Raw genomic sequence first — 57671 nt, forward strand, 5'->3', positions numbered from 1 at the left:
GGCCGGCGCGCCGTGGCGCTGCAGTGCGACCTGGCCGACGAGGCGGCGGTGCGCCAGCTGCTGCCGCGCGCGGTGGCGGCGCTGGGCGGCGTGCAGTGCGTGGTCAACAACGCCTCGCTGTTCGACTACGACAGCGCCGACGACTTCAGCTACGCCCGGCTGGACGCCCACATGCACGCCAACGTCGCCGCGCCGATCCTGCTGGCGCAGGCGCTGCACGCGGCCACGGCGGACGGCGCCCAGGCCGCCGTCATCAATCTGCTGGACCAGAAGCTGTACAATCTCAATCCTGATTTTTTGTCGTACACCCTGTCCAAGGCTGCGCTGCACACCGCCACCACCATGCTGGCGCAGCAGCTGGCGCCGAAACTGCGGGTGGTCGGCATCGCGCCGGGCATCACCATGGTGTCCGGCGACCAGACCGACGCCGGTTTCGCCAACGCGCACCAGCAAACGCCGCTGGGCCGTTCCAGCACCCCGGACGACATCGCCGACAGCGTGGTCTACGCCGCCTCGGCGCGCGCGCTGACCGGCGCCACGTTGCTGGTCGACGGCGGCCAGCACCTGCTGCCGCTGCCGCGCGACGTGATGTTCCTGGCTAAATAAGCTGGCCAAATAAATTTAATCGAAAAAAGGTTCCCCATGCTGTCCGCCCTGATTCACCCGCAACTGAACGACTGCCGCCGCCTGTTCCTGCGCAACTACGAAGTCATGATCAACATCGGCGTCTACGAGTTCGAGAAAAAAGGCGAGCAGCGCCTGCTGATCAACGTCGACCTGTACATCCCGCTGGCGCTGTCGTCGCCGACCCACGACCAGCTGGACGAAGTGGTCGACTACGACTTCATCCGCGACACCATCGCCAAGCGCATGGCGCGCGGCCACGTGCAGCTGCAGGAAACCCTGTGCGACGACATCGTGCGCGCGATGCTGGAACACCCGAGCGTGCGCGCCGCGCGCGTCTCGACCATGAAGCCCGACGTCTATCCGGATTGCGAAGGCGTGGGCGTTGAAGTATTCAAGATCAAGGAAGCAGCATGAACGCCGTCATCGACGACACCATCAGTGTGAAGAGCGCTGAAAAAATCGCCCACGAAAACAACAAGCTGCACAAGCGTTTGTGCCGCCTGGTCGGCCAGGCCATCGGCGACTTCAACATGATTGAAGACGGCGACAAGGTCATGGTCTGCCTGTCCGGCGGCAAGGACTCGTACGCGCTGCTGGACATCCTGATGACGCTGCGCGAACGGGCGCCGATCAACTTCGAGCTCGTCGCGGTCAACCTCGACCAGAAACAGCCGAACTTCCCGGCCGACATCCTGCCGGCCTACCTGGACAAGCTGGGCGTGGCGTACCACATCGAAAACCAGGACACCTACAGCATCGTCAAGCGCCTGATCCCGGAAGGCAAGACCACCTGCTCGCTGTGTTCGCGCCTGCGCCGCGGCATCCTGTACCGCGTGGCCGATGAACTGGGCTGCAACAAGATCGCGCTGGGCCACCACCGCGACGACATCCTGGAAACCTTCTTCCTGAATATGTTCTTCGGCGGGAAAATCAAGGGCATGCCGGCCAAGCTGGTGTCGGACGACGGCAAGCACATGGTGATCCGTCCGCTGGCGTATGTGAAGGAAGAAGACACCGAGCGCTACGCTGCGGTCAAGGGCTTCCCGATCATCCCGTGCGACCTGTGCGGCTCGCAGGAAAACCTGCAGCGCAAGCAGATCAAGAACATGCTGCGCGACTGGGAGAAAAAGCATCCCGGCCGCGTGGAGAACATCTTCTCGTCGCTGTCGACGGTGGTGCCGTCGCACCTGATGGACCGCGACCTGTTCGGCTTCAAGGACATCAAGGCCGACGGCCTGGCCAACCCGCTGGGCGACATCGCCTTCGACGAAGAACCCTGCTCGACGCCAACCACCATGCCCGGCATCATTTCGCTACAGCGGGAAGACTGACTTTTAACGACCAACAGGAGCTGGCCATGACTGACATCTTGAGCATCGAAATTCCGGTAACGCCAGAATTGAAAGAAGCCGTAGAACAGATTTCTGCCTTGTCCGGCCAGCCTCCAACTGAAATCGCCCAGCAAGCATTGCGACATTATGTAGGCTGGCGCGGCGCCCAACTAGCTGATTTGCAAAAGGGCATAGCGGCGGCCGATCAGGGAGAGTTCGCTTCCGAAGATGAGGTCAACGCGGTATTCACGCGTTATGGCGCCTAACTTTCAGGTCAGATGGACCAGGCGCGCGCTCACTAACCTGGACGGCATCGTTCAATTCATCGCCAAGGACAAGCCACAAGCGGCCCACAAACTCGCGATCGCGCTAGTTTTATTTGGCAGCAGTCCTGCACATACAGCACTAAAACAACGTTTAGCGCTCCTTCAGCACCGGCAGCGTCAGTGCCAGGCGGATCGCCAGCAGCCGCACGCAGAAGCCGACCGTCAGCGCCACCAGCGTCGCCACATGCGGGTCGACGCCGAGGTGCAGCTGGCCCATGTACAGCGCGCCGGTCAGCAGCGCCACGGTGGCGTACAGGTCGCGCTTGAGCACCAGCGGCACCTGGTTGCACAGGATGTCGCGCAGCAGGCCGCCGGCGATGCCAGTAATCATGCCCATCAGGATCACCACCGACACATGCGCACCGGTGGTGGCGGCGACGTCGCAGCCGATGATGGAAAACGCCACCAGTCCTAATGCGTCCAGCAGCAGGAAGGCCGATTCGAAGCGCGCCAGCCAGCGCGCCATCAACGCCGCCACCATCGCCGCGCCGACCGTGATGGCCAGGTACTGCGGATGCGCCACCCAGCCCAGCGGATAGTGCCCGAGCAGCACGTCGCGGATCGAACCGCCGCCCAGCGCCGTGACGGTGCCGACCAGCGCCAGTCCGAACAAGTCCATCTTGCGGCGCATCGCCATCAGCGCGCCGGACGCCGCTTCGGCCGATATGGCCACCAGATAAATAAAATAAAGCACACGCCACCTCAAATCAAAGAGGCGGCATTATGCATCAGCGAGCCGCCGGCGATCAGTATTTCTGTGCGGTGCGCAGCACCGGATACAGGTTGTAGCGCTCATCCCACGAGGCGTGGCGCCGGGCGAAGAACTCCAGCCGCTTCTGCGGACTCTTTTCGAAATCCGGCTCGGTGTCCAGCTTCTTCTGGAATTCCGCACGCAGCGCCGGATCGGCTTCCAGCTGGTCGCGCGCCACTTCCTCGGCCACGTAATCCTCCATGTACTCCTTGCGCTCGAAGGCGTTATTGAATTCGCCCCAGGCCAGCAGGCCATCGGCGCCGCGCGGCTCCAGCATGGTCATCACCAGCCGCGCCTTCGGCTGCGCAATCGGCACGAACAAGGAACCCTTGGTCAGCGCGCGGCGTTCGCGGTTCCAGTCGCCTTCCACCGCCAGCGTCTGATGGCCCTCGAACGACTGCGCGCCGAACTTGGTCTTGGTGGCGCGGAAGGTCTCCACCTCGGCCGCCATCTGGTCTTCCTTGATCACCTTGAACTCGATGCCGTGCTGTTTGAGCTTGGCGCCGACCCACGCGGCCTGCGCCAGCGGCACGATGTAGCCGCCCTGTGGCGCCTTGATCCACAGGTCCGGCACCACTTCGTCGCGCAGCGGCACGGTCCACATCTGCGGCTTGCTCTCGTCGTAGCGGGTCCACAGGCCGCCCGACACCACCGAATGTTCGCGCGTATATTCATAGCCGGTGAACTGGATGGTCTTGGTGTTGAAGGTGGTGCGATAGCTGAGCGGGAACTCGCCGCCCCCCATCGCCACCGCACGCGCGTCGGCCTCCCTGGTCAGCTTCTGCCACTCCTGGCCATGCTGCGCCACCTGCGACAGCAGCGAGACGATGGTGTTGTGGGTAATGCGCACGCGGGTCGGATAGTCCTTCCACGAATGGGTCTCCACCAGCATGGCAAAGCGGTTACGCATCGGGAAGTAGCCGGTCGAGAAGCGCGGCGTCGACATGCTGTCGACAAAACCGGAGGCCGGATCGTCTTCCTTGGCGAAGGAGATGTAATACGGTTTCGGGTCCGAGCCTTGCGCCTTCAGGTCCGCCATCACATTGTTCTGCAAGGCGGCGCCGGCCACTTTCAGCGCTTCGTCGCCGCCATGCACCGGCTCCACCTGGATCGACACGTCCGGCTGGAACTTGGCGCCGTCGGTCACGTGCAGGTCGACGTAGGCCAGCGGGTCCCAGGCGTTGACCAGCGCCAGCATGGCCTGCATTTCCGGCGCATCGGCCTTGACGTAGTCACGATTGAGGTTGTAGTTCTGCGCCGTGACGCGCCAGCCCATTTCCACCGGGCCGCGCTGGTTCGGGCGGTTGTTCTTGCCGAAGCGCTCGTGACCATCGACGTTGAACACCGGGACGAACAACAGCACCTGCCTGTCCAGCGCACCCTGCGCCACCTTGCCTTCGAGCGCCTCGCGCAGCGCCAGGAAGCCGGCGTCCTTGCCGTCGATTTCCCCGGCGTGGATGCCGCCCTGGATCAGCATGACCGGCACGCCCTTCTTCTTCGCCTGCTCGGCGCTCAGGGCGCCGGTGCGGGTGACGGCCAGCGCCAGCATCGGCCGGCCTTCCGGCGTGCGGCCGAATTCAAAGCAGCGCACCTGTTTCGGGTAGGCTTTCTGGAACTGTGCGCACAGCGCGATCACTTCATCATAACGGCCGGTGCTCTGGAAGCCGGAGCGTTCGGAGATGGTGCTCAGCGGTGCGGTGGTGGGGGCAGGCGCGGCGAAGGCCAGCGTGGAGGTGGCGGCAAAGGCAAGCAGTATGGCGGAACGAATCATGGAGAGGCTTCCAGCGAGGTTGATCGACCGATGCCTGTGCCGGCATCGGATGCGAGAAAATTATAGTGCTTAGCGCAGGCGTATCGCAATCTGCTTCCCTTGCGGTCGCTCCACCTGCAACGGATTGATCTTCAGACTACGGTTGCGCATCGGCGTGGCCGGGCACACGCCAGTGGCGCGGTAGCTCAGCGCCGCCGCCAGCATGCCTTCCGACGTGTCACCCATTTCGTGCGCCAGGTCGTCATCTACTTTGCAGGTCGGCGCAAAGCCATCGGCGTAGTCGCCAAAACCCTTGTTGTTCGCGCCCTGCGCCTCGATCGCGAAATAGGTCGTGCCGCAGTTGGGCACTGGGGTAAAAACGTACGGCTTGCCGCAGGTCTCGCCGCCGATCAGCGTCACCTCGATATCCACGCCGCGCAGGCCGTTGATCACCGACTCGCTGGCCGAACAGGTGCCCGGCGTGGTCAGTATCGTGACCCGTTTCAATCCCAGGTAAGGCAGCACGGTACCGGCCTTCATCAAGGTTGACGACAAGCCGGCGGCAGTGGCAGCGAACAACTGCGGCTTCGCCACCTTCTGCTTGTCGTTGCGGTGCACCTGCTCAAATATTTTGCCCTTGGTGGCGTCCGGACCGGCGATCATATACGCCAGCTCCGCAGCCAGCACCACATAACCGCCGCCGTTGTAGCGCATGTCCAGCATCAGGTCAGATACGCCGGCGCTCTTGAAGCGGGTGAAGGCGTCGGCCAACTGGCTCTCCGCCACCGCATTGTGGTCATGGAATTGCAAATAGCCGACGGTGCCGCTGGCCGACGCCAACACCCTATCATTTTGCACCGGCGCCGCTACCACATTGGCGGCGGTGAGCGTAACCGGCAGCGAGGCGCCACCGCGCGACAGCACAAACGGGTAGCTGTCGCCGGCCTTGGCCGGTGACAGGCCGGCATTGATGGCGGCCACGCCCTGAACGGTGATGTCCTGCATATCGACGCCATTCACCGACAGCAGCGTGTCGCCGCGGTGCAGGCCGGCGAGGGCCGCCGGCGATCCCGGCTCCACCATGGCCACCGCCCACACGCGTGGTAACACGCCACTGGCGGTGTGCGACCAGGTAATGCCATAACCCAGTTCCACGCCGCCCAGGCTCATTGCTTGCCAGACGTCGGTGGGATAGGTGAAGTGGAAACGGTCCTTGGCGCGGCCGCTCGGCGTGATGGCGGACGTCTTCAGCGCAGCGAAGTAGTCGACCGTGGTTTTATAGTCTGCCATGTTCAGCTTGGGCAGCTCCTTGTACCAGAGGTACATCTCGTCGACATAAGAGTATAGCCAGCGCTGCTCGTCGTTCAGCGTGCCCTGGGTCTGGCCTATGGCCGGGTGTTCGCACCGGCCGAGCAGCGTGAGCCAGTCCGGCAACGAATTCACCGGCGGCGTGACCGGCGGCGGCGTGACCGGTGGATCGATCACTGGTGGCGTAACTGGTGGCGGCTCGGTAACTGGCGGCGTCACAGGTGGCGGCTCGGTGACTGGCGGCGTCGCTGTAATAGGTGGTTCGACCGGCGGCGTGACGGTGACGGGTGGTGGCGGCGACGAACCGCCGCCGCAAGCACTCAACACTGCCGCCGTGGCGGCGCAAGACAAAACAGTTAGAAATCTCATTCGCGCATTATGACTGCAAATCGGCGTCCTGACGCACCAGCTCCGCCAGCCATTCGGCAAAAACCCGCAGGCGCGGCGACGCCATGCGGCCCTGCGGATACAGCAGCGACACCGGCATCGGCGTCGGCGGCGTGGTGGCCAGCACTTCGACCAGCGCGCCGCTGGTCAGGTGCGCGCGCACCTGGTAGCGCGCGATCTGCGCCAGCCCCATGCCCTGCAATACGCAGCTGACACTGGCCTCGGCATCGTTGACCGCGATGGCGCTGCGCACCTCGGTGGTCACCACGCGGCCGTCGACCACAAAGTCCCAGTCGAACGGGCGGCCGGTGCGGCCGGAAAAATGCGACACGCAGCGATGCTCGCCCAGATCGCTCCAAACCTGCGGCACGCCATGCTGCTGCAAATAGGACGGCGCGGCGCAGGTGACAAAACGCATGCTGCCCAGCTGCCGGCCAATCATCGCCGAATCCTGCAAGGCGCCGATGCGCAGCGCGCAGTCGGCGCCCTCCTCGGTCAGGTCGCGCACGCGGTCGCTCAGGCTGACCACCAGGTCGATCTCCGGATAGCGGCGGCAGAAGACAGCGATATGCGGCATTACCACATTGCGGCCGAAAGTGCCGGGCAACTCGACCCGCAGCTTGCCACGTGGGGGGCCGCCGCCCTGGCCACGATAGGTACTCTCAGCGTCCTCCACTGCCTGTAGAATTTCCAGACACTTGCGAAAGTAATCGGCGCCGTCCGGCGTCAGCGACAGGCGGCGCGTGGTCCGCTGCAGCAGCTGGGTGCCAAGGAAGGCTTCCAGCTTCTTGATGGTGGCGGTGAGCGCGGCGCGCGGCAGATCCAGCGTCTCGGCGGCCTTGGTGTAGCTATTGGCCTCAACGATCCGCACAAACGTCTGCATGGCTTTGAGTCTGTCCATTGTTCACATTTTGTGAAAGGTGTGGAGCCATTATGCCCTAATTATCTTTGGGCGAGTTTTGCCTAGAATTGACCTATCGAAATCTCCACTGGAGTCACATCATGAACAAAGAACAAGATATCAGTCCCGGCATGGTTACCCTGCTGGCGACCGCCACTGGCCTGATCGTGGCCAGCCTGTATTACGCCCAAACCCTGGTCGGCCCGATCAGCGCCTCCACCGGCCTGTCGCCGGAAGCGGCCGGCCTGATCGTCACGCTGACGCAGATCGGCTACTGTATCGGCCTGCTGTTCATCGTGCCGCTGGGCGACCTGCTGGAAAACCGCCGCCTGATCTTCACCGGCCTGCTGTTCACCTCGGCCATGCTGGTGCTGGCCGCGATCAGCAGCAGCGCCTGGATGTTCCTGACCGCGGCGCTGGGCATCGGCCTCGGTTCGGTGGCGGCGCAGATCATCGTGCCGTTCGCCGCCCACCTGTCGAAGGAATCGACGCGCGGCGTCACCGTCGGCAAAGTGGTCAGCGGCCTGCTGCTGGGGATCATGCTGTCGCGTCCTGCGGCCAGCCTGATCGCCGACGCCACCAGCTGGCACGTGGTGTTCGGCGGCGCCGCCGTCATGGTGCTGATCGTCGCCTTCGTGCTGCGCGCCAAACTGCCGGTGCGCACGCCGCAACACCACATCACCTATCCGAAGCTGATGTCGTCGCTGTGGCACCTGTTCCTGCAAACGCCGGTGCTGCGTCGCCGCGCTGCGTACCACGCCGGCCTGTTTGGTTCGTTCAGCCTGTTCTGGACCGTGACGCCGCTGATGCTGTCGGGCCCTGAGTTCCATCTGTCGCAGACCGGCATCGCCATTTTTGCGCTGGTAGGCATGGCTGGTGCGGTGGCTTCGCCGATCGCCGGCAAGCTGGCAGACAAAGGCCACACGCTGATGGCAACCGCCGCCGCGCTGGCACTGGGTGTGATTGGATTTGTACTGCCGCTGGTGGTGCCAGGTTCGCGCAACGTCGCATTGGCCGTGCTGGTGATCGCATCGATCGTGCTGGATATGGGTGTGGCGGCCAACCTGGTGCTGGGCCAACGCGCCATCTTCTCGCTGGGTGCGGAAGTGCGCAGCCGTCTGAATGGCGTCTACTTCGCGCTGTTCTTCGCCGGTGGCGCCGCCGGTTCGGCGCTGGGCGGCTGGATGTTCGCCACCCACGGCTGGAAAGCCGCGCTGCTGACCGGCGCAGCCTTCAACGGCGCGGCACTGCTGTACTGGGTGACCGAGTATCTCGGCCACACCAGCCAGCAGCGTAAAACGGCAGTGTAATTGGAGATTGGCTCAAAATGATCGCAGCGAGGCGCGGCGACGAAGACAGTGCGAACGCACGGCGAGGAGCCGCAACGAAGCTGCGGTCTTTTTGAGCCGATCTCCTAACCGCCGAAGTGGTAGTTCAGCTCTACCCAGCCTTGACGGCCGATCGGGCTGTAATTACCGACCGGGTAGTAAGGCCAGCCCGCGCTGTTATCGGCCTTGACCTGGTTGAACAGGTTATTCACCGCCACCGACAAGGTGGCGCGTTCATTCAGGCGGTACACCACGCTGGCGTTGACCAGCGTGGTCGGCGTCAGGAAAGCGTCGCCGGCGGCGTTGGGCACTTTGCCGTAGCGCTGGAAGAACAGGGTGTTCGACCATTTGCCGGCGTTCCAGGTGACGCTGGCATTGAGCTTGTCGCGCCAGTCGTAGTTGGTCAGGTCGGCCAGATCGTCCTTCAGCGGATCGCCGGCGAACTGGCGCGAATGCTTGTTGAGGGTCTTCGAGTAGTTCACCTTGGTGAGGAAGCTGCCGTAGTCCCTGGTGCGGAACACGTACTTGCCGGCGACGTCGATGCCATCCACGCTGGTGGAAGCGGCATTGATCGGATTGACCAGGATCTGCCTGATCTCGCCCGGACGGTTCAACGCATTGTCCGGGAAGCGGATCACGCGCGAAATCGCATCGGCGCACGTCGGCGAGGTCAGGTCGCCGGCGGTGCGGCAAGCCGCTTCGTCACGCAGCAGCGTATCGTCGCTCAGATTGGTGACCAGATCGCTGATCTTGATGTTCCAGTAGTCGACCGACACATCAAAGTCCGCGCTCGGCGACCACACAATCCCCAGGCCAGTCGAACGGCCCTTCTCCGAACGCAGATCCTTGCTGCCGCTCTGCACATAGTCGGCGCCCGGCGAGACGTTGGCGAACTCGCAGTCGGCGACCGCCTGGCCGCTCTTGGCGCAACGGTAGTAGTCGGTGGTGGAGGAGTAGTAGCCTGTGCCGCGCGCCTTGTAGATGTAATTCATATCCGGCGCGCGGAAGCTGGTGGCGTAATTACCACGCACCAGCAGCTGCTGGACCGGTCGCCATTCAATGCCGCCGGCGTAGGTGAACTTGCCGTCGTTGCGGCCAGCGAAGCTGTAACGGTCATAACGGCCGGCCAGCGTGGCATCCACCGTCTTGATCACCGGGATGCTGGCTTCACCGCCCAGCGCATAACGCTTGCGGGTGCCGGCGGTGACGTCGGAACCGGTGGCGACGTTGAAGTAGCCTTGATTGATGCGCGCATCCGGCACGTTGGAGAAGCCCTGCTTGCCAAATTCCGCCACCGTCGCCACCTTGACCGGACCGGCCGGCAGGTTGAATAGCTCGCCGTTGGCGGTCAGGCTCACCGTGTTGGTCCACGACTTGTCATCGCTGTTCGAGGTGCCGGTGATGCTGTCGAATTCCGCCGGCGTCAGACGCTTGGTCAGGCGCGCCGGATCGGGCGCGTAGATCGCCACGCCATCCGCATTCACGCCCAGCTGCGGGCCGAGGAAGAAGCTGTCGATATTCGCCAGCGCGCGCGGACGATGGTCCTGGCTCTTGTACAGCGACGCCGTGTAACCCGCTTCGTAATTCCAGGTGGTGCCCGGAATATCGCCCTTGACGCCGAACGACAGGGAGCTGGCCTGATCATCCCAGGTGCGGTTGTAACGCTGCACGCCGCCCATCTCTTCCGGCGAGATGTAGCGGCTCCAGGCCTCGTAGGCGTTGGTGTTCTGGTTCCAGAAATAGCTGTCGGTCAGCGAACGCGAAGTCCACGACGGGCCGCGCGTATTCTGCGTGCTGCGGTTCTGGCCGAACAGCGCTTCCGCATACAGCGTGGTAGTCGGCGACAGCTCGTAATTGGCGCTGCCGAAGACATTCTGGCTACTGTTCCTGGTCTGGGTGGTCCAGTAGGTCGGGCCGACTTTCGGGCTGGCGCAATAGCTGCCGGTCTTGCTGGCATAGCTGGCGGTGCTGCCGCCAAACAGATCGCCGAGCGACGAGCAGGTGTCGCCCAGGTCCACGTACTTGCCAGTGCTGATATTCTTGCGCGACAGGACAGAGGTCGGCGCCACGCCGGTCTTGGCGGCCATGAAATCGCGGTCGGCGCTCCACAGCGGATCGCGTTCCGTCAGCTCCACGCTGAACACCGTATTCAGTTTATCGAAGCTCTTGCCGCCGGTGAGTTGCAGGCGCTTGTCGCCGGCGCCGCCGCGCGATGTTCCGCCGGCTTTCACATTCACGTCCAGGCCTTCGAACTGTTTTTTCAGGATGATGTTGACCACGCCCGCAATCGCGTCCGAGCCATAGACAGCGGAAGCGCCGCCGCTCAGGATCTCGATGCGGTCCACCACGCCCGATGGAATATTCGCCAGATTGGTGAAGTTGACCGTGCCGTCATAGGCGGTCGGGAAGTCGGCCATGCGGCGGCCGTTCAGCAGCACCAGCGTGTGGTTCGGACCGAGGCCGCGCAGGCTGATGGCGTTGGCCGATGGCGTGGCGGTATTGCCGTAGTCGCCGCCTTGCGTGAAACCGCTATTCTGCGTCTGGTTGCTCAGCGCGTCGAAAACATTGCGGTAGCCCTGCTTCTCGATGTCGGCGGCGGTGATAACGGTAACGGCCGACGGCCCTTCGGTGCCGGCGCGCGGAATGCGCGAACCGGTGATGACCACTGCCGGCGGCGTGGTGGCCGTCGCTGATTCCTGCGTCTGCGCCTGCGCCTGCGCCACGGTATGGCCGGCAACGCCGGCAACCAGCGCGATAACGCCAGCCGCCAGCGGCTTCAAGTGACATTTTGTTTGCATTGTAAATATTTCAGGACTGAAAAGGTCGCCACCTTATCAAAGCCAGAACTATTACTGAACGAATGTTTTCTTACATGCTTATACGATAATTCGAATAAAGTTGTTTCATGTTGTTCATTATTTAAGCTGCTCCAGCAAGAAGCTGTAGGTCACCGCCCACCATTGCACCTCCTGCGCGATGGACGCAGCGGCGGCGTGGCCGCCCTCGGTGTTTTCCCAGTACAGCACGTCGTGTCCCTGTTCCTGCATCCTTGCCGCCATCTTGCGCGCGTGGCCGGGGTGGACCCGGTCGTCGCTGGTGGAGGTGGTGAACAGCACGCGCGGATAGTGCTGGTCAGGCCGCACATTCTGGTACGGCGAGTATTTGCCGATGTAGGCCCACTGCTCCGGATCGTCCGGGTCGCCGTATTCGGCGATCCACGAGGCGCCGGCCAGCAGCTTGCTGAAGCGCCGCATGTCCAGCAGCGGCGCGCCGCAGACCACGGCGTTGAACAGGTCCGGGCGCTGGGTCAGCGCGGCGCCCACCAGCAGGCCGCCGTTGCTGCGGCCGGAGATGCCCAGATGGCGCGGACTAGTGATCTTGCGGGCGATCAGATCCTCGGCCACGGCCAGGAAGTCGTCGAAAGCGCGCTGGCGGTTTTGCTTGACCGCTGCCTGGTGCCACGCCGGACCGAATTCGCCACCGCCACGGATATTCGCCAGCACATACACGCCGCCGTGCTTGAGCCACGCATCGCCCATCGGGCCGAGATAGTAAGGCTTCATCGGCAGCTGGAAGCCGCCGTAGGCATTCAGCACCGTGGGATTGCTGCCGTCCATCCGCGCGCGCTTGTCCATCACCACGAAATACGGCACCTGCGTGCCATCCTTCGACACGGCGTGGAACTGCTGCACCGTGTAGGCGTCGCCGTCGAAGAACGCCGGCATCGACTTGAGCATGGTGCGCTGATCGCTGCCGACGCTCGCCAGATAGGTGGTGGTCGGATGCAGGAAGTCGGTCACCTTCAGGATGTAATCGTCGGAGGCCAGCGCATCGAGCGCGGTTGCGCTCAACTGGCCGAACGCCGGCGCGTCGACTTTGCGCTGACGCCATTGACCTTTGACCAGGCGCGCCTCCACCAGCCGGTTGCGCACGTTATCCAGTACGTTCAGCAGCAGCGCGCCACGCGTAACGGTGACGCCGTCCAGCGAACTGGCCGGCGTCGGCGCAAACAGCACCGCAAAATTGCGCGCGCCGCGCATGAAACGGCGCAGGTCCGTGGCCAGCAGCGCACCTTCCGGATAATGGACGCCATTTACGTCCCAATCGGAATTAAGCTGGATAAGCAACTGGCCGTCCAGCGTATAAGTCTGGGCGTCCTCCGGCACCGGCACCTTGGCCAGCTTGCCGCCTTCGCACAGGAACAATTCTGTACTGTAGAAGTTAACCGTGCGCGTGATAAATTGATATGCATGACCCGGCGTGAACTTCTTCTCGGCCGACACGCGCATGTCGTCCGCCTTGCCTTCATACAGCGCGTGCGCGGCACTCAGCGGTGTGCCGCGCTTCCATTCCTTCACAACGCGCGCATAGCCGGAAGCCGTGGTCGATCCGGGGCCGAAGTCGGTGGCGACCAGCAGCGTGTCGCGGTCTAGCCACGCCACGTCGGTCTTGGCCTCGGGCAGCGTAAAGCCATCGTCGATGAAGCGGCGCGAGGCCATGTCGAATTCCCGCACCACGTGGGCGTCGCCACCGCCGCGCGACAGCAATACCAGGCAGCGCTCCGACTTCGGCGACACGCAGACGACGTCGTGCCACACCCATTTCTCATTTTCGTTGGCGGCCAGCTGGTCGAGATCGAGCACGGTTTCCCATGCCGGTTCGGCGCGGCGGTACTGCGCCATCGTCGTCCGCCGCCAGACGCCGCGCTGATGATTGGCATCCACCCAGAAGTTGTACAGCAAGCCGCCGTGCATGGTCACGTCGGGCAGGCGCGCGCTGGAGTTCAGCATGGACTGCACACTTTGCCGGATCTCCTTGTATTCGGGGCGCGCCTGCAATTCGCCCAGCGAAGCGGCGTTGCGCGCAGCGACCCATTCCATCGGCCTGGCGCCGTGGACTTCTTCCAGCCACAGATAGGGATCGCTTTCCTGCGCGCGCGCGTGTCCCAGCAGCGCCAGGCCGATCAGCGCGGCGCTGGCGATTTTTTGATACAGATGCATGTGATGTACTCCGGATTGGACAGTCAGAAAAAAATCAGTCGTATACCGCCAGCGACGGCGACATGCGCAGTGCTGCCAGTGTGTGGCGCGCGGTGGCCAGCAATGCGAGCAGCAGCGCCAGCGCCACGGCGGCGGCCAGCGGCCACACGCCCATCGGCGCACGGTCGGCATAACCGGCCAGATAGCGCTGGATCGCCAGCCAGACCAGCGGCAACCCAATGATGGCGCCAGCGGCGACCGGCATGGCAAACTCGCGCACCATCAACAATGCGATGTCCAAGCGCCCCGCGCCATGCAGCTTGCGCAGCACAATCTCGCGCCGGCGCCGCTGCACGCTGTAGGCCGACAGCACATAGATGCCAAAGCCCGCCAATGCAATGGCGATCGCGCTGGCGGCGGCCAGGATGCGCATCAGGCGCGCATCGTCGGCGTAGCGTTCTGCCAGAACCGCTTGCTGCGTCTTGATCTCCATGATGTCATTCGGGAAGTGGCGGCGCCACAGCGGCGCGATGTTGTCGTAGGCGGCTTGCAGGCTGTCGCTGGTACGGATGCTCAGCACCGGCGTCGGCCGCACCAGGTAGACCACCGCGCGGGAAGGCGCGCGCACGCCCTGGAAGCGCACCTCCGGAGCGATGCCGATGATGCGGTAGTCCACCGTTACCAGTTTACCGACCGCTTCCTGCGGCGTCGCATAACCCAGCGCCAGCGCGCCGGCGGCGTTGACCATCACCCGGCCGGACTGCGAATTGTCGACGGCGTCGCGCCGCGGATCGAACGCCTCGCCATGCACTGCATGCAGCCGGTGCACCTCAAACCATTCCGGGCTGACGTACTTGGCCTCCATTGAGACATCGCGGCCATCCTTGCCACGCAGGCGGTTGGTGATCCTGGCGCCCTCACGCCCCACCGCTTCCGACATGGCCGCCACGCCTTCAATCCCCGGCAGGCGCCGCAGCTGCTCCACAAAGCCGGCATTGAGCGGCGTGTCCTGCGCATAGGACGGCAACGTCAACACCAGCAGATGCGCCGGATCGAAACCCGGCGAAGCGTGGCTGGCGAAGTACGTCTGCCAGCTCACCGCCAGCGCCATTGCGCTCAATGCCATCGCACTGGCGAATTGCGCGATCGTCAGCACGCGCCGGATCCACAGCCCGGCGATGGTTTCCGTATTGCCGCGTCCCGCCAGCGCGGGCCCCGGCAGCGCGTGATGCGCCAGCCACGCGGGATAGGCGCCGGCGCAGACGCCAATAAACGCGCCGAACCCCAGCGCCGCCGCGCAGGCACGCAGGGTGAAGATGCCGTCCAGCGGGCGATTGACCAGGTCCGAAAAGACCGGCAGCAGCAGCCATGCCAGAATCAACCCGGCGCCGGCCGCCAGCACCGTGGTCAGCACCGCCTCGCTGAGGAATTGCCGCGCCAGCCGCCATGCGCTGGCGCCCAGCAGCTTGCTGATGCCGATCTCGGGCTGGCGCCGCAAGGTGCGCACCGTCGCCAGGTTGACGTAGTTGATCGTCGCCAGCAGCAGAATCAGCAAACCGCCCGCCGCCAGGCTATACACGCTGCTGCGCTGTCCATACCGTTCCGCGGTGTGGCCTGCGGCCAGGTCGGCGTCAAAATACGCATCGCGCAGCGGCAGCAGGCGGATGTCGGAAACATTGCCGCCATTGAGCATGCCGGCGGCGACGGAGCGCATCTGCTGCGTCAACGGCGAGCGGTCGCTGGCCTGCTGGAGCAGCGCGGTCAGCGCCGCCATCGACGCACCGGGTTTGAGCTTCAGATACAGACCGGCCCTGGTCCATTGGCTCATGGCCATATCGCGTTCGCGCCATGCGCTGCTGTTGGTTCCCGCCAGGGCCTCATACAACTGGGTACTGTTGGCCGGCGGGTCGGGCAGCAGCGCGCGCACCTGCAACACGGCGCCGCCGACATCGACCGTTCGTCCCAGCACGGGACCAACGCCGAACAGCTTGCGGGCGCCGCTGACGGTCAAGGCGATGCCGTCGGCCTGCGTCAGCGCGGCCTGCAGGTCGCCTTCCAGCGCCGCCACGGCAAACATGGACTGAAACGCCGGATCGACCACTTGCAGGTTGACCGCGCGCAGTTCGCTGCCAACGCGCAGCGGCACATCGATCTGCTTGGCGATGCTGGCCTGCGCAACCATGCCACTGGCCAGCGCCACATCGCGCAGCGGCAGGAAGGCAATCGCCTCCCACTCGGGACGCTGGAAAATATTGATGCGCTGTTTGACCAGCACCAGGCGATCATTATCCGGGATGCTGCTGTTGTAGTTGAGGCAGAACGCCACAAAGCCAAACAATAAAAAACAGGCGGCGAAGCCGATCGCCAGCCCGCCGGTGACGACCAGCGAATACGCGGGGTGTTGCAGCAGCAGGCGCCAGCCAATCCGGAAATCGCGCAAGATCATTGTGTTTCAACTATTTTTGAGTCCATGCCAGCTTTACTGCAAAAGCCATGCCATGACCTGAAACTGCGGCGTGACCGCGCTTGGGCGGCGCAACGGCCGTATTCGAACACTAGCACTGTTCAGAAATGAACAGATAAAAAAAAGCGGCCCCGCAGGGCCGCCGAATGCTGTCCGGAGACTCAGGCAGCGTGTGTTTCCGTCACACCGCCTACCCGATGCAGCTCCACCGTCGCCGGCTTGCCGAAGCTGGACAGCAGCGCGGCCTCCTTCTGCTTGGCCGCCGCCAGGTGGCGCTCCTTTACATGGCCGTAGCCGCGGATGTCTTCCGGGATGCTGGCGATGGCGACGGCTTGCGCCAGGTTCTCCGCCGTCAGCTTGGGCAGCAGGCCGGCCACGGTGTCACGGTACTCGCCGATCAGCGCGCGCTCCATCTTGCGTTCCGCCGTGTAGCCGAAGACATCCAGCGCCGTACCGCGCAGCCCCTTGAACTTGGCCAGCACGCCGAACGCCTTCATCATCCATGGGCCGAATTCCTTCTTGATCAAGTGGCCCTGCGCGTCGTGCTTCGCCATCAGCGGCGGCGCCAGGTGGAATTTCAGCTTGATGTCGCCCTCGAACATGCCGGCGATTTTCTGCTGGAAGGCGCCGTCGGTGTACAGCCGGGCGACTTCATATTCATCCTTGTAGGCCATCAGCTTGTAGTAGTAGCGGGCGACGGCTTCGGCCAGGCGGGTGCTCTTGCCCAGTTTCGCCTCTTCCGCGCGAACCTGATCGACAAACGATTTATACTGTTTGGCGTAATTCGCGTCCTGATACGCGGTCAGCAGCTCCACGCGCTTGGCGATGATGTCGTCCAGCGTCTGAATGCGTTTGAACTCGATCACCTTGGCCGGCGTGGTCAGCTTGGTCACCGACGCCAGGTCATGCGCGGCGGTGCGTCCCCAGTTAAAGGCAGCCTTGTTGAAGGCGACCGACACACCGTTCAGTTCAATCGCCTTGATCAGCGAAGCTTCGCTCAGCGGCACAAAGCCCTTCTGGAACGCGTAGCCCAGCATGAACATATTGGTGGCGATGGAATCGCCCATCAGCGCGGTGGCGATCTGGCCGGCATCGACGAAGTCGACATTATCGTTGCCGCAGGCGCGAATGATTTCACCACGCGACGACGCATCCGGGAACTGCCAGTCCGGGTTCTTGACGAAAGCAGCCGTCGAGGAACCGGTCGAATTGATCATGGCGCGCGTGCGGCCTTCGCCCATACGCGACAAGGCGTCACGCGATGCGGTGACGATCAGGTCGCAGCCGATCACCAGATCGGCGCTGCCCGTGCCAACGCGGGTCGAATGCAGATCGCTCTGATGATCCGCCAGGCGCACGTGCGACATCACCGGGCCGCCCTTCTGCGCCAGACCGCTCATGTCCAGCACGATCGCGCCCTTGTTCTCGACGTGGGCCGCCATGGCCAGGATCTGGCCCACGGTCACCACGCCGGTGCCACCGATGCCCGTGATCAGGATGCCGAACGGCGTCTCGGTCGATGGCAGCGTCGGCATCGGCAGCACGGCTTGCGGGCCGGCATTGGCACCACCTTCGGTGGCGGCCTTCTTAGGTTTCTTCAGCGCGCCGCCTTCCACCGTCACAAAGCTCGGGCAGAAGCCGGTGGTGCAGGAGAAGTCCTTGTTGCACGACGATTGATTGATCTGGCGCTTGCGGCCCAGGTCCGTTTCCAGCGGCTCCACCGACAGGCAGTTGGACTGCACCGAGCAGTCGCCACAGCCTTCGCACACCGCCTCGTTGATGACGGCGCGCTTGGCTGGATCCGGGTATTCGTTGCGTTTCCGGCGGCGGCGCTTCTCGGATGCGCAGGTCTGGTCATAGATCATGGCCGACACGCCCGGCTTGTCGCGCAGTTCGCGCTGCACGTCCATCAATTCGCTGCGATGGCGCACGGTGACGCCTTCCGCCCATTTGTAATCGGCCGGGTATTTTTCCGGCTCGTCGGTGACGACGATAATCGGCGTTACGCCTTCGGCCGCGATCTGGCGCGAGATCATGCCCGGATCGAGCGGACCATCGAACTGCTGGCCGCCGGTCATGGCCACCGCGTCGTTGAACAGGATCTTGTAGGTGATGTTGACCTTGGCCGCCACCGCCGCGCGGATCGCCAAAATCCCCGAGTGGAAGTAGGTGCCGTCACCCAGGTTGGTGAACACGTGCTTCTCGTTGGTGAACGGCGCCTGCCCCACCCACGTCACGCCTTCCGCCCCCATGTGGGTGAAGGTCGAGGTCTCGCGGTCCATCCACAGCACCATGTAGTGACAGCCAATGCCGGCCAGCGCGCGCGAGCCTTCCGGCACCTTGGTCGACGAGTTGTGCGGGCAGCCGGAGCAGAAGTACGGCGTGCGGTCGGTTTGCGGATTGGACTTGGTCGGCAGCGTTTTCAGCGCCAGCTCTTTCGCTTCCAGATACGCCACGCGTTCCTGCACACGCTTGGCCACCGGATGGCCGGCGCAGTAGTGGGCGATGCGCGACGCGATGGCGCGCGCAATCTGCGCCGGATTCAGTTCATAGGTGGCCGGCAGCAGCCAGTCGCCGTGGCCGGTCTTGCCCTTGTTGCTCCATTCGCCGGTGTCGTCGAACTTGCCGACCACGCGCGGACGCTCGCCGTCCGGCAGGTTGTACAGCTCTTCCTTCAGCGCGTATTCAAGGATCTGGCGCTTCTCTTCCACCACCAGGATCTCGTCCAGGCCCTTGGCGAATTCGTGCACGCCGTCCGCTTCCAGCGGCCAGGTCATGCCGATCTTGTACAGGCGGATGCCGATATCGGCGGCCGCTTGTTCGTCGATGCCCAGGTCGGCCAGCGCCTGGCGCGTGTCCAGATACGATTTGCCGGCAGTGATGATGCCAATCTTCGGCTTCGGCGAATCCCAGATGATCTTGTTCAGCTTATTGGCGCGGCAGTACGCCAGCGCGGCGTACCACTTGTAGCTGTTCATGCGGACTTCCATATCCAGCACGGTGTCCGGCCAGCGAATATTCAGGCCGCCTTCCGGCAGGTCGAAGTCGGTCGGCAGCTGGATCTGCACGCGGTCCGGATCGAAGTCCACCACGGCGCCGGATTCGATGATGTCGGTCACGCACTTCATCGACACCCACAGGCCCGTGTAGCGGCTCATCGCCCATGCGTGCAGGCCGTAGTCGATGTACTCCTGCACCGAGGCCGGATACAGCACCGGAATGCCGCAGGCGTTGAGGATGTGGTCCGACTGGTGCGCGGTGGAGGACGACTTGGCCGCGTGGTCGTCGCCGGCCAGTACCAGCACGCCGCCATGCTTGGCCGAGCCGGCGTTATTCGCGTGCTTGAAGACGTCGCCGCAGCGGTCCACGCCGGGGCCTTTGCCGTACCACATGGAAAAGACGCCGTCGTATTTGGCGTCCTTGAAAAGATTGGTTTGCTGGGTGCCCCACACGGCGGTCGCCGCCAGGTCTTCGTTCATCCCGGGATGGAATTTGACGTGGTGCGCGTCGAGGTATTTCTTGGCCTTCACCGCCGTCATGTCGACGCTGGTGACCGGCGAGCCGCGATAGCCGGTGATGTAGCCGGCCGTGTTCAAACCTGCCTTGAGGTCGCGCTCACGCTGCATCATCGGCAGGCGTATCAGCGCTTGCGTGCCGGTCATGAACGCGCGGCCGCGTTCCAGGGTCCATTTATCGTCCAGCGTAATGTCGGCCGGATCCAACTGCAAACCCTTGTGAGGTGCATTCATTGTCTTGTCTCCAATATTCTCGAATCTGCGCGGCAGTGCCGGGTAGGCTCTGCCGCGTTCGCGCCGGTGCTCTGTCTATGTGCTTTGCTACCGGCCTTGTACTACTTGGATACTACTTTGGTACTACTCTACTCTTTATGCAGTGGCCTTGCTTGGGTCCTGCAGTACGCCGCGCTTGATCTGGTCCAGTTCGATAGACTCGAACAGCGCGCGGAAGTTCCCCTCGCCGAAGCCCTGATCGCCCTTGCGCTGAATGATCTCGTAGAAGATCGGACCGATGACGTTCTGCGTGAAGATTTGCAGCAGCAGTTCGCGCTCGGTCTCATTGCTCTGGCCATCGATCAGGATGCGCAGGCGGCGCAGCTCTTCCAGGCGCTCGCCGTGGTTTGGCAGGCGACGGTTCACCAGCTCATAATAAGTCTCGATGGTGTCCTGGAAGGCGATGCCGGTCTTCTTCATGCCTTCGATCGACGAGTAGATATCGTCGGTGCCCAGCGCAATGTGCTGGATGCCTTCGCCATGGTACTCGTCCAGGTACTCGGCGATCTGCGATTTGTCGTCCGACGATTCATTGATCGGAATGCGCACCTTGCCGCACGGGGAAGTCATGGCTTTCGACTTCAGGCCGGTCAGCTTGCCCTCGATGTCGAAGTAGCGCACTTCGCGGAAGTTGAACATCTTCTCGTAGAAGTCCGCCCATTCCTTCATGCGGCCGCGGTGGACGTTGTTGGTCAGGTGGTCGATATAGGTCAGGCCATGGCCGACCGGATTGGCTTGCGCGCCGGGGATGGCGACGAAGTCCACGTCATAGATGCTGATATCGCCGATCGCGCCCTGCTGGGCATCGGCGTTCTTGCCGCGCCAGCGGTCCACCAGATAGATCAGCGAATCGCCCACGCCCTTGATCGCCGGGATATTCAGTTCCATCGGGCCGGTCTTGTTATCGAAGCCCCAGGCGCCCTTTTCCAGCATGGACTTATAGGCAAACGCCGCATCCTGCACGCGGATGCCGATGGCGCACACCGACGGACCGTGATGGCGCGCGAAGCGCTGCGCAAACGAGTCCTTCTCGGCGTTGATGATGAAGTTGATTTCGCCCTGACGGTACAGGGTGACGTCCTTGTGGCGATGGCGGGCGATGGCGGTAAAGCCCATGCTCTCGAACAGCGCGCCGAGGGCTTTAGGATCGGGGGCAGCGTATTCGACGAATTCAAAACCGTCGGTGCCCATCGGGTTGTCCCATGGCTGGAATTGCATGCGTGTCTCCTTATTCGAATAGCGCACAGTATAGATCCGCTTCGGAAGCAGAAAATTGCAAACAGTTCCCACGCCGCCCCGGTTTGAGCAATAATATTGCCTTAATTTGTAATTTATGAGGTATTTATGACCAAGATTGCGCTGGACAAAACCGATCGTAAGATTCTTTCTATATTGCAATCGGACGGCCGGCTGTCGAACCAGGACGTCGCCGAGCTGGTGGCGCTGTCACCCTCGCCCTGCCTGCGCCGCATCAAGCGCCTGGAGGAGGCCGGCGTGATTCGCCAGTACGTGGCGCTGCTGGACCCGGACAAGATCGGCCTGGGCCTGCTGGCCTATGTGAACGTGCGGCTGGAGAAGCACAGCGAAGCGGCGGCCCACAGCAACGCCCGCGCGCTGGGCGCCGCCAACGCGCCGCCATCGCCGCGCGCCGACTTTGCCGAATCCGTGGCGCAGTGGCCGGAAGTGGTGGCCTGCTATGCGATGACCGGCGAAATGGACTACCTGCTGCGGGTGCACGTGGAAGACATGGACCACTTCTCGCGCTTCATGATGGCGACGCTGCTGCGCCACCCCGCGGTGCTGGATGTGAAGTCGTCGTTCGCGCTTCAGCGCATCAAGGACACCACCGCGCTGCCGCTGGTGTAATTACCGACGCTAATTACCAGAGTTTCGCCAGCGGCAGCGTCACGCCGCCGAACAGCGACCAGTCCTGCGAGGCAGACGTCAGTCCGCGCGCCACGCCAAAGTCGAACACCAGCCGCTTAGTGGGACTGTACGACGCGGCCACCAGCAGCTGCGCGGTGTTCAGCGTGTTTTCGCGGTGGGTGCCGGACAGTTCGCTGATGGCTTGCCATTTGTCGGAAATCGGCGTGGAGAACGCGCTGGCCCAGCCGATCTGCGTGCGGCCGGTGCCGGCGTCATAAGCGCCGAGGCGCGTGGCGTTCAGATTGGCGTCCATGTGCACCGGGCCCATGTCGCGGCTGAAGATGCCGTTGATGCTGTAATCGCTCTTGCCGCTGCCGATGGTGTCCCTGGCTGTCGGCGCCTTGGCTCCAAGCTCCATGCCGAACGCGGTGGCGTCATCGATGATGAAGGCGCGCTTCAGCACAAAGGTGGTGTCGCCAAAGCCGCGCTGGCGCGGGCCGCCGTCTTCCCGTGACGAGACGAAGGACTCGCCTTCAATCAGCACGCCCCACTGTTCATTGAACGCCAGCTTGAAGGTGTACGGCAGGCTGTCACGCCGGCTGTCGCTGGACTTGGCGCTCAGGAAGCCGGTTTCAAATTCCAGCTGGCCGGGCGTCGGCAGCTGCGCCGGCGTGGACACCGACGGGCGATACGGCAGGACGGCATCGTCCTGCGCATAGAGTGGCGCCATCACGGCGCACAAAGTGAGGAATACGAGCGGTTTCATGCCGCGTATTCTACCTGCGATTCAGGAATCGATATGGCGCGCCAGGTGCTGGACGAACGGCTCGGCGGCCAGGAAGCCGATCACGCGGCTGTCCGGCACCTCCTTGCCGCCCTTGAACAGGATGATGCCCGGTGGGCCGAACAAACCGAAACGCTTCATCAGCGCCTTGTCGTCGGCGTTGTTGGCGGTAACGTCGACCTGGATCAGCTTCACCTGTTTCAGCTTGCCCATCACTTCCGGCCTGGAGAAGGTGAAGCGCTCCATCTCCTTGCAGGACACGCACCAGTCGGCGTAGAAGTCCAGCATCACCGGCGTGCTGCTGCCGGCCAGTACCTGATCCAGTTCGGCGCTGGTCTTGATGCGGCTGAAGTGCACCTCGCCACCCTCGCCCGCCGCCGGTTTGTCGGCGCGGGCGATGCTCAGGTGACCGAGTGGCTGCAGCACATCGCGACCAGCGCTGGCGGCGCCGGTCAGCTCAAACAGGCCGACCAGCAGCAAGGCGAGTCCCAATGTCTTGCCGACGTAGGCGCGCAGCTCCGCGCCTTTTTGCAGCGGTTCGAATACGTGCAGGAACATCGCGCACAGTAAAGCGAACAAGCCCCACATGGCCATGTTGACGGTGACGCTGAACACCGGCGACACCATCCAGATGGCGACTGCGATCAGCAGCAGGCCGAAGACCTTCTTCACGCCGTTCATCCAGGCGCCGGCGCGTGGCAGCAGGCTGCCTGCCGAGACGCCGGTCAGCAGCAGAGGCACGCTCATGCCGGCAGCCATCGAGAACAGCGCCCAGCCGCCGGTCCAGACGTTGCGCGTCTGGCTGATGTAGAGCAGCGCGCCGGCCAGCGGACCGGCCACGCATGGGCCGACGATCAGCGCCGACAAGGCGCCCATCACGAACACGCCGGCGAAACGGCCACCGCTCATGCCGTTGCTCTTTTCATTCAGGCGGCTTTGCAGGCTGCTCGGCAGTTGCAGCTGGTAGACGTCGAACATCGACAGCGCGAGCAGCACCAGCAGCGCGCCAAAGGTCAGCAGCACCCATGGCTTTTGCAGTGCGCCAGCCAGGCCTTCGCCAGCCAGGCCGGCCGCCACGCCGAGCGAGGTGTAGACCAGCGCCATGCCGAGCGAATACGCCAGCGCCAGTGTAAAGCCCCGACCGCGCGAGACAGCGCCTTCGCCGACAATGATCGAGGACAGGATCGGCACCATCGGCAGCACGCACGGCGTGAACGACAGCAGCAGGCCGAAGGCCAGGAAGGCCAGGCCGATGCGCCATACGCTGCCGCTTTGCAGCGTGCGCTGGGCCAGCGAGCTGTCGTCTTCATGCGGCGCGGCCGGCGGCGCGGCGGGGGCGGCGGCCGTGGTTGCGGTGGTCTGCGCGGTGGTCTGCGCGACAGCAGGCGGCGACGCCGCAGCGTCATCCACCGTCTTCAGCTTGCCCGGCGCAGCCGGATCCACATGAAAGCTTTGCGACGCCGGCGAGTAGCACAAGCCCGCGTCCGCACAGCCCTGATAGCCGACTTGCAGCGTAAACGGCGCACTAGCCGTCACCGGCAGATCGACCACCAGCTTGTTCTGGTAAGTCTCCATCTCCTTATTGAAGTTGGTATCGAACTTGCGCAAGCCAGCCGGCAGCAGCGGCACGCCTACACTACCGTTAAAACTCAAGCGGTCGCGGTACAAGTGATACTCTGGCGCGATCACCCACGTCAGCCGCACCGTATGCGCATCGACCAGCTCCCCCTGCAGCTGGAACGCCTGTTCCGGCTCCAGAAAATCCCCAGCGCGCGACCAGCCGCTGAACAGGACCAACACCAATGCCATGAAGGCCTTCATCCACTTATTCATATCAGATCCCTATACAACATCTGCCCTTCGTCATCGACGGCCAGATAGGCCATGTCGGACGCATTGAGAAAATCCAGACCATCGCGCTGCTTCAGCATGGCGATGGTGGAACAGCTGCCCGCCGCCACCGCCACCGGCGCCAGCACGCTGACCGAGCGCCAGTAACGCACCGGCATGCCATCGCGCGGATCGAGAATGTGGCAATAGCGCTGCCCATCCAGTTCAAAAAACCGCTCGTAATCGCCGCTGGTGGCCAGCGCGCCTTCGCTGACGTCGATCGTCGCCAGCACGCCCTCGGCTTCGCGCGGGTGCTGGATGCCGATGGACCACGGCCTGCCATCCATGCGCGGCCCGATAAAACGCATATCGCCACCCAGGTTCACGTAGCCGTGCCGCACGCCGGCGTGCATCAGCAAGGTCGCCGCGCGGTCGGCCGCATATTCCTTGCCGAAGCCGCCGAAATCGATCTCCATGCCGGCCCGCCGCAGATAGATATCGAACACGCCGCACTCCACCTGATGCCAGCCGACCAGCGCCAGCAAAGGTTCCAGCACCGCCGCCGGGGGCACGCTTGGCCGGCGAAAATCCCACGCCTTGCGCAGCACGCCGGAGGTGATGTCGAATAACCCGCCACTGGCGCTGAACAGCGCAGCGGCGTAGCTAAACAACTCGGCCGTTTCCCGATCGACCGCCACCGCCTTGCGGCCGGCTTCCGCATTGATGCGCGAGACGATGCTATCCGGCCGGTAGCGCGAATATTTATGCTCGATGCGCCGCACCTCATCCACCGCCTGGTGCATCAGCCGCTGCGCGCTGTCGCCGTCCGGCGCCGCCAGACGGATCTCGCAGCGGCTACCCATGGCGTCGAACAGAATGCGGTGGATCGCGTCGACCATGTCTACCACTGCCGGTTAATCGCGATCTGCACGGTCTGCGCGCGGAAAGCATCCAGTCCCGGACTCCCCTGGTGGAACAGGCGCCAGCTGCCGCGCTGCTGGTAGGCCGACACTTTGGCGTCCACCGACCACAGCTTGTCAATCTGCTTGCTGGCCTTGAGCCCCAGCGTGACCGCGCCGAAACCGGACAGGCGCTGGTCCGCCGACATGTAGCCGGTGCCGTTGTACCCCGGCGGGAACGGCGCTCCCAGCTTGCTGTCGTACACCGGGTCGTAATAGAAGCTGGCGGCGCTTTGCGTGTACAGGCGCACCTCCGGCGTCAGCGTCCAGCCGCCCGACAGCGGCTGCACGTACTCGGCGCCCAGCGTATGGCCGCGGATGCCGAAGCTGTCGCGGTAGTAGCGGTAGCTCAGCCGGGTGGTGCCATCGGTGGCGGCGACGTGGTGGTTCCAGCGCGCCAGCAGCGTAGTCTCCGAGCGGCTGCGCGGACGGTTGTCGAAGGCCTTGTACGGATCGGAGAAGTAGCCGCTGCCATCGTCGTAACCGAGCGTCAGTTGCGCTACGTCGTTCGCCGTCAGCACCTGTGTTACGCCCAGCAGGAAGTTGGTGGTGCGCTTGCGCTCATTGGTGACGATGCGGTTGACCGGATCGATCTTGTCATCGGAATGACCGATGCCGGCGCTCCAGGTGGTGTTGCGGTCCTCGCTCTCGTAACTGCCCTGCAGCGACAGCGCGCGCGACACGTAGTCATGCTCGGTCGAATACGCCGCGCCCACCGTCACGCTGCCGCGCTCCAGATAGCGGGTCAGCGCTACGTCACCGGCCTTGCGGTCATCGCTCATGCGCGAGGCGCCGGAGACCGCCGTGTGGTAACGCGGCGAAGCGCCCGACACGTCATCCTTCACCAGCGTGCCACTGACGCTCCACACGCCTGCCACCGGCGTCATGATCGACACCGACGGCGCATGCACGCGGATGCGGTCCAGGCCCGATTGGCTGTCCTGATAATCCAGGTAGCCGACGCTGATGACGCCATTGGTCGGCGGCGCTTCGGCGTGCGCCTGCACGCCCGGCAGCATCAGCGCCGCCGACAGAATGGATGCGGCCATGCCGCTCTCTTTGTTGATCGTCATGGGTCGTCCTTAATTACAGCCGCAACCACCGCCACCCACACCGGCGCCGCCGGACGAGGCTTCGCGGCTGGTGTAGATATGGTCGTCGTAGCGGTTAAACAGGCTGCCGTCCTTGAAGGTCATTTCGCTGCGCGCCAGCGTGCCCTTCTCCCACGGCTGCACCTTGCCGATCGAAGCGCAGCCACTCAGCACAGCCAATGCTGCCAAAGCCAGTACGGTCTTCATTTGACCCCTCCCAGCGCGGATTGGATCTTGTTTTCCAGCTCGGCGCGATCTGCCTCGCGGAAGCCGGAATGCTCCAGCAGCACCTTGCCGTCCGGTCCAATCAGCACGCTGCTCGGCATACCCTTGATGCCGTAGCTGCGCGGCGTCGCGCCCTGCGGGTCAAAGGCGATGGCAAAGCGCGCCGGCGTAGCGGTCAGGAACTGACGCGCGTCATCGCTCTTGGCGTCGACGTTGACGCCGACGATCTGCAAGCCCTTGCCGCCGTACTTGGCCTGCATCTCGTTCATCCACGGGAAGGACTGGCGGCACGGGCCGCACCAGGAGGCCCAGAAGTCCACATACACCACCTTGCCCTGCAACTTGGCCAGCTTGACCGCGCCATCCAGGCCAGGCAGGTCGAACTGCGGCGCCGGGGCGCCCTTGTCCAGCGCCTGGGCCGAGGATGCCGCAAGTAAGGCGGCCAGCATCATCATCTTCATTTTCATTTGGCACCTCCGTTACGGTTGCGACGACGCCAGCCGATGACGATCAGCGACAGCACCAGCAGCGCGGCCAGCGTTGGATCGGTCACGTCCTGCGAAGCGGAGCAACCACCGCCGCCGTGATTGGACGGCGCGGCATTCGGCATCGAGGCCGTACCTTGGCCGCTCAGCGCGATATTCCAGGTGGTGCTGCCGGACTGGATGGTCACGCTGCCGCTGCTGGCGCCGGCGCTGGTCGGCGTGTAGCCCACCACCAGGTCGCACGAGGCGCCAGGCTGCAAGGTGAAGGGGAAGGCGGCGCAGCCGGTGCTGTCAGCCACCGCAGCGAACGGGCCGCTGAAGGTCGCGCCGGACAGCGTGACGGCGGCAGCACCACTATTGGTCAGCGTGAAGCGGCGTGTCGGTGCAGTGCTACCGATGACGACCGAGCCAAAGTCAAAACTTTGTGGGCTGATGCCCAGCGATGGCGCGGTCACCACTACTGCGACGCCGTTGCCGTTTAGCGTCAGGTGGAACTGCGCGCCGCCGTCGGTCACCAGCAGCAGGTCGGCGCTGCGGGCGCCGGCCGCAGTCGGCTTGAAGGCGGTGGTAATGGTGCAGGTGGCGCCGGAGCTAATCGATACATTGGCCGCGCAAGTACCGCCGACCACGAAGTCGCCCGGATTGGTGCCGCCCAGCGTGAGCGTGGCGATCTTCAGCGCGGCATTGCCGCTGTTGCCCAGCGTGGTGGTGTGCTCGGCGGCGCTGCTGCCGACTTGCGTGTCAGCGAATCCGATCGGGCCGGTTTCCGACAGCGCAGGCTTTGCGGTGGCTTGCGTGGTGCCGGTGCCGGTGATGCCGACTTGCAGCGCCGGTGCATTCGACGCTACTGCCAGCGCAGCGGTCACTGCCCCTTCCGACGTTGGTGCAAAGCTCACGGTGGCGGCGCAATTCGCCCCCACTGCCAGCGTTGCGCCGCAAGTGCTGCCGCTCAGCGTCACAGCGGCGGAACCGGTCACGCCGACACTGCCGATGTTCAGCACCACATTGCCGGTGTTGGCCAGCGTGACCGTTTGCGTGGCAGCCGCCGCGCCGATGGTCTGGGAGCCGAAAGCCACAGCGGACGGCGTGGCGCTCAAGGCTGGCGCAGGTGCGGCGGCGGTGCCGGTCAAGCCGACCGTCACCGAGCCGCCGCCATTCGAGGCATTGGACGACAGGGTCAGGCTGGCGGCAATCGTGCCGGCGCTGGTCGGCGCGGCCTGCACAGTCACCGTGCAGCTGCCACCCGCTGCTACCGGCGTGCCCACTGCGCAAGTACCTGCACGCGTGATGATGGCTGCACTGGCGCCACTGACACTGATGGCGCTGAAGTTCAACGCCGCCTGGCCGCTATTGGTAACGGTGACGCTGGCTACCGACGATGGTGTACCGGTCAGCAGCTTGCCGAAATCGACACTACTCGCCGACAACGCGATGGTCGCCTGCGGCGTCGCATTGCCGGTGCCGTTCAGCGACACGGTGCTGCTGCCGCCGGTGGCGTTATGGGTGATGGTCAGCGTGGCGGCGCGCGCGCCGGCCGCCGTTGGCGTGAAGGTCGCCTGCACGGTGCAGTTGGCGCCCGCCGCGATCGACGCGCCGTTGGTGCAGCTGCCGCCGCCCAGTGCAAAGTCGCCTGCCGCAGCGCCGCCGATCGAGATGGTGCCGATATTCAGCGCGGCGTTGCCGCTATTGGTCAGCGTGGCCGACAACGGCGCGCTGGCCTGGCCGATATTGGCGCCGCTGAAGGTCAGCGTCGTCGGCGCCAGCGACGCCGCCGGCGCCGCTGTCACGTTAGGGTTGCCGATGAAGGCGGCCAGGTCGGCGATTTCCGCCGCCGAGAATTTGCCGTTGAACAGACTCCCCATGCCGCCCTTGTTGGAGGCAAAGGCGCCGGAGATCACCGACGGCTGGTTGGCTGCCGCCAGGATGCCGTTGACGTTATTGGCGGGCGTGGGACCGTGGCAGGACGCGCAACTGGCGCCGCCGCTCACTGGCCCGTTCAGGTACAAGCTCTTGCCGTTCAAGGCATCCGCTGCCTGCGCCGCCTGCGCTGCAAGGCCAAACAGCAGGGCGGCCGACGCCACCCGCGCTATCAATCGATTCATGCCACTCTCCAGTTGAAGTTATAGACCGCAGACTGAGATGGCAAAGGCATTCATGGCGCTATGGGCGACGGCGCACCAGTACCAGCTGCGGGTGCGCTGGTACAGCAGCGCCAGCGCCAGTCCGGGCACAATCACCGCCAGCGCATGCAGCCAGCCGGAGCGCAGGTGCAGCAGGCCAAAGGTCGCCGCCGACACCAGCACCGGCGGCGCCACCGCCTGTGGCGCACGCCGCATCAGCCACTCCTGCAAGCCCGCGCGCACCACCACCTCCTCCAGCACAGGGGATAGCACGAGCAGCAACAAGAGCTGCCGTCCATAGAACTCGGAGATCGGCCACACGGAATGTAGAACCTTTGCTTGCACATCTAGTCTGACCGTGTATTCCGGTCAACGTGGCGAAGGTTCTAAGAAAGGAAGAATTATTTTTTGCCGATCAAGCGGCCCAGCCATTTGACGGCGATGCGCTTGTTGGCTTTATAGGTGTAGTCCAGCATTGCAAACTGTTCGTGCAGCGCTTCCTGCATCATGCTGGCCGGATCGGCCGGCAGCAATTTGAGATACGCATCCGCCTCGCCGTAATCGCGGTGGATTTCCATGCCGGCTTTTTTGGCGATGTGCATCATGGTCTTGTTGGACGACAGGCAGTGCATGTACAGCGTGTCCACATCGTTGTTGCGGCAGTGGATCGCGGCACGCTCAAACAGCCGTGAGCCGACGCCCAGCCCGCGCGCCGAGCGGCTGACCGAGACGCCGAATTCCGCCACCCGTTCCTTGTCGGTGACAGTGCTCGTTTCATCGCGCGGCGCAAACGCCAGATGGCCGACCGCCACCAGCCGGAACACGCGGTTGTGCACGCCAAACACCATGTCGCGCGAGAAGTCGATGCCGTTGACGTAGTTGGTCAGCTGTTCATCCGGCAGCACGGAGCCGAAGCGCAGCAGGCGGTCGCTGTCTTCCAGTTCCAGGAAATGCCGCAGCATGCGGCGGCGGTCCCGCTCGCGCAATTCCTTCACCAGCACCGTCGGCCGCTTGCCGTTCCGGTGCTTGCCCCAGCGGCGCAGCGGATTCTGGAACAGGTCGGAGGAATTCATTCCGGCGACTCGTCTTCGTCCGCCAGTTTGAGCGCCTGCTTGACGGCGCTGACGCGCGCCATGTGCACGCGCTCCGGAATGCGCTGCGGCTGATCGACCAAGGCTTGCGCAATCTCCCCGGCGTTGACGCCGCGCGCCGCCGCCATCGCGGCTTCCAGATGCGCCATCTGCGGGAACGGCGCATCGGCATAGCTGCCGCTGGCGCCGATGCGGCCGCGCGAATCGCATTCGGTGGCTTGCAGCAGCTGCACGAAACGCGCCGGCTTGCGGAAGGCATCACAGCGCTCCAGCAGCTTGACGATGGTGTTGGCGCGCAGTTGCAGCGCGCGGCCCACATTGCCGTGTTCGCGCGCCGTCATCACCGCCAGGTCGCGGCATTCGGTCGGCACGCGCAGGCGCTTGCAGACCTGCTCCACCAGCTTGACGCCCAGTTCCTCATGGCCGTGATGCGAAGGCCATTTGCCGGACGGCGTCACGCCCTTGCCCAGGTCGTGCATCATGCTGGCGAAGCGCACCGGCAGTTCGCGTTCCAGCGCGGCGGCGCAGTCCAGCACCTGCAGCACATGGATGCCGGTATCGATCTCGGGATGCCACTTCTCCGGCTGCGGCACGCCCCACAACACGTCCAGCTCCGGGAGGATGCGCGCCAGCGCGCCGCAGTCGCGCAGCACTTCCAGCATGCGCGACGGCTTGGCCTCCATCAGCCCGCGCGACAGTTCCTGCCACACGCGTTCCGGCACCAGCGCATCGACTTCGCCCTGCGCCACCATCTTCTTCATCAGCTCATTGGTTTCCGGCGCCACGGTAAAATCGCTGAAGCGCGCGGCAAAGCGCGCCAGCCGCAGGATGCGCACCGGGTCTTCTGCAAACGCGTCCGACACATGGCGGAATACGCGCAATTCGATATCGCGCTGGCCGCCGTAAGGATCGGTAAGCGTGCCGTCGTCGGCGCGGGCAATCGCGTTGATGGTCAGGTCGCGCCGCACCAGGTCTTCTTCCAGCGTCACGTCGGCCGAGGTGTGGAACACAAAGCCTTTGTAGCCGGGTGCGGTTTTGCGCTCGGTGCGCGCCAGCGCATATTCTTCCTGCGTCTTCGGATGCAGGAACACAGGAAAATCCTTGCCGACCGGGCGGAAGCCCTTGGCGATCATCTCGTCCGGGGTGGCCCCGACCACCACGTGGTCATGGTCCTTGACCGGCAAACCAAGCAGCGCATCGCGCACCGCGCCGCCGACTACATAAGTACGCATAGTCTCAGTCCGGCATGTCGGCGTCGTGCTTGGGCGCCGTTTCGGTTTCGGCCAGCGCCTCGCTGACCCAGCGCGCCACCGCAGGATGGGCCAGCACGCGCTGGCAGTAAGCGTCCAGCGCCGGCGCCAGCGTCACGCCGTAGGTGCGGAAGCGCAGCACCACCGGCGCGTAGTAGGCATCGGCCAGCGAAAAGTCGCCGAACAGGAACTGGTGGTGGCCGAAGCGCGACAGGCACTCTTCCCAGATTTCGCTGATGCGGCCGATGTCGGCCTGCGTGCCCGGCGTGCGGCCCTTGCCGGGGAAGCTGGCGCGGATGTTCATCGACATCGAATTCCGCAGGTCGGAAAAGCCGGCGTGCATCTCGGCGCACACCGAGCGCGCCATGGCGCGCGCCGCCACGTCCTGCGGCCACAGATGCAGTTCCTGGAACTGCTCGGCCAGATATTCGCAGATCGCCAGGCTGTCCCAGATGGTCATCTCGTCGCCGGCCAGCAGCACCGGCACGCGGCCGGACGCCGAATAGCTGCAAATGCGGTTGGCGGTGTCGTCGCGGTCCAGCAGCACCCGCACCTCCTGGAATGGAATGCCGAAGGCGACCATCGCCACCCATGGCCGCATCGACCACGAAGAATAGTTCTTGTTGCCGATGACGAGCGTCAGGCCGGGCTGGCGCGCGGCCGCGAGCGCTTGCGACAGGCCTGGATCGAGTTGGGTAGTCTGCATGGGATACGTCCTGGTTATAAACGGTCAGCGCGGGGTGAAGCTGGTTTCCTGTTCTTCCTGCAGCGTATAGCCTTTCGGCTGCACGTTGCCGAGGCGCGCCTTCAGCGATTGCGGACGCCCTTCAAACAGCGCCGCATAGTAGGTCGAATTCGACATCACGTTCTTGACGTAGGTGCGCGTCTCCGAATACGGGATCGACTCGATGAAGATGGTGCTGTCCATCGGCTTGGTCAGCGCCGCACGCCAAGTGCGAAGGCGTCCCGGCCCGGCGTTGTAGGCGGCGGTGGCCAGCACCTCGTTGCCGTCCATATTCCCCAGCACCATGTTCAGATAGTTCGTGCCCAGCATGATGTTGTAACGCACATCGCTCAGCATGTCCTGCGCGAAGTCGGTCAGGCCGATCTTCTTGGCGACCCAGCGGCCGGTGGACGGCATCACCTGCATCAGGCCCGAAGCGCCGACGTGCGACTGCGCGTCCATGATGAAGCGCGACTCTTGCCGGATCAGGCCATACACCCAGGCCTTGTCCAGGCCCAGCGTCTGCGTGGCCGGATGCATGACGTCATTGTGCGGCGACGGGAAACGCTGCGTGTAATCGACCTGGATGCGGGTGCGATCCGAAGTATTGACCATGCGGTCGAGGATATTGTTCTGGCGCGCGTACTCGGCGGCGGCCAGGTGTTCGCGTTCGCTCAGGCCGCGCAGACCCCAGTTCCATTCGCGCGTGCCTTCGAAGCGCAGGCGCATGCCGAAGAACTTCAGCGCGCGCTGGAAGTTCGGGTTGGCGGCGATCGGCGCGATCTCCGCCGCCGTCACCGGTGCGCCGGCGGGCGGAATCGTAATCAGCTTGCCAGATTCCTCCAGCGCCAGCTGGCCGTAGTAGTTGGACTGGTCCGAGATGCTGCGGAACAGCTGCAGCGCTTCGCCGGTCGGCTGGCTGGTGACGCCGTCGCGCGCCATGATGGCGCGGCCCAGCCAGTAGACCCAGGTCGGCTCGTTGCGCAGCGACGCCGGCATGGCGCGGATATTGTTCTCCACCTGGCGCCAGTCGCCGTTGCGCAGCGCGATGCGGGTCTTCCACTGAATCTGGTCGATCGACAGCGGCGCGCTGTTGGTGCGCTTCCAGTAGTCGGAGGTTTCCGGCGCCAGCGTGTACGACGATTGCAGTGCGATCGCCGCCCAGGCTTGCTGCTGCTCCTGCGCCGTCATCTTCGGCGTGGCCTTGTTTAGCGCCAGCGTGGCCAGCTTGATGCTGGTCTTGGCCAGACGGCCGAGGGCGACGATGTAAATCTGGTGTTCCACCTTGCTTGGGCCAATGCCCTTGGCCACGGCCAATGTCGGCAGGTCGACCGCCTGCACGGCGCTCTTTTCCGGTCCGTCCAGCAGCGCGACGATGCGACGCGCCTGGCCGGTGGCGTTGAATTCACCGGACAGGCGCAGTTGCGCGTACAGGTCTTCGGTGGTGAACTGGCCGCTCTGGTACAGCGTCGCGATCAGGTCCGCGCACGGCTGGCCGTACACCGACGGCGCGGTCAGCAGGGCGCGCGCGTCGTCGGCCACTTTCTGGCCCTTGAGCGCGCGCGAGATCAGCGCGTAGCATTTGACCTGGGTGTCGTCGTCGAGCACAAACAGCGGATACTGTTCGTCGAAGGTGGCCCAGTCGCGTTTGCGGCCCAGTTCCAGCAGCCAATCGTTGCGCAGGCGGTCAACGATGGCCTGGCCCTGGTAACGCTGGAAGAAATTGCGGATTTCGGCCGGCGCGGCATCCTTCAGATGGGATTTGAGCCGATAATAATCGACGTAGGACGGAATGGAGTAGTTGGTCAGGCGGGCGGCGTAGAAATCCGCTTTGCTGGCGTCATCCTGGCGCACAGCGTCGCGCAGCAGCAGGAAGGAATCGTCTTCCCTGCGGCTATCTGCGCTGGTGTCGTCGGCATGGGCAAACGAGGTAAAGGCAACGACGACCGCGCCGGCAATCCATTTCGAAACAGAAATCAATGTGCAACTCTCTATAAGTCTTGAACCAAATATGACCAGCGACCCTAGAATACCACGCAGCGCGTCCGGATCACCAGCCCGGAAGGCGGATTTGCGGAAGCAGCTGCTGACCGCGCGGCGCGCCCTGGATCCGGCCACGCGGACGGCCTGGGACCGGGCGATTGGCGATCATGTGATCGACTGGTGGAAGGCGGCGCGGCCGGCGGCGCTGGGCGTGTATTGGCCGCTGCGCGACGAGCCGGACCTGCATCCGGCGTATGCGGAACTGGCGCGCCTGGGCGCGCGGCTGCTGCTGCCGGTGGTGGTGCAAAAGGATGCGGCGCTGGAGTTTGCCGAATGGCGCATCGGCGAGGAGATGGTCAAGGACCAGATGGGGGTGGCGGTGCCGGCCGACCTGCGCCTGCAGGCGGCCTATCCGCCGGCGCTGCTGGTGCCTTGCCTGGGCTTTAACCCGCAAGGTTATCGATTAGGCTATGGCGGCGGGTTCTACGACCGCACGCTCGCGCGGCACACGCCACGGCCGCAGACACTGGGAATAGCCTACCAATGCCTGCAAGTGCCGTTTGACAGCGATGGCCACGATGTGGCGCTGGACCGCATCATGACGGAGTAATTACACCAGCCGTTGCCACAACGCGGTGGTCGCCGCGGCCTGGTTCATGCTGTAGAAGTGCAGGCCCGGCGCGCCGCCCTGCAGCAGGCGTTCGCACAGCGCCGTCACCACGTCCAGCCCAAACGCCTTGATCGACGCGCTGTCGTCGCCGAAGCTGGCCAGCTTGAGCCGCACCCAGCGCGGGATCTCGGCGCCGCACATATCCGAGAAACGCATCAGCTGCGTGTAGTTCGTGATCGGCATGATGCCCGCCACCACCGGCACGTCGATGCCCAGCTTGCGGGTCTGCTCGACGAACTGGAAGTACGCGTCCGCATTGTAGAAATACTGCGTGATCGCCGAATTGGCGCCGGCCTTGATCTTGCGCTCGAACGCCAGCAAGTCATCCTGCGGCGACTTGGCCTGCGGGTGCACTTCCGGATAGGCCGCCACTTCGATGTGGAACCAGTCGCCGGTCTCCTGGCGGATGAACTCCACCAGCTCATTCGCGTAACGGAATTCACCGGCCGCGCCGTAGCCACTCGGCAGGTCGCCGCGCAGCGCCACGATGCGCTTGATGTCATGCGACTTGAATTCGGCCAGGATCGCGCGGATCGACTCGCGCGTGCCGCCTACGCATGACAGGTGCGGCGCCGCCTGTTCGCCGGCGTTCAAAATCTCCACCACCGTGTCCAGCGTGCCGCGCTGCGTGCTGCCGCCGGCGCCGAAGGTGACGGAAAAATATTTGGGCTTCAGCTCGGACAGCTTGGCGCGCGTGACGCGCAGCTTGTCCGCGCCTTCCACCGTTTTCGGCGGAAAAAATTCGATACTGAAATTCGGATTATCCATCTGAGTTCTTCAAAAGTAAGGTAGACAGAGCCCAGGAAATAATACTGTACAACACAGCGCCACCGACGGCGGACAGGAAGCTGTCCACATGGAAGCCATCCACCCATTGCGCCACCAGCCAGAACATGAAGCCGTTGATGATGAAGATGAACAGGCCCAGCGACACCAGCGTCACAGGCAGCGTCAGCAGGAGCAATACCGGTCGTATCAGCGTATTGACCAGGCCCAGTACAAGAGCCGCGACGAGGGCTGCGCCTATGCTTGTGACATCGACGGAATGCATCAGGTAGGGAACTGCCAGCAAGGCAATTGCATTGATTAACCAGGTAAGGACCAAACGCATAAGAAGTTCTCGCTGCAAGAGCCGTCATTCCGGCGCAGGCCGGAATCCATAGAACACCGGGCAGGATGCTCAGCATGGACCGCAGCGGCGGACCGTCCGCTTGCGCCGGAATGACGTCGATATTAATAACGGTAGTGTTCTGGCTTGTACGGACCTTCCTGGGTCACGCCGATGTAGTCGGCCTGTTCCTGGGTCAGCACAGTCAGTTGCGCATTGAGTTTTTTCAGCTGCAGACGCGCCACTTTTTCATCCAGGTGCTTCGGCAGCACGTACACGCCGACCGGATACTTGTCGGTGTTGGCGTACAGCTCGATCTGGGCGATGGTCTGGTTGGCGAACGAGGACGACATCACGTACGACGGGTGACCGGTACCGCAACCCAGGTTGACCAGGCGGCCTTCAGCCAGCAGGATGATGCGCTTGCCCGATGGGAAGATCACGTGATCGACTTGCGGCTTGATGTTTTCCCAGGTGTACTTCTTCAGCGCCGCAACGTCGATCTCGTTATCGAAGTGACCGATGTTGCAGACGATGGCCTGGTCTTTCATGGCCAGCATGTGTTGTTCGGTCAGGATGTGATAGTTGCCGGTGCAGGTGACGAAGATGTCGCCGTGTTCGGCGGCGTAATCCATGGTCACCACGCGGTAGCCTTCCATCGCAGCCTGCAGTGCGCAGATCGGATCGATCTCGGTCACCCACACTTGCGCCGACAGCGCGCGCATGGCCTGGGCCGAACCCTTGCCGACGTCACCGTAACCGGCGATGACGGCGACCTTACCGGCGATCATCACGTCGGTGGCGCGCTTGATGCCGTCGACCAGCGATTCGCGGCAGCCGTACAGGTTGTCGAACTTCGACTTGGTGACGGAATCGTTGACGTTGATCGCCGGGAAGGCCAGCTTGCCCTCCTTGTGCATCTGGTACAGGCGGTGCACGCCGGTGGTGGTCTCTTCGGTCACGCCCAGGATGTGCGGCAGACGCTTGGAGTACCACGCCGGGTCCTTGGCCAGGTGGGCCTTGATGGCGTTGAACAGGCAGATTTCTTCTTCCGAGCCTGGCGCGGCCAGCACCGAGATGTCTTTTTCGGCGCGCGCGCCGAGGTGCAGCAGCAGCGTGGCGTCGCCGCCGTCGTCGAGGATCATGTTCGAGTAGACCGCGTTGCCGGCGGCGTCGTTCGGCCATTCGAAGATGCGGTGGGTGTAGTCCCAGTATTCGTCCAGGGTCTCGCCCTTGATGGCGAACACCGGCGTGCCGGCGGCGGCGATGGCGGCGGCGGCGTGGTCCTGGGTCGAGTAGATGTTGCACGAGGCCCAGCGCACGTCGGCGCCCAGCGCTTCCAGCGTCTGGATCAGCACGGCGGTCTGAATGGTCATGTGCAGCGAACCGGTGATGCGCGCGCCTTTGAGCGGCTGGCTGGCGGCGAATTCCTCGCGGATCGCCATCAGGCCAGGCATTTCGGTTTCGGCAATCTTGATTTCTTTGTTACCCCATGGCGCCAGGGAGATATCGGCGACCAGGTAGTCTTGAGCGGTTTTGAGTACGGCGTTCATCACGCCCTCCTTTCATGTGTTGAAAAAAGTAACGTGAGCGCGGTTTGGATCTCCGAGCCTGGCGAAAGCTAGTTCGTCGCAGCGCTCCTCGGAACGTGCATTTTAGCATCGTTCATCGGCGATGGCGACAACAATCCGTGCGCCCGGACGCGCCGGCGCGCAAATAAAAACGCCCCGGCGTGCGGGGCGTTTGACTTGGGTGCGGGGGATTATTTCAGGCCGGCGGCGGCGCGCAGGATGGCGGCCTTGTCGGTGCGCTCCCACGAGAATTCCGGCTCTTCGCGGCCGAAGTGGCCGTAAGCGGCGGTCTTGGCGTAGATCGGGCGCAGCAGGTCCAGCATCTGCACGATGCCTTTCGGACGCAGGTCGAAGTGCTCCTGCACCAGCTGGGCGATTTTCTCGTCCGGGATCACGCCGGTGCCTTCGGTGTACACGGTGATGTTGATCGGACGCGCGACGCCGATCGCATACGACACCTGCACCTGGCACTGACGCGCCAGGCCAGCGGCCACCACGTTCTTGGCCACGTAACGGGCCGCATACGCTGCCGAACGGTCGACCTTGGATGGATCCTTGCCGGAGAACGCGCCGCCGCCGTGCGGCGATGCGCCACCGTAGGTGTCCACGATGATCTTGCGGCCGGTCAGGCCGCAGTCGCCCTGCGGGCCGCCGATGACGAAACGGCCGGTCGGGTTGACCAGGTATTTGGTGTCCTGCAGCCATTCTTTCGGCAGCACCGGCTTGATGATCTCTTCGATCACCGCTTCTTCGATCTGCTTGTGCAGCATTTCCGGCGCGTGCTGGGTCGACAGCACCACGGTGTCCACCGCCACCGGACGGCCGTTCACATAACGCAGCGTCACTTGCGACTTGGCATCCGGACGCAGCCATGGCAGACGGCCATCCTTGCGCAGCTGCGACTGGCGCTCGACCAGGCGGTGGGCGTAGTGGATCGCGGCCGGCATCAGCTCGGCGGTCTCGTCGCAGGCGTAACCGAACATCAGGCCCTGGTCGCCGGCGCCCTGGTCCAGGTCCAGGCCGGCGCCTTCGTCAACGCCCTGGGCGATGTCCGGCGACTGCTTGTCGTAGGCCACCAGCACCGCGCAACCGCGGTAGTCGATCCCGTAGTCGGTATTGTCGTAGCCGATGCGTTTGATGGTTTCGCGGGCAACCTGGATGTAGTCGACGTTGGCGTGGGTGGTGATTTCACCGGCCAGCACCACCAGACCGGTGTTGCACAGCGTTTCGGCGGCAACACGGGCTTTCGGGTCCTGGGCCAGAATCGCGTCGAGGATGGCGTCGGAAATTTGGTCAGCTACCTTGTCGGGGTGACCTTCCGAGACGGATTCCGAGGTGAAAAGATAATCGTTAGACATCGCAAGCTCCTGATATGGTGTGAATAATACGGTCGCATACCAACACGGCTTGCGACGCTTTAGCGATATTTATATCCCGCGTCGCAAGTTGTCATTAACTCAGCGGTTACTGCTTAACGTGGTATTTTACGCTCTTTTAAAAAAGCTTGCTTTCGATACAGGGCAATTCTCTCATGCTGGTTTCACTTTTCCGTTTTCTGTCGATCTTCCCTTTGTCCGTGCTGCATGCGGCTGGCGCCGCGCTCGGCTGGCTGGTGTACTGGGCCTCGCCTTCCTACCGCCGCCGCCTGCGCGACAACCTGACCCAGGCCGGCTTCAGCCAGCACTTGAACGCGGCCGTCGCCGAAGCCGGCAAGAGCATGTTCGAGCTGCCCTTCATCTGGTGCGCCGACCCGGCCCGCGTGTCGCGCCACGCCACGCTGGAAAACTGGGCGCTGGTGCAAACCGAGCTCGACGCTGGCCGCGGCATCGTCTTCATGACGCCGCACCTGGGCTGCTTCGAGATCGTGGCACAGGAAATCGCCCTGCGCACCGAGCTGATGGTGATGTACCGCCCGCCCAAAAAAGACGCCCTCAAGCCGCTGATTGAAGGCGCGCGCGCGCGCAAGAACCTGCTGCTGGCGCCGGCCAACATGTCCGGCGTGCGCATGCTGGCCAAATTCCTCAAGAAAGGCCAGCCGGTCGGCGTGCTGCCCGACCAGGTGCCGCAGGAAGGCGAAGGCGTGTGGGCCACCTTCTTCGGCCGCAACGCCTACAGCATGACCTTGCCGGCCAAGCTGGCCCTGCTGGGCAACGCCACCGTCATCATCACCTACGCCGAGCGCTTGCCGGGCGGGCGCGGCTATGTGGTACGCTTCGTGCCCTTTGACGGCACCCTGGACGGCGACAGCGCCGCCCAGGCGCAAGCGATCAACCACGCCATGGAACGCCTGATCGCCCGCAACCCGTCGCAATATTACTGGAGCTATAACCGCTACAAGGTGCCGCACGGCGTCGCGGCACCGGTGGCGGGAGAACACGCATGAAACTGATGTTGGGATTGATGTGGCTGCTGCACTGGCTGCCGCTGCCGCTGCTGGGCCGCTTTGGCGCCGCCATCGGCAGCCTGTTGTTTGTGGTGATGCGTCCGCGCCGGCAGATCGCGCTGACCAATCTGCGCCTGACCATGCCGCAGCTGAGCGAGGCCGAGCGGATCGACATTGCCCGCCGCCACTTCCAGGCTTACTCGCGCAGCGTGTGGGAGCGCGCGATCTTGTGGTGGGCGCCGGAAGCACGCCTCAAGCGCCTGATCCGGATCGAGCCCGACGGCGTGATTCCGGTGGCCGGGATGACCAGCAAGCCGACCATCCTGCTGTGCCCGCACTTCGTCTGCCTCGACGTGGCCGGCGCCGCCATTGCCATGGAAGCGTCCGCCTCGTCGATGTACGTGACGCAGAAGAACGCCGCCTTCGACCACGTGCTGCGCGCCGGCCGCGCCCGCTTCAAGCCGGTCAAGCTGTTCACCCGCCAGGACGGCATCAAGCCGATTCTGCGCGCGCTGCGCGACCGGCTGCCCTACTTCATGCTGCCGGACATGGATTTCGGCGAGAAGGATGCCGAGTTCGTGCCGTTCTTCGGCATCCAGGCCGCCACGCTGACCGCCACCGCCCGCATCGCCGCCACCACCGGCGCGCAGGTGATGCCGGTGATCGCCACCTTCCTGCCGGATTACCAGGGATGGCGTGTCAAATTCTATCCAGTGTGGGACAATTATCCCGGCGAGGACATGGTGGCCGCCACCCGCCGCATGAATGAGTTCATCGAGGAACGCGTGCGTGAATCCCCGGCCGAATATTTCTGGACACACAAACGCTTCAAGACCCGCCCCAACGGCGAGCCTTCGCTGTACGGCAAAAAATAAACCACCCATGAAACTCAAATTCACCAAAATGCACGGCGCCGGCAATGACTTCGTCGTCATCGACGGCGTCAACCAGCAGATCGACTTCACGCCGGCGCAGTGGCAGCGGCTGGGCGACCGCCGCTTCGGCGTCGGCGCCGACCAGATCCTGCTGGTGGAAAGGCCGACCGAAGCCGGCTGCGATTTCCGCTATCGCATCTTCAACGCCGACGGTGGTGAAGTGGAGCAATGCGGCAACGGCTCGCGCGCGTTCGTCAAGTTCGTGTCGGAAAAGGGCTTGACCGACAAGCAATCGATCACCGTGCAGACCAAAGCCGGCGTCATCGTGCCACGGCTGGAAGCCAATGGCAGCATCACGGTGGACATGGGAGCGCCGGTGCTGGAGCCGGGCCGGGTGCCGTTCGATGCCGAAGGCCTGCACGGCGAACATCAGGGCGACGATACGCTGTGGCCGCTATTGCTGGAACTGGGCGGCGCGCGCGAGAGCGTGCTGATTTCGGCGGTGTCGATGGGCAATCCGCACGCGGTGCAGGTGGTCGACGATGTCGAGACCGCGCCGGTCGAGCTGACCGGGCCGCTGATCGAGCATCATGTGCGCTTCCCGAACCGCGTCAACGCCGGCTTCATGCAGGTGCTCGATCGCCAGCATGTGAAGCTGCGCGTGTTTGAACGTGGCGTCGGCGAAACGCTGGCGTGCGGCACGGGCGCCTGTGCGGCGGCCGTGGCCGGCATCCGGCGCGGCCTGCTGGACAGCCCGGTGCGGGTCGATGCGCGCGGCGGCCAGCTGTCGATCAGCTGGGCCGGCGCAGGCCAGCCGGTATTCCTGACCGGTCCGGCCGTGACCGTGTTTGAAGGCGAAATCGAGATCTGACCGTCATTGCACCGCTGCGGCCTATGCTGGGCATGCGCTCCATGGATTCCCGCCTGCGCGGGAATGACGGCGGCTAGGCTGCCATCAAGTCATCGGGCAGCCAGGTCTTGAGCCGGTACAGGCGCTGGCGGTAATTGCCTTCCAGCCCGTCCGGCCCGCTGTCGATGGACTCGAACAGGCGCACGATGCGGTCCAGCGCCTGCCGCTCCCGCGCCGTGCGCAGCAGCACCAGCCGGCGCTTGCTGCGGCCATAGCTGGCGCGGATGTCCACCACCAGGCAATGGCCGTGATCGGCCGCTTTGACATCCAGCAGCAACGCTTCCGCCCGGCTCAGTCCGAACAGTGCGGCCAGCTCCAGCCGCGCCGCCAGCAACGGCTGGCTCTCCGACAATTCCCGCGTCAAACAGGTAATGACGCTGGTCATCCAGTCCGCCTCCCGCGGCGCGGCCGCCACCCGTTGCAGCGCCGCCTCCGCTTCCGGACAGCCCTGAGCGGCGGCCTTTTGCAGCCAGTAGGCGGCGCGCACGTCGCTTTGGGCGTCGGTGCGGCGGTTGCGCCAGGCGTACATGCCGCACTCCAGCTGGGCCGCGCAATGGCCCATGTCGGCGGCGCGCTCCAGATAGCTTTGCGCTTCGGCCACGCAGCGCTGCGAAAACTCCGGTTTCAGATAGATACGCGACAGCGCGAACCATGCTTCCGCCAACCCTTGTTCGCCGGCCAGCGTCAGCCAGCGGATGGCGCGCTTGAAATTGACGGCGGCAATGCCCTGGCTGTGGCGCTTGCCGTCGCTGTCCATGCGCGCAAACCACAGGCCCAGCGCCAGCTGGGCGTTGCGTTCGCCGCCGTAAGCCGCCAGTTCACGGCAATGCTGCAACTCGGCGTCGGCGCTGGTCGGCGGCAGCAGTGCGGCGCAGCGCGCCAGCAAGCCCAGCATCTGCGGTCCCGCTTGCCATTCGGCCACGCGCGCCGCTTCGGCGTCGGCCGGCGCGCGCGCCAGCAGCGGGCGCAGCAAGGGCCGCGCCTGTTGCAAAAAAGCCGCGTGGTGATGGCGCCACAGATGATCCAGTTGCGCTGCCTGCGCCGCCGTCAGCGCCAGGTCGCCGCAGGCCGGCGGCAGCGCCGGCGGCGCCGTCGGACGCAACATGGTGGGATGGGCGCCGTGCGCGGGCAAGACCGGGTGACGCACCGGTGCGCTGACCGCCGGCGCTGTCTGCTGCTGCAACTGCGCCAGCACCAGCGCCGCCGCAGGAATGCCGGCGTCGCTGGCGCGTTGATACCAGCACAGCACTTCCGGCAGCGCATGGCGGGCGATTTCATACGGAATGTGGTTGCCGATCAGACGCCACGCGTCATCGCGCTCCTGGCGGGCGGCGCGCGCCAGCCAGTGCAGCGCGGTCGGCACATTGAGCGGCAGGCTGGCGCCACCGAACAGATACAGCTTGCCCAGCGCCAGTTGGCAGTCCGCGTCTCCGGCGCGGGCGCCCCTGATGATCCCTAACTCTTCTCGATTTGCCATTGTCTCTTGTTATGCATGTCATCGAAGTGGGATGCGCCGCTGTGTCATCTGCGGCGCCATTTGTATCCTAGTGTAGCGTGCCATCCGCGCCACACGCTAAAACAATCTGCGGGTGGGCTTGATTTGCCACAAGCGGCGCCCCCCTCCCTCGCCTGTACGCTAGAACTGTTTCATGCCCGGCTGAAAGCAAATGCAATCCAGCACGGGCCAAATGACGCGGCTGACAAGCGTTTCATAAATACAACAAGAAGCCGGCCTTGTGCGGCTTTCAACCAAAACAAACCGTTCCAATCGACCATTCCAGCGCCACCGGCCCGAGCAACCATTAAGGTTTAAACAACCGGTCGTGCAGCAGCGGGGATGAGAGAAATACACTTATAAAGGAATAAAAATGAAAAAAACTCTGGTGGCTCTGGCACTCACGGGTGTGCTGATGGGTGTGACCGCAGGCGCGCAGGCGCAATCGTCGGTCACCATCTACGGCACGCTGGACGCCGGCATGTCGCGCCGCACCGATACCGACGTGACCGCAGTCGGCAAGCGCGATAACAACAAGCTGGGCTTCCGCGGCGTAGAAGACCTCGGCAATGGCCTGAAAGCCCTGTTCCAGCTGGAAATCCGCTACGAGCCCGACACCGGCGTCATCGAAAACACCGTGCGTCCCCTGTTCCAGGGCCAGAGCCGGGTCGGCCTGCAGGGCGACTTCGGCACGCTGCGCCTGGGCCGCGGCCTGACCGCGTTCCAGGAAACCAGCACCGCCTTCGAGCCATGGTCCGGCATGCCGGCCGTGGCCGGCTACCAGACCGACCTGCAAGTGGCCGGCTACACCAGCGATCCGATGAGCGTGGCCGGCAACTCGCTGAACCGCTTTTCCAACGCCGTGTTCTACAACACGCCGGTGTTCGCCAACATTTTCCAGCTGAACGTCACCGTGGCCAGCCGCGAAGCCAACAACAACCCGGTCATCATCGGCCGCGGCACCACCACCGCGCCGCAGTTCCCGGCCAACAGCATGGCGGCCAAGTATCCGTACTCGGTCAGCGCCACCGCCACCCAGGGGCCGTTTGCCGCCTATGCCGCCTACGAGCGCAACGCCGTAGCCACCAAGCTGTGGTCGGTCGGCGCCTCGTTCAAGCCGATCAACGACCTCAAGCTGATGGCCACCTACCAGCATCAGGACCAGGACTACAGCCTGCCGATCAACCCGGTCACCAAGGCCTGGATGATCGGCGCCAACTACAACATCGGCCTCGGCCTGGTGCGCGCCGGCATCGGCCGCAAGACGCCGGACAATGCGCTCAACGTGCCGACCATCGCCAAGACCAAGCAATTCTCGCTCGGCTACGACTACAACCTGTCGCCGCGCACCTATGTGTACGTGGACGGCACGCGCCGCAAAGCGACGGCCACCACCACCTTCAATTTCTACAGCGTCGGCATCCACCACAACTTCTGAGCGGGCGCAGTCGCAGAACTGCCGGCGTGAGTTGGGGAATCACGGACATGGGTCCACCATGTCCGTTTTTTTTCGTTTAAAATTGCACACCAACCTCGCTTACAAAGTACCTCATGACCGCTCCACTGGATTCCACCCTCGTCGCGCAATACCTGACCGAGCACCCGCAATTCTTCGAAGAACACGCCGACTTGCTGGGTGAAATCAAACTGGCCAGTCCGCTGACCGGCCGCGCCGTCTCGCTGCAGGAACGCCAGATGGAAGTGTTGCGCGACAAATACAAAACGCTGGAACTGCGCATGAGCAACCTGATGCGCCTGGCGTCGGAAAACGAAGCCATCGCCAACAAGTTCCACCGCTGGACCCAGGTGCTGCTGCAAGCGGAAGATGTTGGCTCGATGCCACACTCGGTCACCAGCGGCCTGAAAACCAGCTTCGAGGTGCCGCAGGTGACCGTGCGCATCTGGGGCGCGGCGCCGGACTACGCCGACGAGTGGTTCGTCAAGGGCGTGTCGGACGACGCCCGCATCTTCGCCAACAGCCTGCTGGCCCCCTACTGCGGCGCCAACAAGGACTTTGAAGCAGTGCGCTGGCTGGACGATCCGTCGGCCGTGGTGTCGACCGTCATCATCCCGCTGCGCAAGCCGGGCGACAAGCAGGCGTTCGGCCTGCTGATCATGGGCTCGCAGGACGCCAACCGCTTCACCGCGCTGATGGCCACCGACTTCCTGATCCACATCGGCGAAACCTCCAGCACCGCGCTGGCCTGGCTGCTGGCCTGAGCAGCACCATGAGCGACGCTCCAGACAGCAAGCTGGCCTGGATCGACGCCTATCTCGCCCACCTGCGGGGCGTGCGCCAGCTGTCGCCCCACACCTGCGCCGCCTATGCCCGCGACTTGCAGGAGCTGGTGACGCTGACCGGCGACACCGGCTGGCCGCAGCTGGACCACCACGCGGTGCGCCGGCTGACCGCCAGGCTGCACGCGCAAGAACTCGATCCCCGTTCGATTGCCCGCAAGCTGTCCAGCTGGCGCGGTTTTTTCAACTGGCTGGGCGAACAGATCCCGCTGGCGGCCAACCCGGTGCAGGGCGTGCGCGCCCCCAAGCGCGCCAAAACGCTGCCGCGCGCGCTGTCGGTGGACGACGCCGTGCAACTGGTGGCGCCAGCACGGCCGGCGGCCGGCAACGGCGCCGAACCGGCCGACCTGTGCAACCGCGCCATGTTCGAGCTGCTGTACTCCAGCGGCCTGCGGGTGTCCGAATTGGCCGGACTCGACCTGACGCCGCACAAGGACAGCCTCGGCTGGGTCGACCTCGCCAACCGCGAAGTGCTGGTCACCGGCAAGGGCAACAAGCGCCGCACGGTGCCGGTCGGCAGCGCCGCGCTGGCCGCGCTGCAGGCCTGGCTGGCGGTGCGGCCAGCGCCGGCCGATGGCAGCGACGCGCTGTTCCTCAGCACGCGCGGCAGCCGCGTCTCGCCGCGCGTGATCCAGCAGCGGCTGCAGACCCACGGCGTGGCGCATGGCGCGCCGGTGCACGTTCATCCGCACATGCTGCGCCACTCGTTCGCCTCGCACGTGCTGCAATCGTCCGGCGACTTGCGGGCGGTGCAGGAAATGCTGGGCCACGCCAGCATCAGCTCGACCCAGGTCTACACGGCGCTGGACTTCCAGCATCTGGCCGAGGTCTACGACAAGGCCCATCCGCGCGCCAAGGTGAAGTAGCACACGCGTGCTGATATTGCTCAATTGGACGAATTGCTAGCCGCCGCAGAAATCCGGCATAATCAGCCGATTGCATTTCCGCATTTTGAATTAAAGACAACCACCATGATCCCTACCACCATCCTGACCGGCTTCCTCGGCGCCGGCAAGACCACGCTGCTCAACCGCATCTTGCAGGAAGATCACGGCATGCGCATCGCCGTGATCGAAAACGAGTTCGGCGAGGAAAACATCGACAACGAAATCCTGGTGCGGGATACCGGCGAGCAAATCGTTGAAATGAACAATGGCTGCATCTGCTGCACCGTGCGCGGCGACCTGATCGTGGCGCTCAGCAACCTGGCGCAGAAGCGCGACGCCGGCGAAATCGCGTTCGACCGCGTGGTCATCGAAACCACCGGCCTGGCCAATCCGGGGCCGGTGGCGCAGACCTTCTTCGTCGACGAGGAAGTGGGCGCCAACTACATGCTGGACGCGGTGGTCACGGTAGTGGACGCCCGCCACGCCATGGCGCAGCTGGACCAGCACGAAGAAGCCCAGCGCCAGGTCGGTTTCGCCGACAAGATCCTGCTGTCCAAGACCGATCTGGTAAGCGCAGAAGAACTGGCGACGCTGACCGCACGCCTGGCGCGCATCAACCCGCGCGCGCCGATCAGCAAATCCGACTTCGGCCGCGCGCCGATCGCCGAGGTGCTGGACCTGAAAGGTTTCAACCTCAACGACAAGCTGGAACTGGACCCGGACTTCCTGCTGACCGACCAGGTGCATGAAGACGGCCACGTCCACGACGAACACTGCGGCCACGATCACCATCATCACGATCATGGCCACGATCACGATCACCACCACAGCCACCACACCGACGACATCGCCGCTTTTGTGTTCAAAAGCAACCGCCCGTTCGACACGGCCAAGCTGGACGAGTTCCTCGGCGGCCTGGTAAATGTCTATGGTCCTCGCATGCTGCGCTACAAAGGCGTATTGTTCATGCAGGATGCCGACCGCAAGGTGGTGTTCCAGGGCGTGCACCAGATCATGGGCAGCGATCTGGGCGCGAAATGGGGTGAAAACGACGTTCGTGGCAGCAAAATGGTATTTATCGGGAAAAATCTGCCCAAAGACATCTTTATTAGCGGTTTAGAACAATGTCTGGTATAAACTATCCCGGTTTTGTGGGGATGGCTAAATAGCCACAAAATTCGGGCTGATTAATTTGATTGAAAACTCTGTCGTATCGAAGGTAAGCGAAGTTATGACCAAAACTAATAAATCGACCCCCGCCGCCGCCGAGCGCATCCTGACCGAAGAAGAAATTCTGAAGATGGATGACAAGGACTATATGAACCCAGCGCAAATGGCTTTCTTTAAGGCCAAGCTGCAACAGCTGGAAAAAGAGCTGCTGAAAAACGCTGGCGAAACCACCGAACACCTGCGCGAAACCGTGCTGGTGCCGGATCCGGCTGACCGCGCCACCATCGAAGAAGAACACGCGCTGGAACTGCGCACCCGTGACCGCGAACGCAAGCTGCTGAAAAAAGTGCAGCAATCGATCGCCGCGATCGACGCCAACGACTATGGCTGGTGCGAAGAAACCGGCGAACCGATCGGCATTCCACGCCTGATCGCCCGTCCGACTGCCACCCTGTCGCTGGAAGCGCAGCAGCGTCGTGAACTGAAGCAAAAATTGTACGGCGATTAATTCCGCCGCACGCCAAGGAAGCACGCGCCTGACACCGCGTGCTTTTTTTACGTAAATTTTCATTTCCCCTCCGACCTGTAATGCGGCAAGCGCGACGCTTCCGGCTACACTATGGCGATGGGATTGTTCTCTCTTTTCAAGAAAACCGACACGCCGCCGCCGCTGACCGACGACGAGCAGGCACGACTGGCCGCGAATAGCGAACTGGAGCGCCAACACCAGCAAGCGCGCCAGCGCGAGATCGCCCGCGCCACCGCCATGAAGATCGATGCCATCGAATCGGCGATGGAAGCCGACATCTTCAACCTGCCGGAACCGGCGTGGGGCAGCCAGCGGCCGGTCCGCCCGGCGCCAGCCGCCAGCGCCGGCGATGACGACCTCGGCGACTTCCCCACCACCCTGCTGCTGAGCGACGAACTGCCGCTGGCCGCCGCCGACGACAACGCGCCGGCGGTGGAAGAAATCGCCATCCTGTACGCCAACGGCCAGGCCGCCGTGGCGCAGCAGATGCTGCTGGCGGCAGTGGCCGACAACAGCCGCCCCAACAGCGACCGCAGCGCCTGGTGGATGCTGTTCGACCTGTACCAGGTCAGCGGCCAGCACGACGCCTTCGACAACCTGTCGATCGACTACGCCAGCACCTTTGAAACCTCGCCACCGCCGTGGCAGGCGCCGGCCGTGCTGGCGGCCGCCTCGCCCGGCTGGGCCGGCCTGACGCCGACCGCCGCGCTGTCCGGCATGCTGGACCGCAATATCGCGCCGCAACTCGAGCGCCTGCGCCAGCAGGCCGACGCCAGCCCGGTGCTGCGGCTGGAACTGGGCCGCGTGACGGCGGTCGACGGTGACGGCTGCGCCCTGCTGCTGGCCGCGCTGCGCCGGTTGCAGGCCGGCCAGCGCGAGCTGATCCTGGTGGGAGCGCCGGCGCTGACCACACTGCTGCGCGCCGGCATCGCAGTCGGCCGCCGCGACGGCGGCGAAGCGCCGTGGCTGCTGTTGCTGGAACTGCTGCAACTGCAAAACAGCGAAAAGGAATTCGAGCACGCCGCCATGGACTACTGCGTGACGTTCGAGGTGTCGCCGCCGTCCTTCGTGGCGCCGCACAAGGTGGCGATGGCGCCGGCGCAACACCTGAACGCCTCGCCCGACCGTTTTATGTTGCCGCCCGTCATAGAACATCAACTTGGCGCTTTACTGCCGGCGATCCGGCAGTATGCTGAACAGTATCCGGCGCTGGTGTTCGACTGCTCGCGCCTGACGCGCATCGACTACCCCAGCGCCATTCAGTTGCACGGCGTGCTGCAAGCGCTGGCCGACGCCGCGCCGGGCCGCAAGATCGCGCTGCGTGACGTCAATCACCTGGTGACCGCGCTGTTGCGCCTGCTGGGTTTTGCATCGCTGGCAAGAATCTATCCTCACAAGTATTAACTTGCATTTCGCGTTCCCGGCCCCACTTTTTGGTCTTGAAGCAGTCTGCATCATTACTTTGAGGTAACTATGGAACAATTTCACGGCACCACCATCTTGTGCGTGCGCCGCGGCAAGGAAGTCGCGCTGGGCGGCGACGGCCAGGTTACGCTGGGCAATATCGTCATGAAGGGCACGGCCCGCAAGGTGCGCAAGGTCTACCAGGGCAAAGTCCTGGTCGGTTTCGCCGGCGGCACCGCCGACGCCTTCACGCTGCTCGACCGTTTTGAAGGCAAGCTGGAAAAACACCAGGGCAATCTGCTGCGCGCCTCGGTCGAGCTGGCCAAGGACTGGCGCACCGACCGCGTGCTGCGCCGCCTGGAAGCCATGTTGCTGGTGGCCGACAGCGAATCGACGCTGGTGATCACCGGTAACGGCGACGTGCTGGAACCGGAAGACGGCGTCGGCGCCATCGGCTCCGGCGGCACCTACGCCCAGTCGGCCGCCAAGGCACTGGTAGAGAACACGGAACTGTCGCCGGCGGAAGTCGTCAAAAAGTCACTGACCATCGCCGGCCAGCTGTGCATCTACACCAATCTGAACCACATCATCGAAACACTGGATCCCGCATGAACATGACTCCACAGGAAATCGTCGGCGAACTCGACAAACACGTGGTTGGCCAGGGCAAGGCCAAGAAGGCAGTCGCCATCGCCTTGCGCAACCGCTGGCGCCGTCAGCAGGTGGAAGAACCGCTGCGCCATGAAATCACGCCGAAAAACATCCTGATGATCGGCCCGACCGGCGTCGGCAAGACCGAGATCGCGCGCCGCCTGGCCAAGCTGGCCGATGCGCCGTTCATCAAGATCGAAGCCACCAAGTTCACCGAAGTGGGCTACGTCGGCCGCGATGTCGACACCATCATCCGCGACCTGATCGACATCGGCGTCAAGCAGACCCGCCAGGCCGAGATGGCCAAGGTGCGCGCGCGCGCCGAAGACGCCGCCGAAGACCGCGTGCTGGACATCCTGCTGCCGCCGGCGCGCGATTTCGGCTTTACGCCGCCGACCGCCAGCGCCGAAACGCCGAAGGACGACAGCACCCGCCAGACCTTCCGCAAGCGTCTGCGCGAAGGCGAGCTGGACGACAAGGAAATCGAGATCGAACTGGCCGAGGCCGGCCCGCAGATGGAAATCATGGCGCCGCCGGGCATGGAAGAAATGACCGAGCAGATCAAGTCGATGTTCTCCGGCATCGGCGCGCAGCGCAAGAAGGCGCGCAAGGTCAAGATCAAGGAAGCGATGAAGTTCCTGCTCGACGAGGAGGCCGCCAAGCTGATCAACGAAGACGAGATGAAGCAGAAGGCCATCCAGAACGTCGAGCAGAACGGCATTGTCTTCCTCGATGAGATCGACAAGATTGCTTCCCGTTCGGAAGTGGGCGGCGCCGATGTCTCGCGCGCCGGCGTGCAGCGCGACCTGCTGCCGCTGGTGGAAGGCACCACCGTCAACACCAAGTACGGCATGATCAAGACCGATCACATCTTGTTCATTGCCTCGGGCGCCTTCCACCTGGCCAAGCCGTCGGACCTGATTCCCGAGCTGCAGGGCCGCTTCCCGATCCGGGTGGAACTGGAGTCGCTGTCGATCGCCGACTTCGAACGCATCCTGACCAGCACCGACGCCTGCCTGACCAAGCAGTACGAGGCGCTGCTGGCGACCGAAGACGTCAAGCTGGAGTTTGCGCAGGAAGGCATCACCCGCCTGGCGGAAATTGCTTACTCGGTCAACGAGCGCACCGAAAACATCGGCGCCCGCCGCCTGTACACGGTGATGGAAAAACTGCTGGAAGAGCTGTCCTTCACGGCCAGCGGCGACAGCGGCAAAACCATCGTGGTCGATGCCGCTTATGTCAACGAGCGCCTGGATGCGCTGGCGGTCAACGAAGACCTGTCACGCTATGTGCTGTAACTTCGTGCTGTAACAACCCTCAGCGGGCGCCGGTGGTGGCGCCCGCTCTCAGATTGTTCTGATCTGCCGCAAAGTGTGGCCCAGTTCGCTTCCATGTACTAATAGATTATTCCAAGCGCTGGTTTTCACGCCGACGGGTATCGTGCTACGATACCTTGTTATGTTTGCAAGGCGGAAATATGAGTTCACCGGAATTGCTGTTGCAAGTGCTGCGCACGCAGATGCGGGCGGCAGGCGTCACCTACAAAGTGCTGGCCGAGCGGATCTCGATGAGCGAGTCCAGCGTCAAGCGCATGTTCGGGCAGCAGGATATGTCGCTGTCGCGGCTGGCACAGATCTGCAAGGCCGCCGGCATTCCGATGGAAGACGTGCTGCGCGGCGCCGCCGACGCCACGCCGCAGTCGGACAGCCTGACGCTGCCGCAGGAAAAGTCGATGCTGGCCAATCCCCATCTGCTGCTGATGGCGATCTGCTGCCTGGGCCACTGGACGCTGGAACAGGTGCTGGAAACCTACGACCTGACCGAACCCGAATGCATCCTGCTGCTGGCCGAGCTGGACCGCCTGGGTCTGATCGAACTCAAGCCGCTGAACCGCTACCGCCTGCGCGTCTCAAACGCCTTCCGCTGGCTACCGGACGGTCCGGTGCAGCAGTTCTTCCGCGCGCACGCGGTGGACGACTATTTCAGCGGCAGCTTTAACGGCGCCGGCGAAACGCTGCTGTGCCTGCCGGCGCGGCTGTCGCAGCCCAGTGCGCTGGAACTGGTCGGCCGCATCCAGCAACTGGCCGGCGAACTGGCGCGCCTGCACCAGGGCGACCGCCGCCTGGCGCCAACCGAACGCGATGGATTTACATTACTGGTAGGATTCCGTTCCTGGGAATTCGCAGCCTTCACCGCGCTGCGCCGTACAGCTCCATCCAAATCGACCGCATGAAAATCGCAACCCTCATCAGCCTGGCCGGCACCGTCACCTGTTCCGGCGTCTTCACCGCACAAAAACAATGGATGATGGCGGCCGCCTTCATCTGCATGACCATCTACACCCTGCTGGACCGGGTGATCCACCTCGGCTTCATTCCGCCGCTGGTGGTCACCGCCTTCCCGGTGGTGGCGCTGGTGCTGGTGCTGTACGAAGTGCTGCGCAAGGTCGTGGCCAAATAACCGCTACCAGATAGGGCCGAGGAACAGATAGGCGCTGCTGTTGCCGCCCTTGGTGGTGCCGGCGCCAAAGTACAGCGGGCCGAAACGGGTGTCGACGGCGATAAAGCCGCTGGCCGCATTCTTCAGCTTACCCCAGTGCAGCGGATCGGTCGGACTATACGCGCCACCGGCCTCCAGCGAGAAGCCGAGCCGCACATCGCCGCCCAGCGCGGCCGGCATGGCGCCGATGCTGCGCGCCATCACCACCCGTCCCAGCACCGTGCGGCTGCCGATGACCGACTCCGGCGTGGTGCCGGACAAGCGCAGGAAGCCGCCCAGGTTGTTGTCCGCCGCGCCGCCCTGGCTGCGCGCCCACTCCCCGTAAACATGGCCCGCCCAGCGGCCGACGTGGAAGGCTTCCAGGCCTTTTACCTGCTGCTGCGCCGGCACCGCCGCCGCCACATCGTTGGCATGCAGGGCGCGCTGCCAATCCACGCTGAACAAGGTGCCGCGCGTGGGGAAGGCGATCGTGTCCAGCGTGTCGACGTTGAAGCTCAGCGTCTGCACCGTCTGCGACACATACTGCTTGGTCAGATCCTCGGGGATCGTGTAGTGGGCATTGCTGTTGGTGCGCGCCACCGTGTAGCGCAGGTCGCCCCAGCGTCCCAGCTGCCGTCCCAGCGCGATCTGGGCCGAGGTGTAATCATAGGCATAACGCGCCTGCCGCAAGCCATTCTTGTTGAAGATATCGGTGGCGCCGGACGCAAATTCCAGCGTCGGCGCCGCATACCATTGCGACCCCGCGCCCAGGGGCTGCCAGAACTGCGTGTTCAGCACACGCGCCGTGCCCACCCGCGCCGTGGTGCGCAACTCTGCGCCCCAGTCATTCAGCGACGACAGCACATGCAGCGCCTTGATCTCGAAGGCGTTGTTCTCGCTGAAGTCACTATTCAGCTCCAGGCCCACGCGCAGGCGGCTGTGCGCCCATTCGGCCTCGGTGGGCTTGATCAGCACACTGCGGCCGCTTTCGTCGTCGCGCACCTCGGTCTCCACGCGCGCCAGGTCGCCGCGTCCAAACAGCTGGTTGCCGGCCGCAGTCGCCTGCTCGCTGGTGACCATCTGGCCGATCTTCAGGCCCGATTGCACTTCCAGTTCCTTCGGATTGATGCGGCCACTCGGCGCCACTTCCAGCTTGGTCAGCAGCACCGGCTGGTCGATCGCCACCGGCGCCGACAACCGCTTCACCTCATAGGCCGCATATTGCGCTTCCGGCAACGCCAGCTTGACCAGTTTCTCGCTCATGGCGCGCACCGCCGCTTCGCCCTCCTTCATGGCGCGGTCGTAGCGGCCGAAGTCGAGGAAGCCGATGCCGCCCAGGTTTGGCTGCACCAGGATGTCGTTGGGACGCAGCTCCTTGAGCGAGCGCTGAACGTTTTGCTCGGTGAGGATCTGCAGCATCTGCTGGGCCACGCTGACCGCGCTGACCAGTTCCTTCTCCGGCGCCAGCGGCGTGCCGACGTTGACGGCGATGATGATGTCCGCGCCCATCTCGCGCGCCACGTCCACCGGCAGGTTGCGCACCAGGCCACCGTCCACCAGCAGGCGCTGATTGACGCGCACCGGCGCAAACACGCCCGGCACCGCCAGCGAGGCGCGCATCGCCAGGAACAGCGGCGCGTCGCTCAGCTCCACCAGTTCGCCCGTCACCAGATCGGAAGCGACCGAACGGAAAGGCAGCTGCAGCAGGTTGGCCGGCTTGTCGCGCGTGCCGGACGGCAGGATGCTGGTCAGCGCCAGTTCCAGCGCCTCGTTGCCGGCGGCGGCCGGCGGCAGCGAAACGCCATCTTCATGCACGCCGAATTCAATCCGCGACGGCAGCAGCAGGTCTTCCTCGCGGCGGCGATAAATCAGCTCGTCGCGCGGCGGACGGTCGGCCACCACGGCATTCCAGTCGGTACGGCGCACCAGCAGCTCCAGCTGCTCGACCGAACTGCCGGCCGCATAGGCGCCGCCCACCACGCTGCCCATGCTGGTGCCGACCACGAAGTCCACCGGAACGCGCAGCTCCTGCAGGGCGCGCAGCACGCCGATGTGGGCAAAGCCGCGCGCGCCGCCGCCGGACAGCACCAGCGCGATCTTCGGACGCGGCTTGACGCTGGCGTCCGGCGCGATGGAGGTGGCGTTGGGCTGCTGCGGCGCCGGTGTAGCAGGTGCAGCCAAAGCGGCAGACAAGAAAAAGCCGCAGCATAAAGCTGCGGCCAGAGTGCGGATAAAAGCCATGGGCTTGTCCTACTGACGATCGTTGGATGGAATGGGCGGAATCCCCATCGGCGCGATGGGACGCGGCGCGGCGTTCTGCGGCTGCGCCGGCACTTGCGGCTGCCCCTGCATGGCAGGTTGCGGCATCTGCGGGATCTGCGTCGACGTCGGCTGAATCGGCTGGATCGGCTGCACGCCCGGCTGGGCGATCGGGCTGGCCTGGCCCGGCATGACTGCCGGTCCGCTCGATACGCCGATATCGCTCGGCAGGTCGACCCGCTTGTTCACGCCGCCCTCGGACAGGATCACGTGCTTGGCATGCACTTCCTTGACCGTCACGCCCGGCACCACTTCCTTGCCGATGGCGACCGACATCGCCGGCTTGCCGTCCACCGCGATGATGGCGGCGCTGTCTTCACCACGCGCCGCCACCACGCCTTTCAGCTGGTAATTGCTGACCGCGGCCACCATCACCTGGCCGCCGAACAGCCCCTTGGCCGCATCGACGTTGATGCCCATCGGCGGTGGCGGCGGCGGCGCGGCGATCGCGCGCTGCTGCGGTTTGAACAACTGCAGTCCCCAGTAAGCCAGCGATGCGGACAGCAGCACCACGGCGAGAACAGTAACGATTAAGGGCAAACGCTTCATGGTGTCCTTGTTGTATTCCTGACGATCAGCGTACCAGCTGATTGATTTCGATAATAGGCATCAGCACCGCCAGCACGATCAGCAGCACCACCACGCCCATGGCGAGGATCAGCACCGGCTCGAGCAGGCCCGCAATCGTCAGGGTGCGGCGTTCCAGATCGGCTTCCTGCGCGGCGGCGGCGCGGTCCAGCATGGCCGGCAGCTCGCCGGTGATTTCGCCGGCGCGGATCATGTGGATCAGCATCGGCGGGAAGTGCTTCTGCGCCGACAGCGCGCGCGCCAGGCTCACGCCTTCGCGCACGCCGTCGCTTGCCTCTTCCACCAGTTCCTGCATGGCGACGTTGTTGAGCGTATCGCGGCTGGTTTCCAGCGCGCGCAGGATCGGCACGCCGGAGCCGGTGGTAATCGCCAGTGTGCTGGCGAAGCGCGCGGTATTCAGGCTGCGTTCAAATTTGCCGTACAGCGGCGCGGTCAGCAGCCAGGTGTGCCAGCGCCGCTTCAGCACCGGATTCTGCAAGGCGCGCCGCCAGCCGAACCAGGCGCCGATCAGCGCGATGGCGACGACGATGCCGTAGTGCCGCACGAAGTCCGATACCGCCAGCATGACGATGGTCAGGAACGGCAGCTTCTGCTTGGTGTTGGCGAACACCGAGACGATCTGCGGCACCACATAGGTCAGCAGGAAGATCACGATGGAGAATGCGACCACCGTGACGATGGCCGGATAGGTGAACGCCAGCTTCACCTTCGACATCAGCGCGTTGCGGCGCTCGATGTAGTCGGCAAGACGCGACAGCACGCGCGACAGCTGGCCAATCTGCTCACCCGACGCCACCAGCGCGCGGTAGATTTCGGCGAAGTCGCGCGGATGGCGTCCCAGCACGGCCGACAGCGAATCGCCACCGATCACTTCCGAGCGCACCGAGGCGATCAGGTCGCGCAGGTACGGACGTTCGGCCTGCTCCAGCAGCGCGGTAAACGCCTGCTCCAGCGGCAGGCCGGCTTCCAGCAAACTGGCCAGCTGGCGCGTGAACAGCGCCAGCTCGTTCGAGGTCAGGCGCTCGCCGAAGCCGCGGCTTTTGGCGGCGCCGGATGCATCGACCTGGGTGGCGATGGCGTCGACCTTGAGCGGCACCAGTCCCTGCACGCGCAACTCGGCGCGCGCGGAACGGGCGCTGTCCGAATTGAGCACCCCTTTTTTGGTGGCGCCGCCGGCATCGACGGCTTCATAACGAAATGCTGGCATGGTTGTTCGCCTAGTCCTTGGTCACGCGCATCAACTCGGCCTGCGTGGTCACGCCTGCGGCCAGCCAACGTTCACCATCGTCGCGCATGGTCTGCATGCCGTCGCCGACAGCGGCCGCCTTGATCTCGGCTTCCGATGCGCGGTTGTGGATTTGCGCGCGGATCTGCTCCGTGGTCTCCAAAAATTCGTACACGCCCACCCGGCCCTGATAGCCGGTGTGGCCGCAATGTTCACAGCCGACCGCATGCCACAATTTCCCGTCGAAGGTCTTGCAGCTCGGGCACAGCTTGCGCACCAGGCGCTGCGCCAGCACGCCGAGCAGCGTGGACGACAGCAGGAACGGTTCGATGCCCATGTCCAGCAGGCGGGTGACGGCGGCGGCGGCGTCGTTGGTGTGCAGCGTGGCCAGCACCAGGTGACCGGTCAACGAAGCCTGCACCGCGATCTGCGCGGTTTCCAGGTCGCGGATCTCGCCGATCATGATCACGTCCGGGTCCTGGCGCAGGATGGCGCGCAGGGCCTTGGCAAAGGTCATATCGATGCGCGTGTTCACTTGCGTCTGGCCGACGCCGGCGAGATCGTACTCGATCGGGTCTTCCACCGTCATGATGTTGGTGGTGGAGGCGTTCAGCAGCGCCAGCGCGGCGTACAGCGTGGTGGTTTTACCGGAGCCGGTCGGACCGGTCACCAGCACGATGCCGTGCGGCTGGTTGATGATGGCGTCGAACTTCGGCAGCATGGTGTCGCTCATGCCGAGGTGGTTCAGGTCGAGGCGATTGG

General features: G+C 64.1%; 50 protein-coding genes and 1 riboswitch (1 of these 51 running past the window's edge). Of the genes, 20 read left to right on the forward strand and 30 right to left on the reverse strand.

The features are described 5' to 3' along the window. The 4 genes from GTP55_RS25025 to GTP55_RS25040 form a co-directional block, all read left to right on the forward strand. Positions 1-606 (forward strand): SDR family oxidoreductase (locus GTP55_RS25025; protein ID WP_161047517.1); only part of this gene is annotated, 606 nt, incomplete at its 5' end. Positions 607-642: 36 nt separating this feature from the next. Continuing rightward, positions 643-1041, forward strand: coding sequence for a dihydroneopterin aldolase (locus tag GTP55_RS25030; RefSeq protein ID WP_110846308.1), 399 nt, complete (start codon positions 643-645; stop codon positions 1039-1041). Continuing rightward, positions 1038-1958: a tRNA 2-thiocytidine(32) synthetase TtcA gene (gene ttcA / locus GTP55_RS25035; RefSeq protein WP_161047518.1), complete on the forward strand. Its 921-nt coding sequence runs from the start codon at positions 1038-1040 to the stop codon at positions 1956-1958. The genes GTP55_RS25030 and ttcA overlap by 4 nt, the downstream gene beginning before the upstream one ends. A 26-nt stretch (positions 1959-1984) precedes the next feature. Continuing rightward, the gene (locus GTP55_RS25040) at positions 1985-2224 is read left to right on the forward strand and encodes a CopG family ribbon-helix-helix protein (protein WP_161047519.1); all 240 of its coding nucleotides are present in this window, start codon (positions 1985-1987) and stop codon (positions 2222-2224) included. A gap of 151 nt (positions 2225-2375) precedes the next feature. Here GTP55_RS25040 and GTP55_RS25045 read toward each other — a convergent pair whose 3' ends face one another. The 4 genes from GTP55_RS25045 to GTP55_RS25060 all read right to left on the reverse strand — a co-directional run bounded on the left by GTP55_RS25045 (position 2376) and on the right by GTP55_RS25060 (position 7381). Next, on the reverse strand, positions 2376-2978 hold the full coding sequence (locus GTP55_RS25045) for a trimeric intracellular cation channel family protein (protein WP_371868439.1): 603 nt from the start codon (positions 2976-2978) through the stop codon (positions 2376-2378). Positions 2979-3030: 52 nt separating this feature from the next. Beyond that, positions 3031-4806, reverse strand: coding sequence for a M14 family metallopeptidase (locus GTP55_RS25050; protein WP_161047520.1), 1776 nt, complete (start codon positions 4804-4806; stop codon positions 3031-3033). A gap of 69 nt (positions 4807-4875) precedes the next feature. Beyond that, positions 4876-6462, reverse strand: a complete 1587-nt coding sequence (locus GTP55_RS25055; RefSeq protein WP_202423857.1) for a S41 family peptidase — start codon at positions 6460-6462, stop codon at positions 4876-4878. A gap of 7 nt (positions 6463-6469) precedes the next feature. Continuing rightward, a complete protein-coding gene (locus GTP55_RS25060; RefSeq protein ID WP_161047521.1) occupies positions 6470-7381 on the reverse strand; it encodes a LysR family transcriptional regulator in 912 nt (303 codons plus the stop codon). Between the two features lie 101 nt (positions 7382-7482). Between GTP55_RS25060 and GTP55_RS25065 the strand changes: the two genes are divergently transcribed. Further along, positions 7483-8691 carry an MFS transporter gene (locus tag GTP55_RS25065; protein ID WP_161047522.1) on the forward strand — a complete coding sequence of 403 codons (1209 nt, stop codon included), beginning with the start codon at positions 7483-7485 and terminating at the stop codon, positions 8689-8691. 104 nt (positions 8692-8795) lie between these two features. Here the strand turns inward: GTP55_RS25065 and GTP55_RS25070 are convergent, their stop codons facing one another. From GTP55_RS25070 to hppD, 5 genes are all read right to left on the reverse strand, one after another. Beyond that, a complete protein-coding gene (locus GTP55_RS25070) occupies positions 8796-11507 on the reverse strand; it encodes a TonB-dependent receptor plug domain-containing protein (RefSeq protein WP_161047523.1) in 2712 nt (903 codons plus the stop codon). 117 nt (positions 11508-11624) lie between these two features. Further along, positions 11625-13709 carry a prolyl oligopeptidase family serine peptidase gene (locus GTP55_RS25075; RefSeq protein ID WP_161047524.1) on the reverse strand — a complete coding sequence of 695 codons (2085 nt, stop codon included), beginning with the start codon at positions 13707-13709 and terminating at the stop codon, positions 11625-11627. Between the two features lie 34 nt (positions 13710-13743). Then, positions 13744-16134 (reverse strand): ABC transporter permease, encoded by a 2391-nt coding sequence (locus tag GTP55_RS25080; protein WP_161047525.1) that lies wholly within the window; start codon positions 16132-16134, stop codon positions 13744-13746. Positions 16135-16313: 179 nt separating this feature from the next. Continuing rightward, the gene (locus GTP55_RS25085) at positions 16314-19901 is read right to left on the reverse strand and encodes an indolepyruvate ferredoxin oxidoreductase family protein (protein WP_161047526.1); all 3588 of its coding nucleotides are present in this window, start codon (positions 19899-19901) and stop codon (positions 16314-16316) included. Between the two features lie 135 nt (positions 19902-20036). Then, positions 20037-21158 (reverse strand): 4-hydroxyphenylpyruvate dioxygenase, encoded by a 1122-nt coding sequence (hppD, locus tag GTP55_RS25090; protein ID WP_161047527.1) that lies wholly within the window; start codon positions 21156-21158, stop codon positions 20037-20039. Between the two features lie 126 nt (positions 21159-21284). On the opposite strand from hppD, the gene GTP55_RS25095 reads away from it, so the two are divergent. After that, positions 21285-21806, forward strand: a complete 522-nt coding sequence (locus GTP55_RS25095) for an Lrp/AsnC family transcriptional regulator (RefSeq protein WP_110846297.1) — start codon at positions 21285-21287, stop codon at positions 21804-21806. A 13-nt stretch (positions 21807-21819) separates the two neighbouring features. Here GTP55_RS25095 and GTP55_RS25100 read toward each other — a convergent pair whose 3' ends face one another. The 12 genes from GTP55_RS25100 to GTP55_RS25155 form a co-directional block, all read right to left on the reverse strand. Then, the gene (locus tag GTP55_RS25100; protein ID WP_229258159.1) at positions 21820-22572 is read right to left on the reverse strand and encodes a transporter; all 753 of its coding nucleotides are present in this window, start codon (positions 22570-22572) and stop codon (positions 21820-21822) included. A 21-nt stretch (positions 22573-22593) separates the two neighbouring features. Next, entirely contained in the window at positions 22594-24423 is a 1830-nt protein-coding gene (gene dsbD, locus GTP55_RS25105) for a protein-disulfide reductase DsbD (RefSeq protein WP_161047528.1), read from the reverse strand. Further along, a complete protein-coding gene (locus tag GTP55_RS25110) occupies positions 24420-25319 on the reverse strand; it encodes an FAD:protein FMN transferase (protein ID WP_161047529.1) in 900 nt (299 codons plus the stop codon). Before GTP55_RS25110 ends, dsbD begins: the two co-directional genes overlap by 4 nt. Before the next feature lie 2 nt (positions 25320-25321). Continuing rightward, positions 25322-26452, reverse strand: a complete 1131-nt coding sequence (locus GTP55_RS25115) for a DUF3570 domain-containing protein (protein ID WP_161047530.1) — start codon at positions 26450-26452, stop codon at positions 25322-25324. A 9-nt stretch (positions 26453-26461) separates the two neighbouring features. Continuing rightward, the gene (locus GTP55_RS25120; protein WP_161047531.1) at positions 26462-26677 is read right to left on the reverse strand and encodes a DUF4266 domain-containing protein; all 216 of its coding nucleotides are present in this window, start codon (positions 26675-26677) and stop codon (positions 26462-26464) included. Further along, positions 26674-27162 carry a TlpA family protein disulfide reductase gene (locus GTP55_RS25125; protein WP_202423858.1) on the reverse strand — a complete coding sequence of 163 codons (489 nt, stop codon included), beginning with the start codon at positions 27160-27162 and terminating at the stop codon, positions 26674-26676. The genes GTP55_RS25120 and GTP55_RS25125 overlap by 4 nt, the downstream gene beginning before the upstream one ends. Next, complete coding sequence (locus GTP55_RS25130; protein ID WP_161047532.1) at positions 27159-29282, reverse strand: choice-of-anchor D domain-containing protein; 2124 nt, start codon at positions 29280-29282, stop codon at positions 27159-27161. Before GTP55_RS25130 ends, GTP55_RS25125 begins: the two co-directional genes overlap by 4 nt. 18 nt (positions 29283-29300) lie before the next feature. Further along, positions 29301-29585 (reverse strand): JDVT-CTERM system glutamic-type intramembrane protease MrtJ, encoded by a 285-nt coding sequence (gene mrtJ, locus GTP55_RS25135; protein ID WP_202423859.1) that lies wholly within the window; start codon positions 29583-29585, stop codon positions 29301-29303. A gap of 116 nt (positions 29586-29701) precedes the next feature. Next, on the reverse strand, positions 29702-30373 hold the full coding sequence (locus GTP55_RS25140) for a GNAT family N-acetyltransferase (protein WP_161047533.1): 672 nt from the start codon (positions 30371-30373) through the stop codon (positions 29702-29704). Further along, entirely contained in the window at positions 30370-31623 is a 1254-nt protein-coding gene (locus tag GTP55_RS25145) for a multifunctional CCA addition/repair protein (protein WP_161047534.1), read from the reverse strand. The genes GTP55_RS25140 and GTP55_RS25145 overlap by 4 nt, the downstream gene beginning before the upstream one ends. A 4-nt stretch (positions 31624-31627) precedes the next feature. After that, positions 31628-32347: a glutathione S-transferase family protein gene (locus GTP55_RS25150; protein WP_161047535.1), complete on the reverse strand. Its 720-nt coding sequence runs from the start codon at positions 32345-32347 to the stop codon at positions 31628-31630. 24 nt (positions 32348-32371) lie between these two features. Beyond that, the gene (locus GTP55_RS25155; protein WP_161047536.1) at positions 32372-34345 is read right to left on the reverse strand and encodes a lytic transglycosylase domain-containing protein; all 1974 of its coding nucleotides are present in this window, start codon (positions 34343-34345) and stop codon (positions 32372-32374) included. Between the two features lie 31 nt (positions 34346-34376). On the opposite strand from GTP55_RS25155, the gene GTP55_RS25160 reads away from it, so the two are divergent. Further along, positions 34377-34958 (forward strand): 5-formyltetrahydrofolate cyclo-ligase, encoded by a 582-nt coding sequence (locus GTP55_RS25160; RefSeq protein WP_161047537.1) that lies wholly within the window; start codon positions 34377-34379, stop codon positions 34956-34958. On the opposite strand, the gene metF is transcribed toward GTP55_RS25160, so the two are convergent. From metF to metK, 4 genes are all read right to left on the reverse strand, one after another. Next, positions 34959-35786: a methylenetetrahydrofolate reductase [NAD(P)H] gene (gene metF, locus GTP55_RS25165; protein ID WP_161047538.1), complete on the reverse strand. Its 828-nt coding sequence runs from the start codon at positions 35784-35786 to the stop codon at positions 34959-34961. Beyond that, positions 35779-36129, reverse strand: a complete 351-nt coding sequence (locus GTP55_RS25170; protein ID WP_110846284.1) for a phage holin family protein — start codon at positions 36127-36129, stop codon at positions 35779-35781. Before GTP55_RS25170 ends, metF begins: the two co-directional genes overlap by 8 nt. Before the next feature lie 122 nt (positions 36130-36251). Next, the gene (ahcY, locus tag GTP55_RS25175; protein WP_161047539.1) at positions 36252-37679 is read right to left on the reverse strand and encodes an adenosylhomocysteinase; all 1428 of its coding nucleotides are present in this window, start codon (positions 37677-37679) and stop codon (positions 36252-36254) included. 28 nt (positions 37680-37707) lie between these two features. Continuing rightward, positions 37708-37775: riboswitch (S-adenosyl-L-homocysteine riboswitch) on the reverse strand. 113 nt (positions 37776-37888) lie between these two features. Beyond that, positions 37889-39055: a methionine adenosyltransferase gene (gene metK, locus GTP55_RS25180; protein ID WP_110846281.1), complete on the reverse strand. Its 1167-nt coding sequence runs from the start codon at positions 39053-39055 to the stop codon at positions 37889-37891. Positions 39056-39228: 173 nt separating this feature from the next. Here metK and GTP55_RS25185 point away from each other — a divergent pair, with 173 nt between their 5' ends. From GTP55_RS25185 to dapF, 3 genes are read left to right on the forward strand one after another with little or no spacing between them, the layout of a single operon-like run. Then, positions 39229-40080 carry a lysophospholipid acyltransferase family protein gene (locus GTP55_RS25185; protein WP_161047540.1) on the forward strand — a complete coding sequence of 284 codons (852 nt, stop codon included), beginning with the start codon at positions 39229-39231 and terminating at the stop codon, positions 40078-40080. Next, entirely contained in the window at positions 40077-40955 is an 879-nt protein-coding gene (locus tag GTP55_RS25190; RefSeq protein ID WP_161047541.1) for an LpxL/LpxP family acyltransferase, read from the forward strand. Before GTP55_RS25185 ends, GTP55_RS25190 begins: the two co-directional genes overlap by 4 nt. A 7-nt stretch (positions 40956-40962) precedes the next feature. Then, positions 40963-41826, forward strand: a complete 864-nt coding sequence (gene dapF / locus GTP55_RS25195) for a diaminopimelate epimerase (protein WP_161047542.1) — start codon at positions 40963-40965, stop codon at positions 41824-41826. Positions 41827-41899: 73 nt separating this feature from the next. On the opposite strand, the gene GTP55_RS25200 is transcribed toward dapF, so the two are convergent. Beyond that, the gene (locus GTP55_RS25200; RefSeq protein WP_161047543.1) at positions 41900-43342 is read right to left on the reverse strand and encodes a tetratricopeptide repeat protein; all 1443 of its coding nucleotides are present in this window, start codon (positions 43340-43342) and stop codon (positions 41900-41902) included. Positions 43343-43733: 391 nt separating this feature from the next. Here GTP55_RS25200 and GTP55_RS25205 point away from each other — a divergent pair, with 391 nt between their 5' ends. From GTP55_RS25205 to GTP55_RS25250, 10 genes are all read left to right on the forward strand, one after another. After that, positions 43734-44798 (forward strand): porin, encoded by a 1065-nt coding sequence (locus GTP55_RS25205; protein ID WP_161047544.1) that lies wholly within the window; start codon positions 43734-43736, stop codon positions 44796-44798. Between the two features lie 113 nt (positions 44799-44911). Further along, a complete protein-coding gene (locus GTP55_RS25210) occupies positions 44912-45580 on the forward strand; it encodes a DUF484 family protein (protein ID WP_161047545.1) in 669 nt (222 codons plus the stop codon). An 8-nt stretch (positions 45581-45588) separates the two neighbouring features. Continuing rightward, entirely contained in the window at positions 45589-46524 is a 936-nt protein-coding gene (locus GTP55_RS25215; protein ID WP_161047546.1) for a tyrosine recombinase XerC, read from the forward strand. A 105-nt stretch (positions 46525-46629) separates the two neighbouring features. Further along, complete coding sequence (locus GTP55_RS25220) at positions 46630-47682, forward strand: CobW family GTP-binding protein (RefSeq protein WP_161047547.1); 1053 nt, start codon at positions 46630-46632, stop codon at positions 47680-47682. 94 nt (positions 47683-47776) lie between these two features. Continuing rightward, a complete protein-coding gene (dksA, locus tag GTP55_RS25225) occupies positions 47777-48223 on the forward strand; it encodes an RNA polymerase-binding protein DksA (RefSeq protein ID WP_110846272.1) in 447 nt (148 codons plus the stop codon). Between the two features lie 117 nt (positions 48224-48340). After that, positions 48341-49648: an STAS domain-containing protein gene (locus GTP55_RS25230; RefSeq protein ID WP_161047577.1), complete on the forward strand. Its 1308-nt coding sequence runs from the start codon at positions 48341-48343 to the stop codon at positions 49646-49648. 69 nt (positions 49649-49717) lie between these two features. Next, a complete protein-coding gene (gene hslV, locus GTP55_RS25235) occupies positions 49718-50260 on the forward strand; it encodes an ATP-dependent protease subunit HslV (protein WP_161047548.1) in 543 nt (180 codons plus the stop codon). Further along, complete coding sequence (hslU, locus tag GTP55_RS25240) at positions 50257-51597, forward strand: ATP-dependent protease ATPase subunit HslU (protein WP_161047549.1); 1341 nt, start codon at positions 50257-50259, stop codon at positions 51595-51597. Before hslV ends, hslU begins: the two co-directional genes overlap by 4 nt. 179 nt (positions 51598-51776) lie before the next feature. Next, positions 51777-52532 (forward strand): helix-turn-helix domain-containing protein, encoded by a 756-nt coding sequence (locus tag GTP55_RS25245; protein WP_161047550.1) that lies wholly within the window; start codon positions 51777-51779, stop codon positions 52530-52532. Next, a complete protein-coding gene (locus GTP55_RS25250; RefSeq protein WP_161047551.1) occupies positions 52529-52759 on the forward strand; it encodes a hypothetical protein in 231 nt (76 codons plus the stop codon). Before GTP55_RS25245 ends, GTP55_RS25250 begins: the two co-directional genes overlap by 4 nt. Positions 52760-52762: 3 nt before the next feature. Here GTP55_RS25250 and GTP55_RS25255 read toward each other — a convergent pair whose 3' ends face one another. The 4 genes in view from GTP55_RS25255 to gspE are tightly spaced (at most 57 nt apart) and all read right to left on the reverse strand, a layout consistent with a single transcriptional unit that may run on beyond the window. Beyond that, complete coding sequence (locus tag GTP55_RS25255) at positions 52763-54970, reverse strand: patatin-like phospholipase family protein (protein WP_229258160.1); 2208 nt, start codon at positions 54968-54970, stop codon at positions 52763-52765. 57 nt (positions 54971-55027) lie between these two features. After that, on the reverse strand, positions 55028-55645 hold the full coding sequence (locus GTP55_RS25260) for a type II secretion system protein N (protein ID WP_161047553.1): 618 nt from the start codon (positions 55643-55645) through the stop codon (positions 55028-55030). 25 nt (positions 55646-55670) lie between these two features. Next, positions 55671-56891 carry a type II secretion system inner membrane protein GspF gene (gene gspF / locus GTP55_RS25265; RefSeq protein ID WP_161047554.1) on the reverse strand — a complete coding sequence of 407 codons (1221 nt, stop codon included), beginning with the start codon at positions 56889-56891 and terminating at the stop codon, positions 55671-55673. A 10-nt stretch (positions 56892-56901) separates the two neighbouring features. Further along, positions 56902-57671: the 3' portion of a type II secretion system ATPase GspE gene (gene gspE, locus GTP55_RS25270; RefSeq protein ID WP_161047555.1), read on the reverse strand. The gene runs 652 nt beyond the window's last position; the window shows 770 of its 1422 coding nt (coding positions 653-1422); the start codon falls outside the window, past its right edge; it ends in the stop codon at positions 56902-56904.

It is taken from the genome of Duganella margarita (genome assembly GCF_009857535.1).
Classification (GTDB): domain Bacteria; phylum Pseudomonadota; class Gammaproteobacteria; order Burkholderiales; family Burkholderiaceae_D; genus Rugamonas; species Rugamonas margarita.

What these genes read in the sequence shown, in the direction of transcription:
- GTP55_RS25030 (WP_110846308.1), top strand. Translation starts at nt 643, where the DNA reads ATGCTGTCCGCCCTGATTCACCCGCAACTGAACGACTGCCGCCGCCTG.
- ttcA (WP_161047518.1), top strand. Translation starts at nt 1,038, where the DNA reads ATGAACGCCGTCATCGACGACACCATCAGTGTGAAGAGCGCTGAAAAA.
- GTP55_RS25040 (WP_161047519.1), top strand. Translation starts at nt 1,985, where the DNA reads ATGACTGACATCTTGAGCATCGAAATTCCGGTAACGCCAGAATTGAAA.
- GTP55_RS25050 (WP_161047520.1), bottom strand. Translation starts at nt 4,806, where the DNA reads ATGATTCGTTCCGCCATACTGCTTGCCTTTGCCGCCACCTCCACGCTG.
- GTP55_RS25055 (WP_202423857.1), bottom strand. Translation starts at nt 6,462, where the DNA reads ATGAGATTTCTAACTGTTTTGTCTTGCGCCGCCACGGCGGCAGTGTTG.
- GTP55_RS25060 (WP_161047521.1), bottom strand. Translation starts at nt 7,381, where the DNA reads ATGGACAGACTCAAAGCCATGCAGACGTTTGTGCGGATCGTTGAGGCC.
- GTP55_RS25065 (WP_161047522.1), top strand. Translation starts at nt 7,483, where the DNA reads ATGAACAAAGAACAAGATATCAGTCCCGGCATGGTTACCCTGCTGGCG.
- GTP55_RS25070 (WP_161047523.1), bottom strand. Translation starts at nt 11,507, where the DNA reads ATGCAAACAAAATGTCACTTGAAGCCGCTGGCGGCTGGCGTTATCGCG.
- GTP55_RS25075 (WP_161047524.1), bottom strand. Translation starts at nt 13,709, where the DNA reads ATGCATCTGTATCAAAAAATCGCCAGCGCCGCGCTGATCGGCCTGGCG.
- GTP55_RS25080 (WP_161047525.1), bottom strand. Translation starts at nt 16,134, where the DNA reads ATGATCTTGCGCGATTTCCGGATTGGCTGGCGCCTGCTGCTGCAACAC.
- GTP55_RS25085 (WP_161047526.1), bottom strand. Translation starts at nt 19,901, where the DNA reads ATGAATGCACCTCACAAGGGTTTGCAGTTGGATCCGGCCGACATTACG.
- hppD (WP_161047527.1), bottom strand. Translation starts at nt 21,158, where the DNA reads ATGCAATTCCAGCCATGGGACAACCCGATGGGCACCGACGGTTTTGAA.
- GTP55_RS25095 (WP_110846297.1), top strand. Translation starts at nt 21,285, where the DNA reads ATGACCAAGATTGCGCTGGACAAAACCGATCGTAAGATTCTTTCTATA.
- GTP55_RS25100 (WP_229258159.1), bottom strand. Translation starts at nt 22,572, where the DNA reads ATGAAACCGCTCGTATTCCTCACTTTGTGCGCCGTGATGGCGCCACTC.
- dsbD (WP_161047528.1), bottom strand. Translation starts at nt 24,423, where the DNA reads ATGAATAAGTGGATGAAGGCCTTCATGGCATTGGTGTTGGTCCTGTTC.
- GTP55_RS25110 (WP_161047529.1), bottom strand. Translation starts at nt 25,319, where the DNA reads ATGGTCGACGCGATCCACCGCATTCTGTTCGACGCCATGGGTAGCCGC.
- GTP55_RS25115 (WP_161047530.1), bottom strand. Translation starts at nt 26,452, where the DNA reads ATGACGATCAACAAAGAGAGCGGCATGGCCGCATCCATTCTGTCGGCG.
- GTP55_RS25120 (WP_161047531.1), bottom strand. Translation starts at nt 26,677, where the DNA reads ATGAAGACCGTACTGGCTTTGGCAGCATTGGCTGTGCTGAGTGGCTGC.
- GTP55_RS25125 (WP_202423858.1), bottom strand. Translation starts at nt 27,162, where the DNA reads ATGAAAATGAAGATGATGATGCTGGCCGCCTTACTTGCGGCATCCTCG.
- GTP55_RS25130 (WP_161047532.1), bottom strand. Translation starts at nt 29,282, where the DNA reads ATGAATCGATTGATAGCGCGGGTGGCGTCGGCCGCCCTGCTGTTTGGC.
- GTP55_RS25140 (WP_161047533.1), bottom strand. Translation starts at nt 30,373, where the DNA reads ATGAATTCCTCCGACCTGTTCCAGAATCCGCTGCGCCGCTGGGGCAAG.
- GTP55_RS25145 (WP_161047534.1), bottom strand. Translation starts at nt 31,623, where the DNA reads ATGCGTACTTATGTAGTCGGCGGCGCGGTGCGCGATGCGCTGCTTGGT.
- GTP55_RS25150 (WP_161047535.1), bottom strand. Translation starts at nt 32,347, where the DNA reads ATGCAGACTACCCAACTCGATCCAGGCCTGTCGCAAGCGCTCGCGGCC.
- GTP55_RS25160 (WP_161047537.1), top strand. Translation starts at nt 34,377, where the DNA reads ATGACCAGCGACCCTAGAATACCACGCAGCGCGTCCGGATCACCAGCC.
- metF (WP_161047538.1), bottom strand. Translation starts at nt 35,786, where the DNA reads ATGGATAATCCGAATTTCAGTATCGAATTTTTTCCGCCGAAAACGGTG.
- GTP55_RS25170 (WP_110846284.1), bottom strand. Translation starts at nt 36,129, where the DNA reads ATGCGTTTGGTCCTTACCTGGTTAATCAATGCAATTGCCTTGCTGGCA.
- ahcY (WP_161047539.1), bottom strand. Translation starts at nt 37,679, where the DNA reads ATGAACGCCGTACTCAAAACCGCTCAAGACTACCTGGTCGCCGATATC.
- metK (WP_110846281.1), bottom strand. Translation starts at nt 39,055, where the DNA reads ATGTCTAACGATTATCTTTTCACCTCGGAATCCGTCTCGGAAGGTCAC.
- GTP55_RS25185 (WP_161047540.1), top strand. Translation starts at nt 39,229, where the DNA reads ATGCTGGTTTCACTTTTCCGTTTTCTGTCGATCTTCCCTTTGTCCGTG.
- GTP55_RS25190 (WP_161047541.1), top strand. Translation starts at nt 40,077, where the DNA reads ATGAAACTGATGTTGGGATTGATGTGGCTGCTGCACTGGCTGCCGCTG.
- dapF (WP_161047542.1), top strand. Translation starts at nt 40,963, where the DNA reads ATGAAACTCAAATTCACCAAAATGCACGGCGCCGGCAATGACTTCGTC.
- GTP55_RS25200 (WP_161047543.1), bottom strand. Translation starts at nt 43,342, where the DNA reads ATGGCAAATCGAGAAGAGTTAGGGATCATCAGGGGCGCCCGCGCCGGA.
- GTP55_RS25205 (WP_161047544.1), top strand. Translation starts at nt 43,734, where the DNA reads ATGAAAAAAACTCTGGTGGCTCTGGCACTCACGGGTGTGCTGATGGGT.
- GTP55_RS25210 (WP_161047545.1), top strand. Translation starts at nt 44,912, where the DNA reads ATGACCGCTCCACTGGATTCCACCCTCGTCGCGCAATACCTGACCGAG.
- GTP55_RS25215 (WP_161047546.1), top strand. Translation starts at nt 45,589, where the DNA reads ATGAGCGACGCTCCAGACAGCAAGCTGGCCTGGATCGACGCCTATCTC.
- GTP55_RS25220 (WP_161047547.1), top strand. Translation starts at nt 46,630, where the DNA reads ATGATCCCTACCACCATCCTGACCGGCTTCCTCGGCGCCGGCAAGACC.
- dksA (WP_110846272.1), top strand. Translation starts at nt 47,777, where the DNA reads ATGACCAAAACTAATAAATCGACCCCCGCCGCCGCCGAGCGCATCCTG.
- GTP55_RS25230 (WP_161047577.1), top strand. Translation starts at nt 48,341, where the DNA reads ATGGGATTGTTCTCTCTTTTCAAGAAAACCGACACGCCGCCGCCGCTG.
- hslV (WP_161047548.1), top strand. Translation starts at nt 49,718, where the DNA reads ATGGAACAATTTCACGGCACCACCATCTTGTGCGTGCGCCGCGGCAAG.
- hslU (WP_161047549.1), top strand. Translation starts at nt 50,257, where the DNA reads ATGAACATGACTCCACAGGAAATCGTCGGCGAACTCGACAAACACGTG.
- GTP55_RS25245 (WP_161047550.1), top strand. Translation starts at nt 51,777, where the DNA reads ATGAGTTCACCGGAATTGCTGTTGCAAGTGCTGCGCACGCAGATGCGG.
- GTP55_RS25250 (WP_161047551.1), top strand. Translation starts at nt 52,529, where the DNA reads ATGAAAATCGCAACCCTCATCAGCCTGGCCGGCACCGTCACCTGTTCC.
- GTP55_RS25260 (WP_161047553.1), bottom strand. Translation starts at nt 55,645, where the DNA reads ATGAAGCGTTTGCCCTTAATCGTTACTGTTCTCGCCGTGGTGCTGCTG.
- gspF (WP_161047554.1), bottom strand. Translation starts at nt 56,891, where the DNA reads ATGCCAGCATTTCGTTATGAAGCCGTCGATGCCGGCGGCGCCACCAAA.